The sequence below is a fragment of the Colwellia sp. genome, assembly GCF_013214175.1.
In the GTDB taxonomy this organism is placed as follows: domain Bacteria; phylum Pseudomonadota; class Gammaproteobacteria; order Enterobacterales; family Alteromonadaceae; genus Colwellia.
In genome coordinates this window covers 336,409-394,079 of sequence record NZ_JABSPA010000001.1, presented here as the reverse complement: position 1 = coordinate 394,079, position 57,671 = coordinate 336,409, and the positions used below count along the sequence as shown (strand labels likewise).

At 38.4% G+C, this 57,671-nt stretch carries 53 protein-coding genes and 1 tRNA gene; 28 read left to right on the top strand and 26 right to left on the bottom strand.

Annotated features, from left to right (window positions below; genetic code table 11):
• Positions 1-68: 68 nt before the first annotated feature.
• On the bottom strand, positions 69-1,124 hold the full coding sequence (gene hppD, locus HRT55_RS01690; RefSeq protein ID WP_291618357.1) for a 4-hydroxyphenylpyruvate dioxygenase: 1,056 nt from the start codon (positions 1,122-1,124) through the stop codon (positions 69-71).
• Between the two features lie 517 nt (positions 1,125-1,641).
• Between hppD and HRT55_RS01685 the strand changes: the two genes are divergently transcribed.
• From HRT55_RS01685 to HRT55_RS01675, 3 genes are read left to right on the top strand one after another with little or no spacing between them, the layout of a single operon-like run.
• Positions 1,642-3,576, top strand: a complete 1,935-nt coding sequence (locus tag HRT55_RS01685; RefSeq protein ID WP_291618356.1) for a PrkA family serine protein kinase — start codon at positions 1,642-1,644, stop codon at positions 3,574-3,576.
• Positions 3,577-3,630: 54 nt separating this feature from the next.
• The gene (locus HRT55_RS01680) at positions 3,631-4,908 is read left to right on the top strand and encodes a YeaH/YhbH family protein (RefSeq protein ID WP_291618355.1); all 1,278 of its coding nucleotides are present in this window, start codon (positions 3,631-3,633) and stop codon (positions 4,906-4,908) included.
• A gap of 19 nt (positions 4,909-4,927) precedes the next feature.
• Positions 4,928-6,466 (top strand): SpoVR family protein, encoded by a 1,539-nt coding sequence (locus tag HRT55_RS01675; protein ID WP_291618354.1) that lies wholly within the window; start codon positions 4,928-4,930, stop codon positions 6,464-6,466.
• A gap of 40 nt (positions 6,467-6,506) precedes the next feature.
• Here HRT55_RS01675 and fadR read toward each other — a convergent pair whose 3' ends face one another.
• A complete protein-coding gene (gene fadR / locus HRT55_RS01670) occupies positions 6,507-7,220 on the bottom strand; it encodes a fatty acid metabolism transcriptional regulator FadR (protein ID WP_291618353.1) in 714 nt (237 codons plus the stop codon).
• Between the two features lie 401 nt (positions 7,221-7,621).
• On the opposite strand from fadR, the gene nhaD reads away from it, so the two are divergent.
• The 3 genes from nhaD (at position 7,622) to HRT55_RS01655 (ending at position 10,896) form a co-directional block, all read left to right on the top strand.
• Positions 7,622-9,022, top strand: coding sequence for a sodium:proton antiporter NhaD (gene nhaD, locus HRT55_RS01665; RefSeq protein WP_291618352.1), 1,401 nt, complete (start codon positions 7,622-7,624; stop codon positions 9,020-9,022).
• A gap of 128 nt (positions 9,023-9,150) precedes the next feature.
• A complete protein-coding gene (dsbB, locus tag HRT55_RS01660) occupies positions 9,151-9,669 on the top strand; it encodes a disulfide bond formation protein DsbB (protein WP_291618351.1) in 519 nt (172 codons plus the stop codon).
• A 147-nt stretch (positions 9,670-9,816) separates the two neighbouring features.
• The gene (locus tag HRT55_RS01655; protein ID WP_291618350.1) at positions 9,817-10,896 is read left to right on the top strand and encodes an ABC transporter substrate-binding protein; all 1,080 of its coding nucleotides are present in this window, start codon (positions 9,817-9,819) and stop codon (positions 10,894-10,896) included.
• A 29-nt stretch (positions 10,897-10,925) separates the two neighbouring features.
• Here the strand turns inward: HRT55_RS01655 and HRT55_RS01650 are convergent, their stop codons facing one another.
• From HRT55_RS01650 to HRT55_RS01615, 8 genes are all read right to left on the bottom strand, one after another.
• The gene (locus HRT55_RS01650) at positions 10,926-11,819 is read right to left on the bottom strand and encodes a DMT family transporter (RefSeq protein WP_291618349.1); all 894 of its coding nucleotides are present in this window, start codon (positions 11,817-11,819) and stop codon (positions 10,926-10,928) included.
• A 28-nt stretch (positions 11,820-11,847) separates the two neighbouring features.
• A complete protein-coding gene (locus HRT55_RS01645; RefSeq protein ID WP_291618348.1) occupies positions 11,848-12,369 on the bottom strand; it encodes a YcgN family cysteine cluster protein in 522 nt (173 codons plus the stop codon).
• A gap of 66 nt (positions 12,370-12,435) precedes the next feature.
• Complete coding sequence (locus HRT55_RS01640) at positions 12,436-13,479, bottom strand: lytic transglycosylase domain-containing protein (RefSeq protein ID WP_291618347.1); 1,044 nt, start codon at positions 13,477-13,479, stop codon at positions 12,436-12,438.
• Positions 13,479-13,772, bottom strand: coding sequence for a YcgL domain-containing protein (locus HRT55_RS01635; protein ID WP_291618346.1), 294 nt, complete (start codon positions 13,770-13,772; stop codon positions 13,479-13,481). The genes HRT55_RS01640 and HRT55_RS01635 overlap by 1 nt, the downstream gene beginning before the upstream one ends.
• A 151-nt stretch (positions 13,773-13,923) precedes the next feature.
• Positions 13,924-15,063, bottom strand: a complete 1,140-nt coding sequence (gene rnd, locus HRT55_RS01630) for a ribonuclease D (protein ID WP_291618345.1) — start codon at positions 15,061-15,063, stop codon at positions 13,924-13,926.
• A gap of 20 nt (positions 15,064-15,083) precedes the next feature.
• Positions 15,084-16,148: a 23S rRNA pseudouridine(2605) synthase RluB gene (gene rluB / locus HRT55_RS01625; protein ID WP_291618343.1), complete on the bottom strand. Its 1,065-nt coding sequence runs from the start codon at positions 16,146-16,148 to the stop codon at positions 15,084-15,086.
• Between the two features lie 110 nt (positions 16,149-16,258).
• On the bottom strand, positions 16,259-16,879 hold the full coding sequence (locus HRT55_RS01620; protein WP_291613287.1) for an L-threonylcarbamoyladenylate synthase: 621 nt from the start codon (positions 16,877-16,879) through the stop codon (positions 16,259-16,261).
• A 164-nt stretch (positions 16,880-17,043) separates the two neighbouring features.
• A complete protein-coding gene (locus HRT55_RS01615; RefSeq protein ID WP_291618341.1) occupies positions 17,044-17,949 on the bottom strand; it encodes a PHP domain-containing protein in 906 nt (301 codons plus the stop codon).
• Positions 17,950-18,373: 424 nt separating this feature from the next.
• On the opposite strand from HRT55_RS01615, the gene HRT55_RS01610 reads away from it, so the two are divergent.
• The 6 genes from HRT55_RS01610 (at position 18,374) to trpA (ending at position 25,360) form a co-directional block, all read left to right on the top strand.
• Positions 18,374-20,047: an anthranilate synthase component 1 gene (locus tag HRT55_RS01610; protein ID WP_291618340.1), complete on the top strand. Its 1,674-nt coding sequence runs from the start codon at positions 18,374-18,376 to the stop codon at positions 20,045-20,047.
• Positions 20,040-20,669, top strand: a complete 630-nt coding sequence (locus HRT55_RS01605) for an aminodeoxychorismate/anthranilate synthase component II (protein WP_291613294.1) — start codon at positions 20,040-20,042, stop codon at positions 20,667-20,669. The genes HRT55_RS01610 and HRT55_RS01605 overlap by 8 nt, the downstream gene beginning before the upstream one ends.
• Before the next feature lie 64 nt (positions 20,670-20,733).
• Entirely contained in the window at positions 20,734-21,804 is a 1,071-nt protein-coding gene (gene trpD, locus HRT55_RS01600; protein ID WP_291618807.1) for an anthranilate phosphoribosyltransferase, read from the top strand.
• A 1-nt stretch (position 21,805) separates the two neighbouring features.
• On the top strand, positions 21,806-23,248 hold the full coding sequence (gene trpCF / locus HRT55_RS01595) for a bifunctional indole-3-glycerol-phosphate synthase TrpC/phosphoribosylanthranilate isomerase TrpF (protein ID WP_291618339.1): 1,443 nt from the start codon (positions 21,806-21,808) through the stop codon (positions 23,246-23,248).
• Between the two features lies 1 nt (position 23,249).
• Positions 23,250-24,509 carry a tryptophan synthase subunit beta gene (gene trpB, locus HRT55_RS01590; RefSeq protein ID WP_291618338.1) on the top strand — a complete coding sequence of 420 codons (1,260 nt, stop codon included), beginning with the start codon at positions 23,250-23,252 and terminating at the stop codon, positions 24,507-24,509.
• Positions 24,509-25,360 carry a tryptophan synthase subunit alpha gene (trpA, locus tag HRT55_RS01585; protein WP_291618337.1) on the top strand — a complete coding sequence of 284 codons (852 nt, stop codon included), beginning with the start codon at positions 24,509-24,511 and terminating at the stop codon, positions 25,358-25,360. The genes trpB and trpA overlap by 1 nt, the downstream gene beginning before the upstream one ends.
• Before the next feature lie 116 nt (positions 25,361-25,476).
• Here the strand turns inward: trpA and HRT55_RS01580 are convergent, their stop codons facing one another.
• The 3 genes from HRT55_RS01580 to HRT55_RS01570 form a co-directional block, all read right to left on the bottom strand.
• On the bottom strand, positions 25,477-25,830 hold the full coding sequence (locus HRT55_RS01580) for a hypothetical protein (RefSeq protein WP_291618336.1): 354 nt from the start codon (positions 25,828-25,830) through the stop codon (positions 25,477-25,479).
• A 2,156-nt stretch (positions 25,831-27,986) separates the two neighbouring features.
• Positions 27,987-28,658: a GNAT family N-acetyltransferase gene (locus HRT55_RS01575; protein ID WP_291612195.1), complete on the bottom strand. Its 672-nt coding sequence runs from the start codon at positions 28,656-28,658 to the stop codon at positions 27,987-27,989.
• Positions 28,659-28,829: 171 nt separating this feature from the next.
• A complete protein-coding gene (locus HRT55_RS01570) occupies positions 28,830-29,222 on the bottom strand; it encodes a DUF3192 domain-containing protein (RefSeq protein WP_291612193.1) in 393 nt (130 codons plus the stop codon).
• 192 nt (positions 29,223-29,414) lie between these two features.
• On the opposite strand from HRT55_RS01570, the gene HRT55_RS01565 reads away from it, so the two are divergent.
• The gene (locus HRT55_RS01565; RefSeq protein WP_291618334.1) at positions 29,415-29,783 is read left to right on the top strand and encodes a hypothetical protein; all 369 of its coding nucleotides are present in this window, start codon (positions 29,415-29,417) and stop codon (positions 29,781-29,783) included.
• Between the two features lie 4 nt (positions 29,784-29,787).
• Here the strand turns inward: HRT55_RS01565 and syd are convergent, their stop codons facing one another.
• The gene (syd, locus tag HRT55_RS01560) at positions 29,788-30,399 is read right to left on the bottom strand and encodes a SecY-interacting protein (RefSeq protein ID WP_291618333.1); all 612 of its coding nucleotides are present in this window, start codon (positions 30,397-30,399) and stop codon (positions 29,788-29,790) included.
• A gap of 55 nt (positions 30,400-30,454) precedes the next feature.
• Between syd and queF the strand changes: the two genes are divergently transcribed.
• Positions 30,455-31,315, top strand: coding sequence for an NADPH-dependent 7-cyano-7-deazaguanine reductase QueF (gene queF / locus HRT55_RS01555; protein ID WP_291618332.1), 861 nt, complete (start codon positions 30,455-30,457; stop codon positions 31,313-31,315).
• Positions 31,316-31,401: 86 nt separating this feature from the next.
• On the opposite strand, the gene HRT55_RS01550 is transcribed toward queF, so the two are convergent.
• The gene (locus HRT55_RS01550) at positions 31,402-33,216 is read right to left on the bottom strand and encodes a M61 family metallopeptidase (protein WP_291618331.1); all 1,815 of its coding nucleotides are present in this window, start codon (positions 33,214-33,216) and stop codon (positions 31,402-31,404) included.
• A gap of 273 nt (positions 33,217-33,489) precedes the next feature.
• On the opposite strand from HRT55_RS01550, the gene HRT55_RS01545 reads away from it, so the two are divergent.
• The 5 genes from HRT55_RS01545 to HRT55_RS01525 all read left to right on the top strand — a co-directional run bounded on the left by HRT55_RS01545 (position 33,490) and on the right by HRT55_RS01525 (position 39,175).
• On the top strand, positions 33,490-35,100 hold the full coding sequence (locus tag HRT55_RS01545; RefSeq protein WP_291618330.1) for a GGDEF domain-containing protein: 1,611 nt from the start codon (positions 33,490-33,492) through the stop codon (positions 35,098-35,100).
• Between the two features lie 94 nt (positions 35,101-35,194).
• Positions 35,195-36,541: a nucleotide 5'-monophosphate nucleosidase PpnN gene (ppnN, locus tag HRT55_RS01540; RefSeq protein ID WP_291618328.1), complete on the top strand. Its 1,347-nt coding sequence runs from the start codon at positions 35,195-35,197 to the stop codon at positions 36,539-36,541.
• A gap of 2 nt (positions 36,542-36,543) precedes the next feature.
• Entirely contained in the window at positions 36,544-37,416 is an 873-nt protein-coding gene (xni, locus tag HRT55_RS01535; RefSeq protein ID WP_291612179.1) for a flap endonuclease Xni, read from the top strand.
• A gap of 19 nt (positions 37,417-37,435) precedes the next feature.
• The gene (locus tag HRT55_RS01530) at positions 37,436-37,861 is read left to right on the top strand and encodes a DUF3192 domain-containing protein (RefSeq protein ID WP_291612177.1); all 426 of its coding nucleotides are present in this window, start codon (positions 37,436-37,438) and stop codon (positions 37,859-37,861) included.
• A 306-nt stretch (positions 37,862-38,167) separates the two neighbouring features.
• Positions 38,168-39,175 carry an isocitrate dehydrogenase gene (locus HRT55_RS01525; RefSeq protein ID WP_291618326.1) on the top strand — a complete coding sequence of 336 codons (1,008 nt, stop codon included), beginning with the start codon at positions 38,168-38,170 and terminating at the stop codon, positions 39,173-39,175.
• 117 nt (positions 39,176-39,292) lie between these two features.
• On the opposite strand, the gene rlmM is transcribed toward HRT55_RS01525, so the two are convergent.
• The 4 genes from rlmM to HRT55_RS01505 all read right to left on the bottom strand — a co-directional run bounded on the left by rlmM (position 39,293) and on the right by HRT55_RS01505 (position 42,616).
• On the bottom strand, positions 39,293-40,399 hold the full coding sequence (gene rlmM / locus HRT55_RS01520) for a 23S rRNA (cytidine(2498)-2'-O)-methyltransferase RlmM (protein WP_291618324.1): 1,107 nt from the start codon (positions 40,397-40,399) through the stop codon (positions 39,293-39,295).
• Between the two features lie 77 nt (positions 40,400-40,476).
• Complete coding sequence (locus HRT55_RS01515) at positions 40,477-40,917, bottom strand: DUF423 domain-containing protein (protein WP_291618322.1); 441 nt, start codon at positions 40,915-40,917, stop codon at positions 40,477-40,479.
• Positions 40,914-41,684: an alpha/beta family hydrolase gene (locus tag HRT55_RS01510; protein ID WP_291618320.1), complete on the bottom strand. Its 771-nt coding sequence runs from the start codon at positions 41,682-41,684 to the stop codon at positions 40,914-40,916. The genes HRT55_RS01515 and HRT55_RS01510 overlap by 4 nt, the downstream gene beginning before the upstream one ends.
• Positions 41,684-42,616 carry a transcriptional regulator GcvA gene (locus tag HRT55_RS01505; RefSeq protein ID WP_291618318.1) on the bottom strand — a complete coding sequence of 311 codons (933 nt, stop codon included), beginning with the start codon at positions 42,614-42,616 and terminating at the stop codon, positions 41,684-41,686. The genes HRT55_RS01510 and HRT55_RS01505 overlap by 1 nt, the downstream gene beginning before the upstream one ends.
• Before the next feature lie 320 nt (positions 42,617-42,936).
• Between HRT55_RS01505 and HRT55_RS01500 the strand changes: the two genes are divergently transcribed.
• Complete coding sequence (locus HRT55_RS01500; protein WP_291618316.1) at positions 42,937-43,224, top strand: hypothetical protein; 288 nt, start codon at positions 42,937-42,939, stop codon at positions 43,222-43,224.
• A gap of 511 nt (positions 43,225-43,735) precedes the next feature.
• Here HRT55_RS01500 and kdsA read toward each other — a convergent pair.
• From kdsA to hemA, 7 genes are all read right to left on the bottom strand, one after another.
• Entirely contained in the window at positions 43,736-44,578 is an 843-nt protein-coding gene (kdsA, locus tag HRT55_RS01495; RefSeq protein WP_291618314.1) for a 3-deoxy-8-phosphooctulonate synthase, read from the bottom strand.
• A 108-nt stretch (positions 44,579-44,686) separates the two neighbouring features.
• Entirely contained in the window at positions 44,687-45,949 is a 1,263-nt protein-coding gene (locus HRT55_RS01490; protein WP_291618805.1) for a DUF819 family protein, read from the bottom strand.
• A gap of 41 nt (positions 45,950-45,990) precedes the next feature.
• The gene (locus HRT55_RS01485; RefSeq protein WP_291618312.1) at positions 45,991-46,812 is read right to left on the bottom strand and encodes a tetratricopeptide repeat protein; all 822 of its coding nucleotides are present in this window, start codon (positions 46,810-46,812) and stop codon (positions 45,991-45,993) included.
• Positions 46,813-46,872: 60 nt separating this feature from the next.
• Entirely contained in the window at positions 46,873-47,238 is a 366-nt protein-coding gene (locus tag HRT55_RS01480; protein ID WP_291618310.1) for a SirB2 family protein, read from the bottom strand.
• Positions 47,239-47,357: 119 nt separating this feature from the next.
• Entirely contained in the window at positions 47,358-48,215 is an 858-nt protein-coding gene (gene prmC, locus HRT55_RS01475; RefSeq protein ID WP_291618803.1) for a peptide chain release factor N(5)-glutamine methyltransferase, read from the bottom strand.
• Between the two features lie 17 nt (positions 48,216-48,232).
• A complete protein-coding gene (gene prfA / locus HRT55_RS01470) occupies positions 48,233-49,321 on the bottom strand; it encodes a peptide chain release factor 1 (RefSeq protein ID WP_291618309.1) in 1,089 nt (362 codons plus the stop codon).
• A 552-nt stretch (positions 49,322-49,873) separates the two neighbouring features.
• Complete coding sequence (gene hemA, locus HRT55_RS01465; RefSeq protein WP_291618307.1) at positions 49,874-51,142, bottom strand: glutamyl-tRNA reductase; 1,269 nt, start codon at positions 51,140-51,142, stop codon at positions 49,874-49,876.
• Positions 51,143-51,336: 194 nt separating this feature from the next.
• Here hemA and lolB point away from each other — a divergent pair, with 194 nt between their 5' ends.
• From lolB to HRT55_RS01425, 8 genes are all read left to right on the top strand, one after another.
• Positions 51,337-51,981: a lipoprotein insertase outer membrane protein LolB gene (gene lolB, locus HRT55_RS01460; protein WP_291618304.1), complete on the top strand. Its 645-nt coding sequence runs from the start codon at positions 51,337-51,339 to the stop codon at positions 51,979-51,981.
• A 44-nt stretch (positions 51,982-52,025) separates the two neighbouring features.
• Positions 52,026-52,922 (top strand): 4-(cytidine 5'-diphospho)-2-C-methyl-D-erythritol kinase, encoded by an 897-nt coding sequence (ispE, locus tag HRT55_RS01455; RefSeq protein WP_291618302.1) that lies wholly within the window; start codon positions 52,026-52,028, stop codon positions 52,920-52,922.
• 160 nt (positions 52,923-53,082) lie between these two features.
• A complete protein-coding gene (locus HRT55_RS01450) occupies positions 53,083-54,027 on the top strand; it encodes a ribose-phosphate pyrophosphokinase (RefSeq protein ID WP_291612199.1) in 945 nt (314 codons plus the stop codon).
• 306 nt (positions 54,028-54,333) lie between these two features.
• Positions 54,334-54,963, top strand: coding sequence for a 50S ribosomal protein L25/general stress protein Ctc (locus HRT55_RS01445; RefSeq protein WP_291618300.1), 630 nt, complete (start codon positions 54,334-54,336; stop codon positions 54,961-54,963).
• Between the two features lie 30 nt (positions 54,964-54,993).
• Positions 54,994-55,578, top strand: coding sequence for an aminoacyl-tRNA hydrolase (pth, locus tag HRT55_RS01440; RefSeq protein ID WP_291612147.1), 585 nt, complete (start codon positions 54,994-54,996; stop codon positions 55,576-55,578).
• 62 nt (positions 55,579-55,640) lie between these two features.
• Complete coding sequence (gene ychF / locus HRT55_RS01435) at positions 55,641-56,732, top strand: redox-regulated ATPase YchF (protein ID WP_291618297.1); 1,092 nt, start codon at positions 55,641-55,643, stop codon at positions 56,730-56,732.
• A gap of 313 nt (positions 56,733-57,045) precedes the next feature.
• On the top strand, positions 57,046-57,387 hold the full coding sequence (locus HRT55_RS01430; RefSeq protein ID WP_291618295.1) for a DUF3718 domain-containing protein: 342 nt from the start codon (positions 57,046-57,048) through the stop codon (positions 57,385-57,387).
• 204 nt (positions 57,388-57,591) lie between these two features.
• A tRNA-Met gene (locus HRT55_RS01425) sits at positions 57,592-57,668 on the top strand.
• The last annotated feature ends 3 nt before the right edge of the window (positions 57,669-57,671 follow it).

Here is a 57,671-nt window from a genome sequence, read left to right as displayed (position 1 = left end):
CCAGCAAGCTTTTTAGCTGGCTGGTTTTTTTTATCAAAAATATACGAACGTTATAAATTGAATTCAGCTTATAAAACGCCACGTTCCATTTGATTTAATTCAATCGATTTAAACAAGGTTGAGAAGTTACCTTCGCCAAAGCCTTGATCATCCACACGTTGAATCATTTCAATAAAGATCGGGCCAAACAAGTTCTTAGTAAATATTTGCAATAAGTAAGTATTTTCACCTTGGCTATCAACCAAAATTTGATGCTCTTTAATCTTAGCTTTATCTTCTTTTACCCAAGGTACGCGGTCAAATATTTCATCATAATACTCAGGCACAATATTGAGCGTATCAATAATTGAACTATCAAGTTTGTCTAATGAGCCCACTAAGTCATCGGTAATAAAGGCTAAATGCTGTACGCCAGGGCCATTATATTCTTTTAAATACTCATCAATTTGATTGTTGGTACTGCCTTTACCTTCATTAATCGGGATGCAGAACTTACCACAAGGTGATTGCAGTGCATAAGAGATCAATGCGGTTTTAACACCTTTGATGTCAAAATAACGTACTTCAGTAAAGCCAAAAACGTCTTTATAAAAATCAGCCCATTTATGCATGGTGCCTTGACGAACATTGTTAGTCATATGATCAACGGCTAAAAATCCTTTATCTTCAAGAATAACGGGCTCAGCGATATCTTCAAAGTCAGTGTCATAGATTAAACCTTTATTCTTACCTGTGGTCGCGAAGTTCTCGATGAAATAAATCAGGCTATCACCAATACCAAAGATCGCAGGGTAAGGAAGTTTGTTTGCTTCATTTTCCGCAGATTTTGCACCACGTCTTACGGCTTCAGCAAAGGCGAAGTCGGCATCTTCAACGCGCCAGCCCATAGAACAAATCGCAGGTCCGTGATTTTTAGCGAATTCTTTTGAGAAGCCGGCTTTTTCTTTATTCAATAAAAAGTGGATATCGTTTTGGTTAAAGTATTCAATATCACGCCCTTTCATTTTTTTGGTTTTAGAAAAACCAAAGCCATAAAAAGCTTTTTCCATAAAATCAGAATCTGGTGTGGCGTATTCAGTAAATTCGATACCACAAAGTTTTAATGGGTTCTTACTCTTAGTCATTGTTATTTCTCTTCCAATTATTCTCTTGAATTAATTCTATTATCAAGGGCAAATGAGCTAAGCGAAAGAGCTGCTTGTACGAGGCAAAAAAGATGGATGTAACAAAAGTTGTACGAGTGTTTTACTCAAAATATTGTTTGCTGCTAACAAGGCTATGCTAGTGCTAGCGGTAGAGTGTAACTAATTATTTACAGCTGGTAGGTGTGCTAATAAAATAGGCGTAGCTAGGGTGTTGTTTACCTGATACCGACAATTAGCAGAACTAGCATATGCTGGCTCAAGCAACAAAAGTTTAAATTTATAACTAGGTACGAAAGAATAGCTAGTTGATCTCTCATGGCTTTTTCAGAAAAATTACAATTTAATTGTATAAATTTCTTAGCAAAATCAGCCAGAACAACTAACCTTAAATTATAGCAAGTGAAGTTTACTTTACCCTTACCTTTACAAGATGTTAAGTACTGACATTTGCTAATTTATCTTAAATGGATAGTTTTTCGCTCTTTTGGAGGTCGTTATGAGTATTTTTCAACATTATCAAACGCGTTATGAACAAGCCCAACAAGAAGAGTTTAGCTTGCAAGAGTTTTTAACTATCTGTAAAGAAGATAATCTTGCTTATGCTAGTGCATCCGAGCGCTTACTTACTGCCATTGGTGACCCTGAAATGGTAGATACGGCAACAGACCCCAGACTTAGCAGGATATTTTCCAATAGAGTTATTAAACGCTACCCTGCTTTTATTGACTTTTACGGCATGGAAGAAGCCATTGAGCAAATAGTGTCTTATCTAAAACATGCTTCGCAAGGGCTAGAAGAGCATAAACAAATTTTATATTTATTAGGTCCTGTTGGCGGCGGTAAATCATCTTTAGCTGAAAAACTAAAGTCACTGATGCAACAAGAGCCGATCTATATTTTAAGTGCCAATGGTGTACGTAGTCCGGTAAATGATCACCCATTTTGCTTATTTGATGCTAATTCAGACGGTAAAATATTAAAAGATGAATATAATATTCCTGAGCGTTACTTAAATAACATCATCTCGCCTTGGGCGGCAAAACGCTTACACGAATATAAAGGGGATATTGCCCAGTTTAAAGTGGTTAAAATTTACCCTTCAATTTTGGATCAAATTGCCATCGCTAAAACAGAGCCTGGTGATGATAATAATCAAGATATCTCAGCACTGGTTGGTAAAGTGGATATTAGACAGCTTGAGCATTTTGCACAAAACGATGCTGATGCTTATAGCTACTCTGGCGCATTGTGTCGTGCCAATCAAGGGTTGATGGAATTTGTTGAAATGTTTAAAGCACCTATTAAAGTGCTGCATCCCTTACTTACGGCAACTCAAGAAGGTAATTATAATCCAACAGAAGGCCTTTCAGCTTTACCTTTTAATGGTATTTTACTTGCTCATTCAAATGAATCTGAATGGCAAACCTTTAGAAATAATAAAAACAACGAAGCATTTTTAGACCGGGTATATATTGTTAAAGTGCCTTATTGCATGCGTGTTTCTGAAGAAGTTAATATCTATAAAAAACTACTAGAACACAGTGAATTAAAAACTGCGCAATGTGCCCCTGACACCTTAGATATCCTGGCACAATTCTCTGTTTTATCTCGTTTAAAAGATCCGGTCAACTCAAGTATTTATTCGAAAATGCGTGTTTATGATGGCGAAACACTTAAGGATACTGATCCAAAAGCAAAATCGTATCAAGAGTATCGAGACTATGCTGGTATTGATGAAGGCATGTCAGGACTTTCTACTCGATTTGCGTTTAAGATTTTATCTAGAGTATTTAACTTCGATAGTGTTGAAGTTGCAGCAAACCCTGTGCACTTATTCTATGTGTTAGAGCAACAAGTTGAACGAGAGCAGCTGCCTAAAGAAATTTCTGAACGTTATATGGAATTTATCAAAGGCTACCTTACCCCACAATATATAGAGTTTATTGGTAAAGAAATTCAAACGGCTTACTTGGAGTCTTACTCAGAGTATGGACAAAATATTTTTGACCGATATGTCACCTATGCAGATTTTTGGATTCAAGATCAAGAGTATAGAGATGCAGAAACGGGTCAGCTATTTGATCGTCAATCTCTCAATGATGAATTAGAAAAAATCGAAAAACCTGCTGGTATTAGCAACCCTAAAGATTTCCGTAATGAAATAGTTAATTTTGTCCTTCGAGCAAAAGCCAATAACAATGGTAAGAATCCCGCTTGGACTAGCTATGAGAAACTACGGACAGTTATCGAGAAAAAAATGTTTTCCAATACGGAAGATTTATTGCCGGTAATTTCTTTTAATGCAAAAACATCAACAGATGACCAACAAAAACATGATGACTTTGTCAAACGTATGATGACCAAAGGCTATACCCAAAAGCAAGTACGCTTATTATCTGAGTGGTACTTACGGGTAAGAAAGTCTTCTTAAGTGGTATCTCTTGCGCAATAGGGATAATCAAAGCAAAAGAGATAAGGAGAATGTATGGCCAATTTTATTGATAGACGCCTTAATAGTAAAAATAAAAGTACCGTCAATCGTCAGCGCTTTTTAAGGCGTTATAAAAATCAAATTAAAAAATCTGTCTCTGATGCAATAAACCAACGAGGAGTGACAGATATAGATTCGGGTGAAAACATAATTATCCCCAAGCAGGATTTATCTGAGCCGATATTTCATCAAGGGGCTGGCGGTATAAAAGATAGAGTACATCCAGGTAATGATCAGTTTTCTCCTGGTGATAAAATCCCTCGTCCGCCAAAACAGCAAGGACAAGGTTCGGGTCAAGGGGATGCGAGTGATAGCGGAGAAGGTGATGATGACTTTACCTTCTCAATTTCAAAGGAAGAATATCTAAACCTTCTTTTTGAAGACTTAGAGCTGCCCAACCTTGAAAAAAACCAACTTGATAAGATGATTGAATATAAAACAGTCCGCAGTGGCTTTTGCGCTGAAGGTGTCGCGTCAAATATAGATATAGTCAAATCACTACAAGGCTCCATTGCCCGCCGCATTGCAATGAGTGCGTCAAAGCGTAAAAAATTAAAGCAGCTTGAACAAGAGCTCTTGGTACTCAGTCATGATAAACATGATCATATTCAACAAGAACGAGCATTACGCCTTGAGATTGAAACACTAAAAAGCAAGATAGCCAAAGTGCCATTTATTGATACTTTCGACCTACGCTTTCGTAATTATGCTAAGCAAGCAGTACCGACGTCAAAAGCAGTGATGTTTTGCTTAATGGATGTTTCTGGCTCAATGGATCAAGCAACTAAAGAAATGGCAAAACGTTTTTATATTTTGCTTTATCTATTTCTTAGCCGTACTTACAAAAACATTGATGTTATCTATATCAGGCATCACACCCAGGCGAAAGAAGTCGATGAACATGAGTTTTTTTATTCTCAAGAAACAGGCGGAACCATTGCTTCAAGTGCCTTAGAGCTAATGAACGATATTATCTGCGAACGTTATAATGATAATCAATGGAATATATATGGTGCTCAAGCGTCTGATGGTGATAACTGGGCAGATGATTCTCCTCGCTGCCAAACAATTTTAGAGCAGCAAATATTACCTAAAAGTCGTTATTTTAGTTATATAGAAATAACCCAAAGAGCGCATCAAACCCTATGGAAGCACTATCAAAAAGTGGAAGAGTCTCATAGTAATTTTGCCATGCAACATATCAAATCAGTTGCTGATATTTACCCGGTATTTAGGGAACTTTTCAAAAAGAATACACAAAGTGTCGCATAACTTAATAAAGGGGTGATAGATGACAAAAACTAATGATGATACAGCTCAAAAAACGCAAGTAACTCCTTTAGACGACAGTCCTGATTGGACTTTTGATTTACTTGGTCAATATCAGCAAGAGATTGCTCGTGTAGCTGATTTTTACCGCCTTGATACTTATACCAATCAAATAGAAGTGATCACTGCTGAACAAATGATGGATGCATATGCTAGCGTAGGTATGCCTATTGGCTATAGTCATTGGACCTTTGGCAAAAAATTCATACAAACAGAGCAAAACTACCAACGAGGCCAGATGGGCTTAGCCTATGAAATTGTTATAAATTCAAGCCCTTGTATTTCTTACTTAATGGAAGAGAATACTATGACTATGCAAGCGCTGGTCATGGCGCATGCCTGTTATGGCCATAACTCATTCTTTAAAGGCAATTATTTATTTAAGTCGTGGACAGATGCCAGTTCAATTATTGACTACTTACTTTTTGCCAAAAACTATATTGCTCAATGCGAGCTAAAGTACGGTATTAGTGATGTAGAGGCTACTTTAGATGCTTGTCATGCCTTAATGAGTCATGGCGTTGACCGTTATAAAAGACCACAAAAAATATCATTAGATGAAGAGCTTAAAAGGCAATCTGAACGTGCTGAATATTTACAATCACAGGTAAACGCTTTATGGCGCACAGTCCCTAAAAAAGCAGAACAAAAGCATGAGAAAAAAAATATATTCCCTAAAGAGCCTCAAGAAAACCTGTTATATTTTATTGAAAAAAATGCCCCTTTACTCAAGCCTTGGCAAAGAGAAATAGTCAGAATCGTCAGAAAAATATCACAATATTTCTATCCACAGAAACAAACTCAAGTGATGAACGAGGGTTGGGCATGTTTTTGGCATTACACTATCCTAAACCACTTATATGATGAAGGCTTAGTCACTGATAAATTTATGCTGGAGTTTTTACACAGTCATACCAATGTCGTTGCTCAACCGGAATACAACAGTAAATATTACTCTGGTATCAACCCTTATGCGCTAGGCTTTAACATGTTTATTGATATCAAACGTATCTGTGAACATCCAACAGAAGAGGATAAAGAATATTTTCCTGAAATTGCGGGCAGTAACTGGCTAGATACGCTGCACTTTGCCATGGAGAACTTTAAAGACGAAAGTTTTATCAGCCAGTATTTATCGCCAAAACTGATGCGTGACTTTAAACTATTCCATATACATGATGATAGTGACAATAACTATGTTGAAATTGGTGCCATTCATAACGAGCAAGGTTATAAAAAAGTCCGTCAAAATTTAGCAAATCAATATAACCTAAGTAATATTGAAGTAAATATTCAAATCATTGATGCAAATATTGATGGTGATAGAGCACTTACACTGAGATACACGCCTCACAATGGCGTAGAGCTTGGCGAGTCAAAAGATGAGGTATTAAAACACCTACATTATTTATGGCACTTTGACGTTAAGATTGTGCAAGAAATGAAATCGGGAGAGGATAAAATAATTGCCAGCTGTCCACAAAAAAATAAAGACGACTAGCGTCGTCTTTATTTATGTTGATGAGCAAATCTATCAGATATTAATCATTAGATAATTCTTTTAATACGTCATCCTTAAGATCAGCCCACAATTTTCCTGATTCAATACCATACTTTCGTACAGCCAAAATCGCTTCATCGAATTGATTAGCTTTAGCAAGCTCTATTAACGATTGATAATAAGCCCTAGAAATCTCCCTGCCTTTAGGATGAGCAAAATACAAACTACCAATACGTGAATATAAACCTCTAAAACCATTAAGAATTAATAAATAAATAGAGTTATCTGACGCTACCACTAATGCTTTATTTAATTCATAATCAAATTGTGCAAAGGCTTCACCGGTATCTTCTACATCTAAATAAGCTTCCAAGCATTCAATGGCTTTCTCAGGGTTATTTTTTAATGCCCCTCGAATATAAATAGCACTGATATTGGTACGTGCTGATAATAAGTTGTCAACTAAATCAGGAATACCTTCTTGGTCTAATTGTGCCAACGTTTCCAGGATATTTAAGCTAGAGGTTTCCCAAAAATTATTTACTTTAGTCGGCTTACCATGTCGAATGGTTAACCAACCGTCACGCGCTAAGCGCTGTAATACTTCTCTAAGGGTAGTTCGCGTTACCCCGATAAGTTCAGAGAGTTCGCGTTCAGCGGGCAATATAGAACCTGGGGGAAAACCACCATTCCAAATAGATTCAACGATATATTGTTCCGCAAATCCTGCTGGGCTTTTAGCTTTTATGACCATTTGACTATAGTTACCTGATAATATGAATAAGAATAAATTTAACAACTGATTGTACCAGAAGTGTATTTATGCACAAGAGCTCTGCAATTTCCAACCTCTGCTCACTACTAACTTTATATGGCCTGACGTTAGTCATAACGTTGTTATTCTGTTTACCTCACTGGGCTATTTTAAACAGTCAGGGCTTAAATTAATTTGAATCTGAAAGACAAGTGGCAATAATCAGATAAAACGAATAACTTAGCATAACCTTGTTATAAGTCAAAAGGATAACTAATATCAATATAATCAATTAATTTCAAAGGCTTTATTGTGTCATTTTGTTATAAATTTGTTAGTATTGGGACCTAATAACAATCGCTAAAATAACATACAATTTTACATTCCATTTAGAGAATAACATGAAACAACTTTTATACGTTTTACTGGCGTTATCAGCGGTGCTCTTTCCAAGCATGGCTTTTGCTTCTGAGGCAGCACACCAAAGTATTGATTTAACGAGTCATTGGATTGGCTACACAGCTATAGCAATTTTTGTTCTAGCTTATACACTGGTTATTTTAGAAGAGCAATTGCACCTAAGAAAATCAAAACCGGTACTGCTTGCTGCTGGCCTTATTTGGATATTAATCGCGGCTTATTATAACTCTCAAGGTATGCCACACGCTGCTGAAGTAGCCATTCGTCATAACTTCTTAGAATATGCCGAGTTATTCTTCTTTTTATTAGTAGCTATGACTTACATTAATGCCATGTTAGAACGTGATGTTTTTAATGCCCTGCGCGACTGGCTAGTACAAAAAGGCTTTAGCTATAAAGCACTATTCTGGCTAACAGGTATTTTAGCTTTCTTTATTTCACCTATTGCAGATAACTTAACCACGGCACTGATTATGTGTGCGGTAGTATTAGCTGTTGGTAAAGATGAACCTAAATTTGTTGCCATGAGCTGTGTCAACATTGTCGTTGGCGCAAATGCTGGTGGCGCATTTAGCCCATTTGGTGACATTACTACTTTAATGGTCTGGCAAAAAGGGATTCTTGAGTTTACTGAATTCTTCGCGTTATTCTTACCGTCTGTAGTTAACTTTGTTATTCCTGCCTTTATTATGCAGTTCTTTATACCCACAGGTAAGCCAAATGCTATTTCAGGCGAAATGACGCAGATCAAAAAAGGTGGTTTAACTATAGTCGGCTTGTTTATTTTGACCATAATGACAGCAGTATCTTTCCATAACTTCTTACACTTACCACCGGTATTTGGCATGATGTTAGGTTTAGCTTATTTGAAGTTCTTTGGGTATTACATTCGTAAATCAGGACAAGGTGAAATCGACAAATCAGATGCACCTACCAGCCATCATATTGAAGATGACTTTGATATATTTGACAAAATCGCCAAAGCCGAGTGGGATACACTATTCTTCTTCTACGGCGTTATTTTAGCTGTTGGTGGTCTAGGGTTTATCGGTTATCTAGGTATGGTTTCAGAGTTTATGTATGGCGAGTTAGGGCCAACAACTGCCAATATTATAGTGGGCGTATTATCGGCCATTGTTGATAACATCCCGGTCATGTTTGCGGTATTAACCATGAACCCTGTTATGTCAGACACCCAATGGTTGTTAGTTACGCTAACCGCTGGTGTTGGTGGGAGTTTATTATCTGTTGGCTCTGCTGCAGGTGTTGCTCTAATGGGACAAGCACGTGGCTATTATACTTTCTTCAGTCATTTAAAGTGGACGCCAGTAATTGCTCTGGGCTACGCTGCTAGTATTTATGTGCACTTATTGATTAACTAATAACTGCTTACATAAATAAAGTAAATTTATCCTGAAGAAATAAGCAATCGACAATTTCTTCATGGTACCCTTAAAAAGCTTCTAAATTGTTAGAAGCTTTTTTTATTGAATTTTTTAAAGGATATTTTGTGGACTACCTTAGCAACCTTACCACCAACCAAAGGCCATGGTTACTTCTTGCCGTTTCTGCATTAGGCCTTGAATGTTCCGCCTTATTTTTTCAATATGGTATGGATTTGAAACCTTGCATAATGTGCGTTTATCAACGCCTAGCTATTCTAGCCATATTCGCTGCTGGCGTTATTGGTACAGTGGGTCATCAAAATATATTTGCCAGAGCCTTGGCTTATTTATCTTTGGGGGTAGGCGCAATTTGGGGGCTAATCATTGCGTTAGAGCATGTAGAGATGCAAGCGAGTAGCGGCTCACTGTTTTTTAGCTGTGAGTTCATCCCTAACTTCCCTATTTGGGCTCCTTTACATGAATGGATACCCTTTTTGTTTGAAGCGACAGGTGATTGCGGTGAGATAAGTTGGCAATTTTTAGGCTTCAGTATGCCTCAGTGGATGGTTGTTGTTTATGCACTTTATACCATAGCCTTCTCTGTAGTACTTGTTAACCGTTTAGTTTGTGCGAAAAAGCCATAAGACATAAGTCGAAGTTAAAGTAAAAAGAGAATATGCTATTGTTAGTAGTGTCTTCTCTTTTTATTTCACGGAGTTCGGTAGTTGCTAACCTTTCCCCCTCTTTTACTCTTTTTCTTATTCACAGCTTTTAGCGCTTTAGCGTTACCAGTGAAAGTTCACACAACATCCCAAGCTGAACTTGAAGTTGAAACAATAAAGCTTGGCATGTCTAACGCGCTCACTGGACCTACTTCGGAACTAGGAAAAGAGCTAAGAAAAGGTGCCATTGTATATTTCACTCGTCTAAATCAACACGGGGGAATCAATGGCAGACAAGTGGAATTACTTAGTTTAGATGACGGTTATGAGCCTGAACAAACAGTCATTAATACTAAAGTATTCATTGAGCAAGGAGTTTTGGCATTATTCGGCTATGTTGGCACACCAACTTCTTACGCGATATTACCGATTTTAAAGAAAAGCAAAATTCCCTACCTAATGCCCTTTACCGGCGCAGATTTTTTACGCTCTCCTACACACAGCAATATTTTTAATTTACGAGCTAGCTACTATCAGGAATTAAGAACACAAATAGAGTACTTAATTTCGGTACATAAATATAAGAAAATAGCCTTAGTTATCCAGGCAGATGAGTTTGGTTTGGCTGCACAAAGAGCTGTTAATAAAATACTCCAAGATAAGAAACTAAAAGTTGAAATCACTGCTCGCTATAAAAGAAACAGTAGTGATATGAAAGGCGTATTACTTAAGTTAACTACTCTACCAATAGAGGCAGTTATTTTTGTTGGTACATATCAACCCTTTATTCACTTAATTAATTTAGCGCACCAGCAAGAACTAGACCTATTGTTTACCAGTCTTTCATTTATCGGCAGCCATAACTTATTTAGTCAGATACCAGCAACGAGTAAAATTATGTTAAGTGAAGTTGTTCCTGATCCGCTTCAATGCAAATGGCAGCTATGCCAACAATTTAAAAGTGATATGCGAAACGCAGGTTATGCAAAGCTAAATAGAGTCCAACTAGAAGGCTATCTTAATGCTTTTGTTTTTAGCCAAGTAGCTATGCGCTGTGAGAAAGCCTTAGCTAGGCAATGTTTATTAAAACAATTTGAGCAATTTAATTATCAAGACAATAATTTTGATATTAGTTTTAGCAAATACAATCACCAAGGGTTGCAGAAGGTTTACTTTTCATTTAGCAATGCTGTTAAAAAGCGACACTAGCTATTGTAAACATGGTAATCATTTTCAGCCTAACGCCTGCCTCGACTTACTGACCATGTTTCAAAAACAGCTGCGCTGACTACCATTAAACCGCCGATAATAGTTAAAATATTCGGACGTTCATGTAAAAGCATAAAGGCGAGTACACTACCGTATAGCGGCTGTAAGCAAGAGATCAAGCCTGCAGTAGTTGCTGACAAATGTCGTAAACTTGAGGCAAATAGCGCGTGCGGTGTGGCAGTAAATACAACTCCTACCAATAACAATAGTAACCAATCTCTTTGAGTTACTTGCCCAGGTGGTACTTCAATAAAAAGACACAGCATCAAACAAGCGACTAAGGTTTGATACAGCATGGTATGCGGGCCAGAATAATGGGAAAAGTAATTTTTATGTAAGATGTTTCGTAATGCAAAAAATACCGCTGAAAATACTCCAGTGGCAATACCTAAGGTGATTTGATTACCAAAATTTATTTCAGGTATTAATAAAACAATACCAATAATAACGACTAAAGCCGTCAGCATATCTTTTGCTTTCGGCACACTTTTATTAAAGAGCGGTTCAATAAAAACGGTAATTACCGGGTAAGTAAAAAAAGCAATAATACCGACTGTAACCCCTGCCATTTGCATAGCTGCAAAATAAGTAACCCAGTGTATGCCAACTACAACACCGAGTAATATAGCAATGCCATAATCTTTCATACTGGCTAAGGTTATTTGTTTTTTTTGCAAGATTAGCAAAGTAAAAAGAGCTATGGCTGCTATGCCCGTCCGATAAACCGTTATATCAAGTGCTGGTAGGCCGACAAGCTTAGAAAACAGCGCGGTACCACCAAAAAGAAAAACGGCGATATGTAAATAGAGCAAGCTTTGTTGCTCTACATTTACCATTGAGGGATTTTGAGGAGTATTTTTCATACTAAGGAATACATGACGTTAGTATTGCTTAATCAAGATCATTTAATGGCCAGATGACAATATGATCTTCAAACTTATCAAGGCTGACTTCATTATCTTTGACTATTTTCCCACGTACCGACATACCCGCTTTATGCATTGCTGATTTTTTACCTTTATGCAGTAACGGGTGCCATGACGGCATACCGCGTCCTTCTTGCAAACGGCGATAGGTACAACTTGGCGGCATAAAAAATACCGCATCAATATTTTCTTGTGTTAAGCGCACACAATCAGGTACTAACGTGGTGCGCTGATCATATTTAGAGCACTGGCAAGATTTCTCATTGAGCAAGTGACAAGCTATATTAGAATAAAATATCTGCTCACCTTCTTTAATATGATCGGTCGGCAAAAGTTCCGAATCTTCATCGGTATGCTCGTCATCAATAAACTTATTCAAGCAACATTTAGCACAGCCATCGCATAATGACTCCCATTCTGGGCGAGTCATTTCTGCTAAGGTTTTGGTTTGCCAAAAAGGCTGTTCTGGTGTTTTTTTATCGATCATTTACTACTACTTTTTTTACTCATTAACATTACTTGTTGACTGTACTAATTGATTTTAGGACTTGCTTCACTTGATAGGTGGAAACTTTATCCGGTCAGATAAATGGCCGACCGAACTGACGAAATAATAGGACAAATTCCAGTGCATTAAACTCTTATAGTTGTCATATGCTAGATAGACACGACCATTTTCATCATCTGGAAACACTAACGCGGCTTTAATATCAACATTGGGTAAGTTAGTACCGTCTGCACGTCTCACGCCAAGCGCTTGCCATTGAGCGAGTGTTCTTTCTGTTTCAGACCAAGCTTTTAGCCAGTTTTTTCGGCTACCGGTATTTTTTGGAATAGCTAAGCTATTGTCAAAGCCTTTTGGTAACTTAACTTGGCGACCCCAAGTCAACTCATCACTCCAACCTTCTTTTTGTAAGTAATTTGCCATAGATGAAAAAACATCGGCTTGGTTGTTCCAAATGTCCTTTTTACCATCTCCATCACCATCAACAGCGTAGCCTAAAAAAGATGTTGGCATAAACTGATTTTGTCCCATAGCACCTGCCCATGAACCTTTCATATCTTCAATGCTAATATGACCTTCATCTAGGATGGTAAGCGCAGCCATCAATTGCTTTTTAAAGAATACTTCACGTCTGCCTTCATAGGCTAAGGTTGATAAAGCCGAGATGACATTATAACCACCGGTGAACTTACCAAAGTTAGTTTCAAGACCCCATAAAGCTACAATAAATCGTGGCTGTACCTGATACTTTTCACCTACTTGATTTAATAATACCTGATGCTCTTTGTATAACGCTCGAGCTTTCTCTACTTTCCACTTTGGCACACGTTTTGGTAGATAGGTATCGAGTGTTTCAACATTCTCAGGCTGGCTTCTATCCGCTTTAACCGCGCGTTTATGAAACTCTACTTTAGCAAAACTTTCATCAATGAATGTTTGGCTAAATCCTTTTGCTAATGCATCAGCTTTAAGGGTTAGCACATACTCAGCAAAACCTGCTTCTGTTAACTCAGCTTTAGCCGCCATTGATTGGTTGATCATAGCGAGTGTTATGACCGCTGATAAGCCAAGGGCTTTTAATAGAAACTTCATTACAGCTCTCCCTGCTCTTTTTTAGCTTCCATCTCCGCTTTATGTGTTTTTAATAAGTCTTCTTGAGGTGGTGGTAACTGTAGATAAAAACCTGTTTCATCTAGGTTTGCTTTCACTTTTTCTAAATCAGCCATTGCTAACTTATTTTTGGTCGCTAGGTTAACGAGAGTAACTAACTGTGGCGTACCAAAAGTCTTCATCAAGCCATCGGGAACGGATGAGAAGTCATCGCGGGTCTTAACAAAAATGTAAGTTTGGGCTTTTCGGGCACTTTTATAAATAGCACATAGCATAATGGAGACCTATAGATTACTGAGAAAGTTGTATTGATGATTAAATATATCATGAGCCAAGGGTGAACCCCATAGTCACTCGATGAAATAATGTTAACAAAAATGTAAATTTAGTCGGTTTTTTTAATAAAAAACCAAGGTTATTAACCGTTTACTTATAACCTTGCTTGGTAAATGTGATTAAAGCTTCACCAAATAATTCATCACGCCAACTTGATAATAACTCAACCTTCTTGGTACTACTGCGAGCGCCATTAAGGTCAAATTGCCATGTTAAAAATTGATTTATTTGCTTTTTTGAAGCAACATTTTCGATGGCTAAGCCATTACGTTCACTTACCTGTACTAAGAAAGCTTTTACTTTTTTAAAGATTTGTTTGTAAGCTGGATAATCATCAAGACGATTAATTTTCTCAGGGTAATCACCTACTTCAGCATTATCAGCTTTGGCTAATACCGCCAGCATAGCTTTACCTTTGTGGCGAATATCAAGTGCCTCTGCCCCTTCAAGATTTAACATAGCGCTAAGACTTGTAGGATTACTTTGCGCTAATGCCATTAAAGTATGATCTTTAGCTACAAAACCAATAGGCAAGTCACGTTTCTGTGCTTGTTGAAAACGCCAAGTTGCTAGGTGCTTTAACAAATTTAATTGCTTAGGGTTTAAACGCCAACTCATTTTAATATTTAGATACATTTTACTTTCATCCACTGGCGTGAACTTTTTATCAATCATATTTTGTGTTTCTAGCTTTGCATAGTCGAAGAAACCCGCCTGAGTTAACTCGGATAATAATTTTGGATAAAGATAAAACAAGTGATCAACATCGGCGCTGGCATAGGCCAATTGTTTTTCCGTTAAAGGCCTTTTAGTCCAGTCAGTACGTGACTCGGACTTGTCTAACTCAATATCGGTATAGTGTTTTACCATGGCAGCATAGCCCAAAGATAAGCCATGACCAAGAAATGACATCATGATTTGACTATCAATTAAATTAACCGGTTGGCAATTTCCTGCCGTCAGGAAGACTTCTAAATCTTCTGAACAGGCATGCAACACTTTGGTGATATTGGCATTAGTGAGTAATTGCCAAAAAGGAGATAAATCCTCAATAGCAAGGGGGTCAATAAGTGCAAGTTGCTCGCCATCACAAACCTGAAGTAAACCAAGTTTTGCATATAGCGTACGGGTACGAACAAACTCTGTATCTATGGCTAACACTTTCGCCTTAGCGAGTTGCTCACATAAATTGTTTAAGCTGACTTGGTCTTCAATTAATTGATAGTGCATAATTATTACTTCTACTACGGCTACTTGTGACGACGACGAGTGCTTTGCTGATGGCGTTGCTGATGCTTTTTAACCGAGCGACGAATTCGACGACTCTTAGCATTATCCATGGTTTTTTCATCGACTTTAACTTTACTTTCCAATTCAGGGGTCAAGCTAACTAATTTACGATAATAGTTAACTTCTTTTAAGGCTAACTCTCGCCATCCGCCAAGCGGTAATTGGCGCTGCATTTCCATATCACCGTAGCGTACTCGGATCAGACGGCTTACCTGCACTTCTTGGCTTTCCCATAAACGACGTACTTCTCGGTTACGCCCTTCTGATAACACAACATGGAACCAATGATTTCGGCCTTCACCACCGCGGTAAGTGATTTTTTGAAATCGTGCTGGACCATCTTCTAACTCAACGCCAGCACGTAATCTTTGTAACATCGCTTCATTGATTTCACCAAAAACACGCACAGCGTATTCACGCTCTATTTTTTGTGAGGGGTGCATTAATCGGTTGGCTAATTCACCATCAGTGGTAAATAACAACATGCCTGAGGTGTTAATATCTAAACGGCCAACAGCAACCCAACGGCCAGCGTCAAGTTTAGGAAGACGATCAAATACGGTAGGACGGCCCTCGGGGTCTTTACGAGTACACATCTCCCCTTCTGGCTTGTTATAAATAAGTACGCGACAGATATCTTCATCTGGGGCAGTGAGTTTAACGTGATGGCCATCCAGTCGAATTTGTTCCGTACCGATAATTCTATCACCTAAAAAGGCAACTTTACCGTCAATACTTACCCGACCTTCACTGATCATGGTTTCCATTTCACGGCGAGAGCCTTTACCTGCACGTGCTAGGACTTTTTGTACTTTTTCTGAATCTTTATGAGTCGCTGTTTGAAAGTGTACTTTCTCTACCTTTTCAGGCTCTTTCTTAGCTTTACCTTTTTTGGCAACGCCTTTTTTCACCGCACCTGATTTTGGTAGGCCTTTTTTAACTACACCTTTTTTTTCGGTGCCGCGAGTGCCATATTTTTTATCAATTGCTGCGTCTTTACGTGCTTTTTTCTTATCAACCGTCATTATTTTTACTCTGTTACGTCAGTAGCAGCTCCCTGGAAGCTTACTTCTGGCTCATTGTTCAGGTTCAATACCCATTAAACTGCAATATTCATTGGCACGTTAAATTTGGGCTATTGAAATGGAGAAGGGTCGCCCTCTCCTACGCGTATTATCTCAATACTGTCATTAGAAAAATCAATTACTGTGGTTGGGTGCTCCCCTAAATGACCACCGTTAACGATAAGGTCAACTTGATGTTCTAATAAATCTCGAATGTGTTCAGGATCATACTCAGCCATTTCTTGGCCAGGCATAATCAAACTGGTGGACATTATAGGCTCTGCAAGTTCAGTCAACAAGGCTTGTGCGATAGTATTATCCGGTACTCTGATGCCTATTGTTTTCTTTTTAGGGTTTAACAATCGCTTAGGGACTTCTTTACTGCCTTTAAAAATAAAAGTGTATGGACCTGGGGTGTTATTTTTTAGCAACCTAAAGGCGCTATTATCTACTCGGGTGTATTCTGATAGTTGTGATAAATCTTGGCACACTAAAGTAAAGTTGTGATTTTTATCTATATCTCGAATTTGACAGATACGCTCTAAGGCTTTTTTATCACCTAAATGACAACCTAAGGCATAACCTGAGTCGGTAGGGTAAACGATGACGCCGCCTTGTTTGATAATTTCTGCCGCTTGTTTCATTAAGCGACCCTGAGGGTTATCTGGGTGTACATAAAAAAACTGACTCATGAGACATTCCTATACTTTAATAATTTGTTTTTGATTTATTATCTAATGCTAAGTGTTTAGTGCTTGCTGCCTGTACTCATTGTAAGCTGAAACCTTGCGTGGTAACTGGCCTGAACATTTACTTTTCCCACGAGTACTAACGTTCTTTATTGCTACTTTTACTTTTATTGCCATTGCGCCCAAACAGGCTTGGCGCCAACTGGCATAGTAAGATTCCGGCCTAAATCACTCCACTTGTTGGGATAGTGAAAATCGGATCCCATAGAGGCATGTAAGTTATATTCTTGACAATAAGCCAGCATTTTTCGCCTTTGCTCTGGATTCATCTGCGGCAAGACCACTTCTAAGCCATCACCAGCAACTTCACTAAAGTGAACAATTAAACGCCGTAGCCATTTAGCAGTAAGGTCATATCGAATAGGATGAGCCATCACGGCACTGCCACCTGCATGATGTATTGCTTGCACCGCTTCTTCAATGCTACACCAATTAGGTTTTACATAAGCACGTTGCCCTTTTGAGCCTTTCTTGCCGATGTATTTATCAAACGCTTGTTGCATGGTATTAACATGCCCCTGCTGATGAAGTACTTTAGCAAAGTGCGCCCGTGTTATAGAGCCCTCACCTGCCATCTCTTTGGCATCTGCATAAACATCTGGAAAGCCACATTTAGCCAGTTTCTCACCCATTGATAAGGCACGCTGCTCTCTTGCTTGCTGCTGCTTCTCGATGAGTGTTTTTAGTGCGTCATTGTTTGTATCAATATTTAAACCAACAATATGGATTTCAAATCCCTGCCATGCTGTAGATATTTCAATGCCATTAATCAATTTAAGTGAAATATTTTGCTCTTCAATATACTTTTGAGCTATATCAAGACCAGCGACAGTGTCATGGTCGGTGATAGCTAAAACATCAATTTGAAAGTTAACCGCTCTATCTATCAAGGTTTGCGGTGTTAAGGTACCATCAGAGCAATTAGTATGGCTATGTAAGTCGATACGTTTATGAGCAAAACCTTCGGTTTCTACTATCTGATGAGGGAAATCAGTGGTTGACAGTAACGCCATAATAAGGTCTTCTATAAGGGTAATCTTAGTATTAAGATAAGTTTACTGATAAGCAGTAAACAATGATACTTTTTCCTTTCTTAATAAAAATTAAATAAGCTTAAAGTAGATAAGATACGGCAAGTAAAGGCACTTATAAGATGAACACAGCAAAATCTAACTCTTCATTAATTTGGTGGTGGCATAACTCGACATAATTGGGTTGTGATAATTGCGTGTATCTTAAAAAAGATTAAACAAATTTCAAAAAAACCCGCTTTTATTAGCGGGTTTTTACGTTAAAGCGTTCGAGATTTACCGGACAAAATGAAGTTAACAAAGGATTTAAAATGAATAGAACAAAAACATGGTTTATTTGGTGGCTGTTGCCCATTTACGCAGGTTGACAATTTTTCTTTAAATAAACCCTATAGAAGTATTCAATATGACTAAAATTTTACCCCATTATATAAAAGGTGAAGTGATCACCTTACAAGATAGTAGCCACTATCAAAATGATCCGTTAAGTGTTTACCAATTATTATGTCACCAACAACAGCATAATATCTTATTAGAATCTGCCGAGATTGATAAAAAGCACTTATTAAAAAGCTTACTCTTAACTGATGCCGCTGTAAAAATTGTCTGTAATGGCAACGTCGTCACTTTTTCAGCATTATCTTTAAATGGTGCAGCAGCTATTAACTTCGCTGCGGTTCAATTAAAAGAGCACGCCAAAATCAGCTTCACTGAAGATGGCAAATCATTTCAAGCAACATTTCGTGACGTTGCTAGCGACCTTGATGAAAAGTCTCGTTTAAGCGCAATAAACTCCTTGCACAGTTTACGGATATTTAATCAACTCACCGATGATAACAGTCACCCCTTTGCCGTATTCCTTGGTGGCGTTTTTGCCTTTGACCTGATGGCAATAGCAGAGGAGTTACCCGCTGTTGCTGATGGTGATAATACTTGCCCTGATTTTGTTTATTATTTAGCCGAAACCTTAGTTATCATTGACCATGAATTACAGAGCACTGAAATTATAGGTAATATTTTTACTTATAACGATTCTGAACAAGCTAAACAAAGTCATTTGGCAATATCTAACCGTGTAGCTCAGATCAAAGACGTACTGTCGACTCCTGTAGATGCCGAACAAGTTTCCCAATTAAGTCCTTCACTTAATGACGTTAATGATAAACAAAGATTTAATGAAGAGCTGCAAGTCGACATTAGTGACGAACGCTATTGTCAGATAGTTGAACAATTAAAAGAAAACATCAGAGCGGGTGATATTTTTCAAGTGGTACCTTCACGTACTTTTACCCTACCTTGTTTTGATGCCCTTGCCGCATATAAAGCACTAAAATTAAGTAACCCAAGTCCCTATATGTTTTATTTAAAAGATAGTGACTTTTGTATTTTTGGTGCTTCGCCAGAATCTGCATTAAAATATCAAGCCAGCAATCGTCATGTTGAAATTTATCCGATAGCAGGAACTCGCCCGCGCGGTTTTGATAAACACGGCAATATTTCCTTAGACTTAGACAGCCGTATTGAGCTAGAACTCAGGCAAGACAAAAAAGAGTCGGCAGAACATATTATGCTGGTTGATTTAGCGCGTAATGATATTGCCAGAGTTTCGCAACCGGGTAGCCGTTATGTTGCCGAGTTACTGAAAGTTGATCGCTACTCCCATGTAATGCACCTAGTTTCCCGAGTATGCGGTACTTTACAAACCGACTTAGATGCTTTGCACGCCTATCAGGCTTGTATGAATATGGGCACACTTTCAGGCGCACCCAAAGTAAAAGCTACTTCACTTATTAGAGAAGTAGAAGGTAAAAGGCGTGGCAGTTATGGCGGCGCGGTTGGTTACCTAACTGGCACAGGTGAAATGGATACTTGTATTGTTATACGCTCGGCCTTTGTAAAAGATAATATTGCCCAAGTACAAGCTGGCGCTGGTGTTGTTTATGACTCAGATCCGATAAGTGAAGCCAATGAAACCAAGCAAAAGGCTCAAGCGGTTCTTAATGCCATTGAAAAGAGCAATGCCATTTTCACGGCAAATACAGATACCAATATTTCGATGACGGAGCAAGCACATGACTAAATTATTTATGCTCGATAACTTAGACTCTTTTACCTATAACTTGGTTGATGAATTTCAATGTTTAGGTTTTGAGCCAAGTGTCTATCGAAATACCCTCAGTGCTGATTTTATTTTTGAAAAAATGCTTGAACACACCCAGAAAACTGCAGAGCCGGTATTATTGGTGTTATCTCCAGGTCCTGGCGAGCCCCAAAAGGCAGGCTGTTTGATGGCACTTATTAAAAAGTGTGCTGGCCGTATTCCAATGATGGGAATTTGTTTGGGTCATCAGGCGCTAATAGAACACTATGGCGGCCGTGTCGACAGAGCCGAAGAAATTGTCCACGGGAAAGCCTCCAATATTACCCATAGTGCTAGTGGCCCTTTTCAGGGTATTAAAAATCCTTTACCCGTTGCGCGTTATCACTCATTGATAGGTAAAGATATTCCACAATCGTTAGATGTTATCGCTGAATATAACGGTATGTGCATGGCCATAAGCCGTGAAGAAGATGCTGTTTTAGCTTTTCAATTTCATCCAGAATCAATATTAACGACATTTGGTGCCACCTTGTTAGCGCAAAGTATTCAATATTTACTTAACTTAGCGCCATCACTCAATAACAAAGTTACTGGAGCATAAAATGACTAATTCACAAAATACTGGTTCCAAAGGTACTAACACAACAGATATCAACTCGTCAAATATCAGCACACCTGACATCAACAAAGTTTTACCGATATTAGTCGATGGCAATGACTTAAACCAAACACAAAGTCATGATTTTTTTCAGCAAGTATTACAAGGTAATGTCGAGCCCGCGTTTATGGCAAGTGTCTTAACGGCGCTGAAAATAAAAGGTGAAACACCTGAAGAAATAGCTGGAGCTGCAATCGCTATTCGCGCTGCTGCCACTTCATTTCCTAAGCGAGACAGTGAAGAAATTATTGTCGCCGACTGCGTTGGCACTGGCGGCGATGGTGCTAATACTATTAACATTTCTACCACGGCGGCGATTTTAGCTGCGGCTTGCGGTTTAAAAATGGCTAAGCATGGTAACCGAAGTGTTTCCAGCATGTCTGGCTCTGCTGATTTACTCGAAGCGTTTGGCGTAAATTTGGCCATGTCGCCTGAAACAGCAAATCATTGTTTAGCACAAACAAACCTATGTTTTTTGTACGCACCTGCCTATCACTCTGGTTTCAAGCATGCAGGCCCCGTGAGAAAAGCTATGGGTATTCGCACTATATTTAATATCTTAGGACCGCTAGTCAATCCCGCTCATCCAAACATTATGTTACTTGGCGTTTATACCCACGAGTTATTAATGCCCATGGCACAAGCGCTACAACTTACCGGTGTGCAACGTGCTTTTGTTGTACATGGTAGTGGACTAGATGAAATTGCTTTGCATGGGGATACTCAAGTTATTGAAATTACCCAGGGTGAATTGATTGAACGTACTTTTACGCCGCAAGACTTTGGTTTAAACAATTACGCCCTTGCAGAGATTGAAGGTGGTACTCCACAAGAAAATGCCGATATCATTAAAGCTATTTTATCGGGTCAAGGACAGGATGCCCACAATGCCGCGGTAATCATAAACTGTGCAGCGTTATTGTATTTACATAACAAAGCTGACTCTCTCAAGGAAGCTGCGCAACTTGCCAGTGAAGTACTTGCCTCAGGCAAAGGCTTATCGACATTATCAAGCTTGGTTGAGCTTTCTAATCAAGAAATATTATCCAACGCCACTGACCAAAAGGCTGAAAAATAGCATGACTACTAGTATTAATATTTCAGCAGAGAAAAATATCTTAGAACAAATCGTTGATGATAAGCGTATAGAAATTGACGCCCTAAAGATAAGCAAACCATTAGCTAGTTTCATCAATGACCTGGTACCGACCACTAAAGATATGTACGCGGCATTAACAAGAACTGTGGATAAGCCCTATGCGGGCTTTATTCTTGAGTGCAAGAAAGCCTCACCGTCTAAAGGACTAATCCGTCCTGACTTTGATGTTAAAGCTATTTGCCAGATTTATGATAAATATGCTGCAGCAATATCGGTATTAACCGATGAAAAGTATTTTCAAGGTAACTTTGATTACCTAAAAACAGTAACGCAGTCGGTAAAGTGTCCGGTACTGAATAAAGACTTCTTTGTTGATAGCTACCAAGTTTACCTAGCAAGATACTATGGCGCTGACGCTATTTTATTAATGCTCAGTGTACTCTCTGATGATGAGTACCTTGAGTTAGCAGCCGTTGCTGAGCAATATAACTTAGCCGTTTTAACGGAGATTTCTACCTATGATGAACGTGATAGAGCAATAAAGCTTAATGCAAAGATGATAGGTATCAACAATCGAAACTTACGTGACTTAAGTACCGATATTGCACGTACTTTTGATTTTGCCCCTAGCTTACCCGACGATAGGATCATTATCTCTGAGTCCGGCATATACAGTAATGCTCAAGTAAGAGAGTTAGCGCCTGCTGTTGATGGTTTTTTAGTGGGCAGCTCGTTAATGGATCCTAAAAATAACGTTTATCAAGATATTGACTTAGCATGTCGTAAACTTATTTATGGCAATAACAAGGTATGTGGTTTAACAGACGCTAAATATGCTAGCGCGGCCGCGGATGCCGGTGCACGTTTTGGTGGTCTGATTTTTGCTGAAAAATCACCTCGCTATGTTACCAAAGCGCAAGCCCAAAACATTATTAAAGCAATACCTAAGTTAGAGTATGTTGGTGTTTTTGTTAATAACGAACGTGATGAAATTATTGACTTGGTCAAGACTTTACAGTTAAGTGCCGTACAACTTCATGGCAGTGAAGATGTTCATTATATTGATGCCTTAATAGTGGAACTTGCCGAGCATGGCTGTAGCTATTGTCAAGTATGGCAAGCAAGCCCGGTAGCAGATAGCGTACCTTTGCTCAATCATAGTGTCTGTCATCATGTCCTCGATGGCCAAAGCCCAGGTAGCGGTGCAGCATTTAATTGGCAAGTTTTAGCCTTAAGTGAGCAAAACTTATCCACCAGCTTTTTAGCTGGTGGACTAAACATTGACAATATTAATCAAGCCCTTGAACAGTTAACTCAGGTGGATTTATTTGGTCTAGACCTCAACTCAGGTGTTGAAGATAGCCCAGGTATTAAATCAAGCGAAAAGCTAACACAAGTATTTTCGCAAATTAGGAATTATTAACATGCTAAACGATATTAAAACAGGTGATAAGTCATCAAAAAAAGAAACCTTACCCGCCTATTTCGGTGAGTTTGGTGGTATGTATGTCGGCGAATTACTCGTCCCGGCATTAGAGCAATTAGAGCAAGCTTTTATTGAGTCTCAAACCGATGAAGCCTTTTTAAACGAGTTCAATAACTTATTAACCAAATATGCCGGACGACCTACACCATTAACTTGTTGTCGAAATATTGTAAAAAATCCGCTAGCTAAAATTTATTTAAAGCGTGAGGATCTATTGCACGGCGGCGCTCATAAAACTAACCAAGTGTTAGGACAGGCACTGCTCGCTAAACGCATGGGTAAAACTGAAATAATCGCTGAAACTGGCGCTGGCCAACATGGTGTTGCCACCGCGATTGCCTGTTCATTACTAGGCTTAAAATGTAAAATTTATATGGGTGCTGTGGATTGTGCGCGACAACAGCCCAATGTTTTTCGCATGGAATTAATGGGCGCAGAAGTGATTCCGGTAACGGCTGGCTCTGGCACGTTAAAAGATGCCGTTAATGAAGCGCTTAGAGATTGGTCGGCAAATTATGAAAATGCTCACTACTTATTAGGTACTGCCGCTGGCCCTCACCCATTCCCGACCATAGTTAGGGAATTTCAAAAAATGATTGGTGAAGAGGCAAAAGCACAGTTTTATGAAGAGGAAGGTCGTTTACCTGATTATGTTATTGCCGCAGTCGGTGGTGGCTCCAATGCCATTGGCATGTTCCACGACTTTATTCATGAAGAAGGTGTCAAACTTATCGGCGTTGAAGCCGGTGGTAAGGGTATTGAAACCGATCAGCATGGTGCAACGCTTGTAGCCGGTACAAAGGGCATGTTGCATGGAAACTACACTTATATAATGCAAGATAAGCATGGCCAAATTCAAGAGTCTTACTCTGTATCTGCTGGTCTTGACTACCCTGCGGTAGGCCCACAACATGCATTCTTAAAAGATACCGGTCGAGCACAATATGTCGCCATTAATGATGATGAGGCGTTAGCTGCATTTCAAGAATTAGCAAAAAAAGAGGGAATTATACCTGCACTTGAATCAGCTCATGCCCTTGCACAAGCTTTAAAAATGGCAGAATCAGTCACGACAGAAACTATTTATCTAGTAAACCTATCTGGTCGTGGTGATAAAGATTTAGCTCATGTACAGGCCATTATTTCACCTGATAAAGCTGCATCAGCAACAACAGTTAAACATAGAGGAGAGGCTTAATGTCACAATCAAATATTCAGCAAGCGGGTGCTCGTTATCAAACGGCGTTCGCTACGTTAAAAGAAAAGAATGAACGAGCTTTCATCCCTTTTGTTATGATTGGCGATCCTAATGCTGAACAGTCTTTTGCGGTTATTAAAAGTTTAATCGATGCCGGAGCCGATGCCTTAGAGTTAGGTATTCCTTTCTCTGATCCAAGCGCCGATGGTATAACAATTCAAAGAGCGGCCCTGCGCGCTTTAGGTGCCGGTATTAACACCGACATTTGCATTGATATATTAAAGCAAGTACGTGAATACGCCCCACAAATACCTATTGGCTTATTACTTTACGGTAATTTAGTTTTTGCCCGTGGTATTGATAGCTTTTATCGTGATATGAGCGATGCTGGAGTAGATTCAGTCCTAATAGCCGATGTACCTATTCGTGAGAGTGAACCGTTTAGAGAAGCTGCATTAAAACATGGTGTTGCACCTATTTTTATCGCGCCACCTAACGCCAGCGATGAAACTTTACGGGAAGTATCTTCTTATTCGCGTGGCTATACCTATGTTTTAAGTCGCACAGGTGTAACAGGTGTAGACAGTGCAGAGAGCCCTAAAAATACAATTACCACATCAGCTAGTCAGTTAATTGAAAATTTAACAAAATATCATGCCGCCCCACCCGTATTAGGCTTTGGTATTTCTACACCGCAACAAGTTAAAGACGCTCTTAACGCAGGTGCACTAGGTGCAATTAGTGGCTCGGCTGTGGTTAAAATAATTGAAGATAATTTAACCGATAAGAACAAGATGCTGACTGAGTTAACGCATTTTGTCGGTGAGATGAAAGCAGCGACCAGAGAGTAAATCCCCCCGTTAAGCTATCACTATAAAATGATAGCTTAATTAATAACAGTAAAAAGGAGCAATGATAAGCTCCTTTTTTATTGTCTATTTCATTACACCTTTTTGATTGCTCTCGTTTAAACTCTGAGCATTCTCAAAGATAAAAATACTATCACTATCGTTAGACCAATAAATAACAATGCCAAGATGTGATACAAACTTCGCTGCACTTTTAATTTTATGCGGATAAAGATTCCTGGCGAGTCGGTATTAATTTTGGGGATATTATCAAAGAGAGAAAGCAATATATTGAATAGTAGTAACCATATGCAAGCAATAAAACTTAATAATGCATAAGGGCTGGTCGGTTGTTGTGAAGTTGTTTGCTGCAATTGGCTAAAAATAATACCAACGAGGATTACAGCAAGTAGATAACTCAACTTGCGAAAGGGTTGCAGCTTGGTAGCAAGCTTTGCTAATAAATCCAACATGTTCTGCCCAATTTTCATCTGACTCTAACTGCCATTAGAATAAGCTGTTATTACAATATTAGCTAGCTGTTAACATCCATTGAGGGGAGTATTGAACGCAGAGAAATTAACTGTTATTGATAAGAAACATTTATCACTACACATAAAAAATGCAACTCATTAAGTCGCATTTCTATTACTAGCTTATATGGTGCATCCTGCACACATATTTTATGATCTCATTTCGTCCTTGAACAACTATCCCTAGCTTATCCTATATGAGTCCACTCATATCCATTTTAGAAGCCGTCCATAACTTCAGTTTCTTGAGCTTAGTCATCCTAACCAAGCCAGGTCCTTGTTCTTATCGTCCTTAATTAGCGTCTTCCTGACACCCTTTACTAAATTAACTTTCCTTAGTTAATCTCCCTGTTTAAGCATCCGTTTCAGTAGTCATCCATATCTACAGTATTCCTGACACCCTTTGCTACATTAACCTTCCTTAGCTAATATCCCTGTTTAAACATCCATTTCAGTAGTAATCCATAACTACAGTCTTCCTGACCTTGGTAATCCTAACCAAGCCACATCCCTGTTCATATCATCCATAGTGGCATCCTACCACTAGACTTCGTCCTTAAAGCCTCCTTGTTAAACCCTTTTATAAAATAACACCAAGTATTATTTATAATCAAAGCATCCTGCTTTAGGTTTTCCCTATACTCACTTTTACACAGCATCCTTACTCATATCTTCCTTGAATAGCATCCTCTGCGTCCTATTTACTCAACTCAATCCCTAAGTTATATTTACTGTCCTCAGTAAGTCCTTATGTCGCCGCCATTCCATTTCAACAACATTCATCTTCCCTAGTCGCGTTACAAGTAACGCTGAAGCTCCCTGCTCCTTGTCTTCCTGACATGCTTAATAGTAGGCCTAAATTTAATTTATCGAAGTGGGTTAACAACAAAATTTAAAGTGTAAAAAGAATGTAATAGATAACACTTAGAATAAATAACGATAAATCAATGAGGTATATCATTTAACTTCTGGATTTCAGCAGGAATTGCCAATATATCTCACATTGCTGTAGGAGATCTCTTACAGAAGAAAGGGCTTATTGTCAGTGTATTTTTTATTAGGGAAGTTAAGCGAGAACAAATAACAATCAAAGTAGTTAGCAGAAAATGAACTTTTTATAAGCTATAAAAACTTATAACCTATAAATAAAAAATGCGACTCATTGAGTCGCATCTCTATAACTAGCTTATACGGTGCGTCCTGCACACATATTTAATGATCTCATTTCGTCCTTGAATACTATCCTTAGTATATCCTTTATGAGTCCACTCATTTCCATTTTGGGTTACTGTAAAGTCCCCCATTCAATCATCCTTAACTAGTGTCTTCCTGACCCGACTTCCTTGATTTAGTTTCCTAAGTTAACACTCCTTGTTAGTAGCCGTTCCTAACTACTGTCTTCCTGACCTTGGTTATCCTCACCAAGTCACATCCTTGTTCATATCATCCTTAATTAGCGTCTTCCTGACACTGCTTCCTTAATCCACTTCCTTTTTTAACATTCCTTTCAGTCATTATCCATAACGACTGTTTCGCTAATCTTGATAATCCTTACCAAGCCACATCCTTGTTCATATCTTTCCATCGTGGTTTCCTACCACTAGAGTTCATCCTTAAACTCTTAACAAGTATCCTTACTCATATCTTCCTTGAATTGCATCCATTGCGTCCTTTTTATTCAACTCAATCCCTAAGTTATGTTTACTGTCCTCAGTAAGTCCTTATGTCGCTGCCATTCCATTTTAGCAACATTGCATCTTCCCTAACCACGTTACAAGTAACGCTGAAGCCCCCTGCTCCTTGTCTTCCTGACATGGTTAATAATACACGTAAATCTTAGTTATCGAGGCTGGTTAACGGCCACCATTAGTATGTAAAAACAATGTAACAAACAGAAGTTGAGATAACTTATTAAAAATCAACCACATAATAAATTAATGTTCTCGATTTTAGCAGGGATTGCCAATATGTCTCACAGTGACGTAAGACATGTCTCACAAAAAAAATAGCACTTTATCGGTGCTATTTTTTATTGGGGAAGTAAACAGGGGGAGATAAGGCTAAATATAGCCCTAGAGTAAGTCAATAAAGTGCAGTTATTCCGCTTTATCTCGATAATGAACCATGACAGAGCCACAAACATTTCCGACGGTGACTTCTTTTACCGTTTGATAATCAACATGTTTAAAGAACTCTTTAAATTTTCCTGAGGTAGCATAAACGGCAACTCCTTCACTATCTGGATGTTCATCTAGCACTGTATTAACGGCGGCCATTAAGTAATGGCCAAAACCATGTTGCTGATGTAATGGGTGAACAGCAATAAATGATAGAAAATGGAAAACCTTCATTGGTACTGCTGCCAATACGGTTTGCTCTTTTTGCATCATTTGCTTAGTACTAAAGTAACCCGAATTAAGCAGCATTTTAAGGCGCCAATGCCAAAAGCGATCACTTGCCAACGTTTCATCAGGGCTGTTAATACAAGCAACGCCAACCATGGCTTCTCCAAGATACAAGCCAACCATGGGTTGTTTTGCTTGCCAAAAAGCATTTAGCTCTTCTCGAATAGCACCACGAAGGCGCTGTTCATAATCTTCTTTATCACTATTAAATATTTCTAAAAAAACAGGGTCATCATGATAGGCTTGATACAAAAGTGACGCGGCTAACTTTAACTCATGAGCACTTAAATACGTTGCTCGAATATTAACGTCTTGATCTAGGTTACTATCAACATTTTTTTCTACCGATACTGTTTCACTCATTATCTTCTCCTACTCTGACGGCGGATTATTTTTTAATCTAACAGTTCACCATAACAGCATAATTTAAAGTAGGTCAAATATAATGAGTTTAAACACTCATGATGGCTATCTTTTTTACATAAAAAAATACCCCGCTAAGCGAGGTATTTAGGGCTAAATAGCAGTAACTAATTAGTTTGCTTTAACCTTTTGAGTTTTCGAATAATCTCCACCATTACCCGTCTCTATTAACTTACCATTAATAAATTGTAAGTACGTACACTCATCTTTTGTGGTTAAACCATCTTTATGCTTTCGTTGAGTACGATAATATAAAACGCGTACCGTGTTATCACCGTCCGTATAAGTCTCAGAAAAATCAGCAACGCCTAACTTTTCCTGCATATCCATAAAAGAGCTACCTAGTTGTACTTTGGCAATTTTCTTACGGTTTTTGTAAGTTCGGTCTTCACTATCGCTGACAAAACCATGGTCAATACCGTCATCGTTTATTTTTATAACACAACCAGATAATGTCATGGCTAGTGGCGCTGCAATGAGTAAAGCAAGTATTGATTTTTTCATGTTTATATTCCCTAGAGGTATAATGTAATAGTTATAATTCTTCTTTACTAATAACAGCAAAAAACAAGCCAACAACCTAAGTCGTTGAATTTAATTAATTTTAAAAAACAACCTCATGAAGTTAAAGACATTTTTAGTTATATTGGCTAAAATATAGTTAAATTAATTAATTATTTTTAATCAGTAAGTAAAATGACAATTATCGATGAAATTTTAACCTGTGCCAATCAGCTTGCCAATGCAGGGAAAAAGCCAACCGTGGCATTAGTAAAAGCAAAGCTGAGTCAAACTGTGCCATTAGCCACTTTAATAACCACCTTAAAAAACTGGCAGCACCAACCCGACTTTATTACGCCAATTAATGATAAGAAGCAGCAAGTTAATCAAGCGTTATCGACAAACGATACCTCTGCCCTAATCGACTCTCTTCTTAAAAATGGTGCAATAAAGAAGATGATTCAACAGTCGTTGGCGCAAGAGTTAACAGAGATGAAAAATGACTTAGCAGAAGTAAAAATTCTCATACTAAACTTAACTGAGCAACTTAATCAAAAGAGATAAGCTTTTAGTTATTTAATTGCTGCTCATTAACTAAACTCTTTGGTGTTAATTGAGCGATAAAGCTGGCTAATGAATCACTGAGTTTTTTATGTGGTTTACAGCCAACACGTTCCACCCAAACTTCGCCATTACTATTATCAACAGATATAATCATATCTTCTTCATCGGTAACAGCAAAGAAAACGGTTTCCGCTTGCTTTAATCTTTGCTTCATTAAAATATGACCAATGATATTTTCCTGTAATCGGTCAAAATCTTCCCTATTCCAAGCAAAAAGAAGTGACAACTCTCCTTCCTCACACACGGCTTCTATATCACCACTGAAAATAGTAGTGAAATAGGTCTTAATATCCTGATGCAGTGTCAGATCTAATGCCGACTCAACATTGTTAAAAGAGAGAGTTTCAGCACTTTGACCTGTTGCAGGCTCATCTTTCATGGCAATGGGTTGCCAATAATGGTGACTGTCGTCATGTGGACCGACCTCACAAGGAGATAGCCACTGTTCATCATGCTCCCTCGTAGGTAAGTGTCCAAGTTGCTCTATGTGCTGTTGACTAAAGTCTTCACTAAAGTTTAAAAGTGATTGCACTAAAATTTTATTTGTAGATGTCATATAAAGAAAAGATCCTTTAAAATAGCAAGATACTAGCTCACTACTGAAAAAATTTATGGCCAATTATCAAAATGCGACAGAACTAAGCAAGTTAACACTGGGTAAAAGTACAGAATATTGCAGCGAATATACCGCAGAATTGCTGCAAGGAGTACCTAGAAGTTTAAATAGAGATGACTTAGCGCTTGAATCAAACAATTTACCCTTTGTTGGCGAAGATGTTTGGTATGGCTATGAACTTTCATGGCTCAATGAGAAAGGTAAGCCGGTAGTAGCTGTTGCTGAGTTTCGCTTCGCTTGTACCAGTGACAATATTGTTGAATCAAAGTCTTTTAAACTGTATTTAAATAGCTTTAATCAAACGCGCTTTGCCAGCATTAAAGAAGTAGAACAAGTATTAACGAAAGATCTATCAAAAATTTCTGGCTCACCAGCGAAAGTAAGTTTATTTGGTGTCGATCACTGTCCCGCTTTAGCGATTGCTAAAAACTTAGATAATAGCTTTTGTATCGATGGTGAAGATATCAGTATCGATAGCTATCAATATGATGCTCAACTGCTGGCTCAAGCACAGAATAAAGAAGAGGGTGCTCAAATTGAGGAGCATTTAGTGAGTCATTTATTAAAATCAAATTGTTTAATTACCAATCAGCCTGATTGGGCAAGTATTTATATTCACTATCGTGGTAAAGCGATAGATCATGCAACGCTGTTAAAGTATTTGATCTCCTTTCGCCAACATAATGAATTTCATGAGCAATGTGTCGAAAGAATATACTGTGACTTACAACAATATTGTCAACTTGAAGAGCTAACCGTATTTGCACGCTACACTCGACGTGGAGGTTTAGACATCAACCCGTTTAGAAGTAGTCATATTGAACAAGCTCCTTTTGCCAGAACCTTGCGTCAGTAGCATTTATACCTGCCTTTCGACATCCCTGCTGAAAAAAGCGTTAAAGTGAAATGATTTTATCACTTTAACGCTTGCTCTGTTTATTGTTATTTTTTTTCTGGAAAGTCAATTCCTGTCCATGCTTTGAAAAAGGCCTTTTGCTTATTAGTGGCTTTCTTCATCGGAATTATTTTTAACTTGTTTTTAGCAATGCTACCTAGTTTTATCGTAGCCGTTGCTAATTTATCTCGGCGGAAATAAGTGATTTCAATGCTTTGCTCCGCTTTAAAATCTGTTAAACGATTTACCAGATCTTTTTCTACCATGCGCAAACCATCTACAGCGACAATAACATCCTCTGTAGTTAAGCCCGCATGCCATGCCGGACTATCCTTCTCTACCGCAGAAATGACTAAACCATGAGTACCTTGTTTAGTTTTAAGACCAGTCCATACTTTACTTTGTTTACTCGACTTATCGTCGCTACTTTTAGCATAACTCATTTCAAGACCGGCTTGAGCCAGTAGTGGGCTGAAGTCAATATTAGCTGTGCCGTGAATATTGTCTTGCCACCAAACTTGATAATCGCTAGCCGTAATTTGTTTTAATATAGTGAGTACATCAGTTTCTTCATAACTTTGTGGTAAGCGATGTTGTTGGTATAACTGGTTATGCACATTACGATAACTTTTGCTTAAATCAGTTTTAGTTAGAATATCAAAATCGAGTAACCAAGAAGCTAAAAATCCCTCAGCATAAATATTTACACTATGATTATTTCCGTAATCGCCTCCCTCGCTAATCCAAGCATCAAAACTTGCCTGCGCCACGCTTTGGCTAGTTTTTCCAGGTTTGTGCATATGTGCAGTAATGCGTTTAGCCAGTGCAGTAAAAAACTCATCTGTCGTCATCAAGTTACCGCGTAAAAGCAGTTGGTATTGTAAATAGCTGGTTGAGCCCTCTACCAGCCATAACAAGTTAGAATAGTTTTCTTGCTGATAATCATAAGGCACAATACCTTGAGGACGGTACTGCTTTACATTCCAAGTATGAACAAACTCATGGGCAGCAACGGCAATAAAGCTGAGGTAATCTTTACGGGTCGAAAATTTGAAACGTGAACGTTGAATAATAGTTGAATTAACATGCTCTGTTGCGCCGCGAGCACCGCTGGTTGCATGCACCATAAATACATAACGCTTAAAAGGGTAGTCTTGCCAAATATGCTTACTTTGTTTTACTAAAACTTGTAAGTCTTCTACCATTTTAGCACTGTCATAATTACCTTGCCCCCAGATAACCAATTCATATAGTCGATTATCAACACGAAATTTGTGGTGCTCGTTAATACCAGTTTCAATGGGTGAGTCAATTAATTGGTCATAGTTACTGGCAATAAACTGATGACTATTATCACCTGCTTCAAGGCCAGAGAAACTGCGCCACAATTTAGGTACCAAAAGCTGGACTGTATGTTCTAAATCTCGACTGGCTTCACTGTACATAACCACGGCAGAGCTGTCTAAAAAGGCATGACTATCATCAATGTGACGAGTTCTCTTTGCTAGTTCATTGGCATAAACTTGATAAGTTAAATGCACTTTTTTATTTTTGGTGCCACTAACTTGCCAAGTATGTTTATCAATTTTACGCCAGCTAAGTACATTACCTTGGCTATCTGTAGCATTAAAATCACGAATGCCATTCGCTAGGTTTAGCGTCTGATATCGTCCGGTTCGCCACGTAGGTAAATAAAAATCGACCTGTTCTATATTACTTTTGTCGAATTGAAGTGCTACTTTCGCTAGATGATGCTCAGGTTGATCTATGTTAATGCTAACTTTTACGCTCGCATAAGCAGATATTAGTTGTGCAAAAAATAAAGATATTGCTATTATTAATTTGATTTTATAGTTAAACACGCAAGTAAGTTCTCTCATTATTGGTAGACAAAGTGACTGTCTTAAGATTTAGTTATTTTAACAACGAAGAAATACTCAATGCTATTAAAAGTTAACATCAAGTAATAAAAGTTGCTTTTTTTCACATCCAGATTGATAAATAACGTTTTTATGGTATAAATTGTCTTATACTAAGAGCAAAGTACACGCCTTAAACTATTTAAATGGCGAAACAATAAACAAAGTAAATTACTTACTACTAGACCTCACTCGACTTTAGGATGAATCGGTTTTATGAATGACAGTTCTGTTGCAAAAAAGCAACTAGTTGCATTAAAAAGAAAGCTTGATTCCGCAATCGAGTCTCGAAGTTTACTAGAAGAAGATTTTAATCTGCAATCAAGTCTGCTCATTCAATTCATTGCTAAACTATCCCTCGTTTCCAAAGGTGTTGATCTTGAATTAGACAACCGCTTAGCTCAGTTAAGAACGTTATTCACCAAATCGGCTCCCATTAGCGATATAGAAGCTAAGATTGCTGTTATAAGTAAATTATTACAGCAACACAGCGTAACCAATGAGAAAAATATTTCTCATATGCATGAACAATTTAACCTAGCAGGTGAGAATTTACAGAAGATCAATGGACTACCCGGTGATTTACGCAGAGATCTGCGGGCGTTGTTAACCAAAACAAAACAAAGTAAAGACGCCTTAATCCAATATATTCCTTTACTAAGTCAATTATTAGCTTTTTATGATCACGCGCTAAAAGCCAAAAACGGTTTACCTATGCAAGGCCTTTTACCGGCGTCTCAGCTAACATCACCAGTTGCTCAGTTAGCTAATGAAAATGAAGTCGCTATTTTTGACGCCAGTATTCTTGAAAAAATATCGGCATCACTTAGCTCTTTGCCACTATCAAAAGTACATACCAATGAGTTATTAGTGATTAAGAAAAAGCTAATGACTGATAAGTCCACTGATGAAGTACTCAATCACCTTATCGATATATTTGATGTCATAGTTGCCGACTTTAAAGATGAACACAATAGTGCTAAGAATTTTTTAACAAATTTAAGTGCGACACTAACAACGGTGCAAAGCGCAGTAAAAGAAACGATAGTTACGCAAAAAAAATCTCAAAAAACCAATGAAAAAATCAATCAGAAATTACAAAGCCAATTGATTGATATGACGGGCACAGTAGAAAAAGCATTATCATTAAATCAAGTTAAAGAAGATATAAATGAAAAGCTACAGTTTATCGCCAGTACATTGGAGCAAAAATCAAAGTTTGAGCAACAAAGTCACCAAGAATTAGCAGATAAACTTAATGATATGTCTGCAAAAGTTGATCAACTAGAAGCGCAAAGCAGAATATTCGAAGAAAAACTGATAGCGCAGCAAAGAAAAAGCATGCTCGATGCGCTGACAAAATTGGCAAACCGAGCGGCCTTTGATGATTACTTTGCTAAAGCAATGGTACGTTTTCATCATAAGCCGTTCCAGTTAGCGCTAGTCGTACTTGATATTGATGACTTTAAAAAGATTAATGACACCTATGGTCATACGGCTGGCGATAAAACGCTGCAAGTCATTGCGAATACCATTGTGAAAAATGTCAGTAAAGGGGTTTTTGTTGGCCGCTATGGTGGTGAAGAGTTCGTCTTAATTTATTCTAAAACCCAAGAGAAAGCCTTAACCCTAGAGCTAAATGCGCTGAATAAATACATAGCTCGGCTACCTTTTAAGTTTAAAAATAATAAGGTAAGTATTACCCTTTCAATTGGTGCGACCCATATAAAACCGGATGATAACATCCATATTGCTTTTGAACGTGCCGACCAAGCAATGTATAAAGCAAAAAAACAAGGCAAAAACCAAGTTATTTACGTTAAGTAACTAAGAAAAATAGTGACTTAAGTACCGCTTTTAACACCTCAAAAAACAGCGCTATTTTCATAATAATTGATAATCAGCATAAAAGGAGTGAGTTATGCATACTCAAATTAACCCTGTTGGTAATATGAACTTGCTATCACAAGCCGAAGTAGATCAACTGCAGCAATCTGTTAGTAGCCCTTTATATACACTTTACCGAAATTGCTCTCTCGCCGTACTTAACGCTGGCTCAAATACTGATGATGCCGAAGAGATATATCAAAAATACCTTACCTTTGAAATACAGGTATTAAGGCGAGAACGCGGTGTAAAAATTGATTTAAAGAATCCACCCATGCATGCCTTTGTCGATGATAAAATTATTAGAGGTATTAGAGAACATCTTTCAGCGGTATTACGCGACATCCTCTTCCTTCATAGCCGTTACAGAGCAATGCCAAAATCGTCAGAAGCTATTACTGATGCAACTTTCGATATCCTAAGAAATGCCAATGCTATCCTACCCGAGACTGAGCCTAATTTAGTGACCTGCTGGGGCGGTCACTCAATCAAACACAATGAGTATAAATATACTAAAGCTGTCGGTTACCAACTAGGTTTACGCGGCTTTAATATATGCACTGGTTGTGGCCCTGGAGCCATGAAGGGCCCAATGAAAGGCGCTACTATTGGTCATGCTAAGCAACGTAATAAAGAAGGCCGCTATATTGGCTTAACCGAGCCAAGTATTATTGCTGCTGAGCCGCCAAACGCCATAGTGAATGAATTGGTCATTATGCCGGATATTGAAAAACGTTTAGAAGCCTTTGTGCGTATGTCACATGGCATAATTATTTTTCCTGGCGGCGCAGGGACTGCCGAAGAGTTACTCTATATTTTAGGAATTATGCTTAACGAAGAAAATGCTGAGCAACAATTACCGATTATCCTGACCGGTCCGGCAAGTGCCATTGAGTACTTTAACGAAATAGACACTTTTATTGGTGCTACCTTAGGTGAAAAAGCACAATCCTTGTATCAAATAGTGGTTGATGATGCAGTTAAAGTTGCGCAAGTGATGAAAGGCGGCCTAGATAAGGTCCTTGCCCACAGAAAAAAAACCGGTGATGCTTATCACTTCAACTGGTCACTTTTGATAGCCGAGGACTTTCAACACCCCTTTGAGCCAACCCATGAAAACATGGCAAACCTAACCATTAGCCATGAACTTTCTACGGCTGAGCTAGCGGCTAATCTACGCCGTGCTTTTTCTGGTATAGTGGCAGGTAACGTAAAGTCAGGTGGCATCAAAGCCATCCGAGAATTTGGCCCTTTTGAAATATCAGGGGATAAAAAAATAATGGCATTAATGGATAAGCTACTTGCCTCTTTTGTAAGGCAACAGCGGATGAAATTGCCTGGCAGTGAATATATTCCCTGTTATAAAGTGATTGAGGCTTAACATTGGCCGCTCACTTAATACTTATTGATGCGCTAAATTTAATTCGTCGTGTGTACGCCGTTCAAGAGCGTCCCTTTATGCAAATAAAACAGCAACACGGCGATGAATTATCAACTAGCACACAAGAGCAGGTACTCTTTAACACGCAAAAAAACTGTGTAAATGCCTTGGTTAAGATTATCAACCAGCATGAGCCAAGTCATGCGCTAGCTGTTTTTGATAGTCAACAGCCATGCTGGCGTTACCAGCTTTTCGACGGTTATAAAAAAGGCCGAAAAAAAATGCCGGAGCACCTTGCGCAGAAACTGACAAGTATTCAAGACGCTTTTATGGAGCAAGGTGTCGATTCACTAACCTCTGATGAAGATGAAGCGGATGATCTTATTGCTACCTTAGCGGTAAAGATGGCATTTCATGGACAAAAGGTAACTATAATTTCCACAGACAAAGGCTTCCTGTCTCTACTTAGCCCTAACATTTACCTTTATGATTACTTTAATCGCCGTTACTTAGATGAGGAACACGTGCAAAGTAAATTTAATGTTAAGTCTTCGCAGCTGATAGATTTTTGGACGTTAACGGGAGATAACACCAATAAAATTGAAGGCGTAAGCGGTATTGGCCAAGTTAATGCGGCTAAATTACTTAACCAATATGGTTCATTAAAGGCCACACTTAACGCCACAGACCTTAAGCCATCACTTAAAGAGAAGTTAATAAATAGCACTGAGCAAATGGATTTAGCCAGAAAACTACTAACGTTAAAACAAGATATCCCTTTAGGTTTTAATTTAAAAGATATCCGCTTAACTACGTCTTCACCTATCCCCGGAATTAATGATAATATAATTGCCATTAATGGCGATAGAAACTAAATGCAGAAAGATAAAAACTATGAATAAAAAAGTAATCGGCCGAATTTTACTTGCGCTAGCAGTCTATGGCATATTTGTCGCTCTTGTTGTCACTTTTTACGATGACAGTCCGGATAAAATGAAGTGGGATGACCGAGAGGCGTATAACCGTCAATTCATTGCTAAGGTTAAATTGGAGCAATTCACTTTTGAACAAGCATTAACTCAGTTAGGTAGCCCTGATATTACCGAGGCAAGAACTGTTGATGAAGTTAGCTATCAAGTAATGTTTTACCGTACTCAGCATGTAAAATCTGATGGCATTACCACACAAGATGAATGCACCTTCTTGCTCTTTGTTAACGGTATTCTCAAAGAAATTGGTTTAGGTGATAATTACCCTGAGCAATGGGGTATCATTAAAAACCACCTTAGTATAGGTAACAACCTACCCATTATAGACTAAAGTCAAATTGATACTGACTTAGTAACCCTCTACTATCATTAGTTAACTTGTTAGTCCTGCAAAAGACCCTACTCTTTTGCAGGTAACAATAAAAACATTCAAGCTCGCATACATAGCATTTCCATGATATAAAACGCCCAATTACGCACTGAGCGGACCACTTAGTTCCTCGATTTTAACTGAGTGAATTTCCCTCAGCTATGTATTATGCATTTAATTAAATATATGTCGTTGTTAAGTAAAAATAAGTAGGCGACGTATTATTTCAAATAACTTCTTTCAAAATATGATGACAAGGTGAACTTAATGACTAAAAAAACCATCACGGTAATTCCTGGCGACGGTATCGGTCCGAGCATTATCGATGCCACTATTAAAATATTAGATAAAGCAGGTTGTAATTTTGAATATGAATTCGCAGATGCTGGCTTAACTGCCTTAGAAAAGCATGGTGAATTAATACCAGAAGAGACAATTAAGCTAATAGAAAAAAATAAGGTTACCTTAAAAGGGCCGTTAACGACCCCCGTTGGCGAAGGTTTTACTTCAATCAATGTAACCTTGCGTAAACAATTTAAATTATACGCAAACCTTCGTCCGGTATTGTCATTTAAAGGCACTAAAGCACGTTATGAAAATATTGATATTCTAACCGTGCGTGAAAATACCCAAGGTATGTACTCAGGTGTTGGCCAAATCACCTCCGACGACGGTAATGAAGCGCAAGCGATGAGTATCATTACCCGTGATGGTGCTGAAAAAATATTAACCTTTGCTTATGAAACTGCTCGTAAAGAAGGTCGTAAGAAGGTCACTGCGGTTCATAAAGCAAACATTTTAAAATCAACTTCAGGCTTATTTTTAAAGGTTGCCCGAGAAGTTGCTCAGCGTTACCCTGATATTGAATCAACGGAAATGATTGTCGATAATTGCTGTATGCAATTGGTGATGAATCCTGAGCAGTTTGATGTCATAGTAACAACGAACCTATTTGGCGATATTTTATCGGATTTATGTGCAGGTTTAGTGGGCGGTCTTGGTATGGCACCTGGCGCTAATATCGGTGAAGACTGTGCAATTTTTGAAGCGGTACATGGTAGTGCTCCTGATATTGCCGGTAAAAACTTAGCCAACCCAACGTCGGTGATCTTAGCAGCAATTCAAATGCTTGAATACTTAGAGATGGGTGATAAAGCTGAGAAAATTAGAGCCGCTATCACTGATGTTATTGCCTCGGGTGATAGAACAACAGGTGATTTAGGCGGTACTCATGGTACTACCGACTTTACTCAAGCGGTACTTGAGCGACTATAACACCTAGCATATTAATCACTGCTAAGCGTTACGCTAAAAAAAAAGCTATCTAGTTAATTAATAAACTAGATAGCTTTTTATTTGTCATTAGCTCTGTTGCTTAAAAAACGCTAATGATTAATCTTTTTCCCTAAGCGGCGCTGGAGAAAGTAAGCGTGCATGGACAGTAATTTCTTCACGATCATAATACAGGTGCTTGGCATAAAGTTCATATTTGACATTATGTTTAACAAACGCATCTTTTATCGCCTGTAGATCATTAGTAACTTGTTGATAACGGCCTTTCATTGGCAATTTCAAGTTAAACATCGCCTCTTTGCAATACCCCTTAAGTAACCATTCACTCATCAGCTTAGCGACTCTCTGCGGCTTCTCGATCATATCGCAAACCATCCAATGAACATTGTGCTTCATTGGTCTGTATTTAAAGCCATCCATCATTTTATGCTTTACTTGACCGGTTTCCATTAAAGACTCTGCCATAGGGCCATTATCTATTGCGGTAACCATCATACCACGGCGCACTAGCTGATAAGTCCAACCTCCAGGGGCGGAGCCTAAATCAACAGCGTTCATACCTGAAGTTAACCGTTCATCCCACTCATCACGAGGAATAAAATATAAAAAGGCTTCATCAAGTTTCAACGTAGAACGACTCGGTGATGCACTAGGAAACTTTAATCTCGGAATTCCCATGACATGGGGTGAACTATTACGGGCTAATGAAAAGCCTAAAATGACTTCCTGTCCGGTAAGAAATAGCGCATGTAAAATAGCACCATCGGGGTCATCTGCTGAATTATTACTTTTCTGAGTAAGCACTTTATTTTTACGCAAAGCTTGACGTAAAGGCACAGAAAGTTTTCGACAAAACTTACTTAAGGCCTTACCATCATTATCATCAGCCATTTCCATACGTAAATCGCTATATTGCCAATCAGAGCCTAGTGCTTCAATAATAGCTTCAACACGATTGTAGTCAGGTAATGCTATTGTTTCCGTTACCGTAACAAACCACTGACGAGCGAAAATAAGTCGCTTAAGCGGCAACTTATTCATTAATTCTTCGCCATGTTTACTTTCTTGTAGGTGAAAAAAAACGATGCCTTTATTTTTCTTTAGCTCTAAATAGCCATACATTTCATTCCAAGCAGCTTTTTCTTGGATTTCTGCACCACACTCTTTTTCAAAGCCTGGACGACAAAATAATACGATGGAAGTCATATGTTGTTTTTACCTTGTATATCTTATGGTCGAAATTAACAATGGACCAAAGAGTATTAACACTACAAATACTGTAGTTAAAAATTATTTTTACTTTCAAATGCGAGTAATAGCCAACCTAGCGCAAACGCAATACCACCGAAAGGGGTTAACTTACCGATAAGTGCAAGTTCAGAAAATGATTTAATATATATTACGCCGCAAAAAAGCAAAATTCCGGTGAAAAAAGCAATACAAGCACTAACTAATACCTTAGAGGGTTTAGTTACTTTCAGCCAAACTAATGTTACTAATAACGCAAGTGTATGAAAAAATTGATATTGTAGTGCGGTTGCTAAGCTAGACTGTACCTTTACTGGTAATGTTTGACCGCCATGAGCCAGCCAAGCGCCGAATAGTACAGAAAAACAGCCACTGATACCAACAAAAATCATCATACTTTTAACTAAAGTACTGGTAGCCGCTAGTTTTAGCGGCTGCTTATCTATATTAGTGCTGTTCATATTAGTGTTGCTCATAACTTTTCCTCATGCTCGACTTTGCTATCGACAAGTACCTGATTAATAAAGTGGAGAATTTCCTCAACAGCACGTTTCATATGAGCCTGCAAAGTAAAACCTGATTTAACTCTAGGTTTGAAGCTGTGATCGCCATCAGGTAAAAACACACACTGACAGTGCTCAGCCAACTGATAGCTAAGGATCTCTTCTTTATTGCCCAAGGTATCGCGGTCACCCTGAACAATGAGGACGGGCTTACAGGCACCAAACAAAGGTTCAAGGCGAAGCTTTTCTGGTTTTTTCGTCGGGTGAAACGGATAACCTAAACAAATAACAGCGGATATTTTATTGAGAAGATTGGCTTTTAATACCTCAGGATCCGCCACTAAACTTGCAGCTACTCGAGATCCCATTGATTTTCCGCCAATAAACAAAGGCAGAACCTTACTATTGCTGTGTTTAACTACATGCTCTACAACGGCTTGATAGCAAGGCAACAACTTAGGCATTCTATCTGGGGGATATTTTTTACCCGTAAGTGCCCTTTTATCCATAAAGGGAAAATTAAAACGTATTACATTGATACTTACCTTATTAAGTAATAAGGCAATTTCAGCCATAAACTCGTGAGTCATATTAGCGCCAGCACCATGAGCAAAAATCACCTGTGCTGTAGCGTTGTCGACAGTATCCCAAATTATATTGATATCACTGCCATCTACTCCACTTATAACTTGTGGTTTTACTTGAATATTTACTTGTCTCTTTTCTTGCATTGAAGCCATTAATTTATCTGTCCATCGGTGATTTGCTCTTGCTCTGCTTCAACCATGTCTAACATCCACTTTCTAAAGGCAGCAATTTTACCATTATCTTTCTGGTTTTCACGACATACAATGAAATAAGCATTTTTACTCACTAACACATCATTAAAAGGACAAACTAATCGTCCAGAATCAATATCAGGCTTAGCTAATACACTGTAAGCCAAAGCAACCCCTTGCCCGTGTAAAGCTGCTTGTAAAACCATAGCTGAATGACTAAAAATAGGCCCGTGATTAACATTAGCTCCTTTAACGCCAACTTGTTTGAACCAGCGTTTCCAATCTCTACGAGAGGTGTCATGGAGTAAATTGTGTTTTGATAAATCATCTAATGACAACAGTGGTGGTTTACCATTAGCAGCATTTTCTTGCATTAATAATGGCGAACAAACGGGAATAAGATATTCAGTATTCAACTTATCAGCATGAATGTTTGGCCAACGTCCCCGACCATAATATATGGCAACATCAACATCTTCGGTAAGTGAGTTCTCCGCTTGATCGACAGCTTTAATCCTAACATCAATATCTTCATGTAGAGCATTGAAGGTCGTCAACCTGGGCACTAACCATTGAATAGCAAAACTCGCTTGTGAACTGACTGTTATCGCCCCTTTAGCACCACGCGCTAATAATCGCTCCGTAGCATCATGTATAGAGCTGAAAATATCTTTTATATCCAAATAATATGACTGCCCTTCCTCGGAGAGGAGCAGGGCACGATTTTTTCGCATAAACAATTTAATGCCTAAATGCTCTTCTAAAGATTTAATTTGATGACTTATTGCCGCTTGGGTGACAAAAAGCTCTTCTGCTGCTCGGGTAAAGCTCAGCTGCCTTGCCGATGCTTCAAATGCGCGCAAAGCGTTTAGTGGTGGGAGTCTATTAGCCAAAATTCACCTAGAACCTTTCCATATAATTAAAAATTCGCACTTTAAACGTGCATAAAAACCTACAAACTAAGCATAACAATTATTCATTAGTTTTTCTAATGAATAACATTAATTTAAGTCATTTTTATTTTTTCATCAACTTGCGTATTATTCACACCGTAGATGAAGGACATCATCTCAACGTTTTATGAAACTCAGGTACAGCGTGTGCTCCCAACCCACGCGCTTTATTTTGAAGAGTAAAACCAGCGCGAGAAAAGGTCCTAATAAATCTACAGGGAATAAAAAATTTATTATTAGGTTATATACAGGACATAAACATGAAACAAATCATTAAAAAAACTAACTTACTTGTCGCATTATTCGCCACTACTTTATTGAGTACTGCAGCCACAGCTGCGATACCAAAATCGGCACTTGTTAAAGCTGAGCCAATTAATCAAACTCAACTGACTAGTGCCGCACATAACAGCCTAAAGCTTTCTTTAGCGCCAATTAAAATCAGTTTTACTCAACAGACAACAGACTCAGGCCTTGCTAAACAAAAGCAAATGGCGAACCAAAATAAGTCTTTTACCTTAACTAAAGCAAGTTTAATTGCTGAATAATTAGATTGAGCTACACTGTCATGATAGCAACATTAGCATCAGAGTATTGGTTCGACTAATGTAGTTATTATCGGCTACCAGAGCCCTTTGAAAGGTACTCTTGAGCCTTAATTAAAAGTAAATATACTAACATATTTCAAAATGCTCGCACATTACTGAAGTAATACCAGTTTAATTAAGTTTGTGACCTTATTGTGCACAGGAAAAATAAATCTAAGCAAGGCGTTCGATTGACCAATAGCTGGCTATTGGGATTGAGAGCAACGCCGCTTTGGCGTATTTTACCCGCACAAGTGGGCAATAATTTAATGGAATTGGTATAAGATCTTAATCTTTAAGATCGACCAATAAAAAAGGTGTCCTAGGACACCTTTTTTATTGGCTTATATTCTTGTTATCTCAAAGTTTCGCTTAGCTAAAAGTTATCGCTGAACAAACCAATAAAGATTAAAGCAGCAACTCACCTAGCGATTCCCCCCCTTAAGCTAATCCAAAGCTTTAATAAGTAACGCTAATCTGTAATTAATGGCTTAAAACTCTTCACTAAATCATCTATGGCTTTCATTTGAGCTAAGTAAGGTTCAAGTTTATCAAGGGGTAATGCACAAGGACCATCGCATTTAGCTGCACTAGGATCAGGGTGCGCTTCAATAAACAAACCTGCGATACCTATTGCCATGCCACTACGGGCTAACTGAGCAGCTTGAGCACGACGACCACCTGCACTGTCACTGCGACCACCAGGTTTTTGTAAAGCGTGGGTAGCATCAAATATCACTGGCGCGTAACTTTTCATCTCATCCATTGCTAACATATCAACGACAAGGTTGTTATAACCATAACAACTGCCACGCTCACATAAAATAATGTTCTCATTACCAGCTTCAGAAAATTTGGTGATGATATGTTTCATCTCATGAGCGGCAAGAAATTGTGGTTTCTTAACATTAATGACAGCACCTGTTTTAGCCATTGCGACCACCAGATCGGTTTGTCTGGCTAAAAATGCTGGTAATTGAATGACATCAACAACTTCACTTACCGGCTGAGCTTGGTAAGACTCATGTACATCAGTGATAATCGGTACATTAAAGGTTGCTTTGATTTCTTCAAAAATTTTCAAACCTTCATCTAAGCCTGGACCACGATAAGAGTTTACCGAAGATCGATTAGCTTTATCAAATGAAGCCTTAAATACATAGGGAATGCCAAGCTTCTGGGTAACTTCAACATAATGCTCAGCGATTTTCATGGCAAGGTCACGTGATTCAAGTACGTTCATACCACCAAAAAGTACGAAAGGTTGCTCATTAGCAACCTCAATACCTTTAACCGAAACTGATGTAATTGTCATAATTTAATCCTAGATATAAAAAAGCGTAAAATATCACTATATTTTACGCTTTTAGTAAAAGTCATTCAGTAGTTGTTAGCTTACTGTAACACGTTAATTAGTTAAACATTAACTACCAATAATTCGTAATAGTTGTCCACATATCCAAGCCATGTAAGTACCTAAGGCATAGCCTAGTACGGCAAGTAACACACCAACAGGCGCTAATGATGGATGGAATGCCGAAGCAATAACCGGAGCCGATGCTGCTCCACCAATATTTGCTTTACTGCCTACGGCTAAATAGAAGATTGGAGCTTTAATCATTCTACCGACGATAAACAATAAAATAATGTGTATTGCCATCCAAATTAAACCAATAACCACGTATTTAGGTGCTTCGGCAATTTGCGTGATATCCATGTGCAAACCTATGGTGGCAACTAAAATATATAAGAAGCTACTACCCACTTTTGAAGCACCGGCATGTTCAAGCTGTCTTACTTTAGTAAATGACAATGTTAAGCCGATAGTGGTTACTACGACAATAATCCAGAATAACTTGCTGTGTAAGCTGAATTTTTTCAACTCTGGGTAATTAAGTTGGAAAAATGGTACCAATAAGTCAGCCAATAAATGTGCAAAACCAGCAGCACCAAAAGCGACGGCAATAATAAGCATAAAGTCTTTTAGCTCTGGAGTTCTTTTATGCTCTCGTTCATTGGCTTCCACTGTGGCAATAAGTTTGTCAATACCCGAGGTATCAGCACCACTTTTAGCATCAATAGCCTTATGGTTAGCCGCAATATAAAGTAAACAAGCCATCCAAAGATTTGCCACGACAATATCTACCGTTACCATGATGGTAAATATTTTACCGTCGGCTTCAAAAATTTCTTTCATTGCCAACATGTTTGCGCCGCCACCAATCCAGCTACCGGCAAGTGCCGCCATACCACGCCAAACAGCTTCAGGACCGGTAACACCTATTAACTCTGGCCAAATTGCCGAGACAATTAATAAAGAAATTGGCCCACCAATAACAACGCCAACGGTACCGGTTATGAACATAATTAGCGCTTTACTACCTAGCCCTACAATAGCTTTAATATCAATACTTAATGTTAACAGCACTAAACAAGCGGGTAGCAGGAAGTATTTTGCCACGTCATCAACTTTACTAACTTCGGCACTCACGATGCCAAAGGTATTTAATAGCGAAGGCAATAAGTAACACATTAATAATGCAGGTACATACTTATAAAATTTTTGGCAAACAGAGTTTTTACTATTAGAGGTATAGAATACAAAGCCCAGAATAAGGGTCAAAATACCGAGTACTACTGCGTCATTGGTAATGAGTGGCGCATTCGCCACAATATTGTCTTGCATCATTTAACCTTTTATTTTTATTTTTGATGATGTAAAAAAAATTAGTGAAGGATGTTATTACCGACATCAATTTTTTCAAGTTGAATTTTTAATATTTTCGCTGCGGGATCTTTAGGACATTGCTCAACAAAGTAGCGATAATCATCCACCGCCACTTTAAAACAATCAAGCTGGTGGAGCAAAAAGCCACGATCTCTGCGTTGCAACGGGTCGTCCGGGGTTAATGACAAGATAACGTCAACACAAGTTAGCGCCTTATCAAATACCTGCTCACGAATGAGAGTATTTTTCAGAGCAGAAAGGTGCTCAACCAAGGCGACATTATCATCGATAGCTTTTAAGTCTTGCTCCCCTGGGTCGCCGTCTAAGTCATCTAAACGTATATCCAGCTCAGTCCAGTCTAGTGACTCGCCAGTTACCGCATCAAAAATAATAGCGTACTGCTCATCACAGCATAGGCGCATCATAATTTTATTTGGAATAAACACTAAGTCTATTTCAAAGCCACAAGCGATAATAATCTCTTTGACCAAAGCTGCCTTAACAATGGGTGACATAGCGCGTTGATTCAAACCTTTAGCGACACTGTAAGCAGAAATAGGCCAACGAGTTTGATACCTATCAATAAATAAATGCTGAAAGTACAATTCATTAAGTAAAGCTTCAGCTTTCTCTACTGGCGATTCAATTTCATTAACGACAGCAACACACTGACTGATAATTGTTTCTAAACTATCGAGTGATGCCGCCGTTTGATCCGGAACTTGCCCGCTATCGGCAAAAATATGCTCTTCAAGTAAAACAAGTTTTTGCAGTAAATCTTTATCTACTGACTTTAATTCTGATAAAAACAATTCATTCATAACAGCTTATTACATGACCCCGTACTTTACTTGTTTGGTAGACTCAACTGGTACTAATTATTAGATGAAAAAAACCGCTTCTCTGGTCATAGCTAGACGTACTATCAGCATTACCCAACCGATTGCGCCGAGAAAGCCAAGGATTCTCATTGGCTTATTACGCGCTAATTTCAAGGTGTAATATCCGGTAAAGATATAAGCAAACAAAGCTAAAATCTTTTCAGCTAACCACATGTGCTCCATTGGGTTGAAATGTAGCTTTACTGCCAACGAAATACCGGCAATAAGTAAAAATGTATCAATAACATGAGGGCTAATCTTCAGCCACTTACGATCAAGCTTTTCAGATTCAATTAAAGTTAAAATAAAGCGATAAGTAAATAAAGCGACGCTTAGTACTGCTAGGGTTATATGTAAGTGTTTCAATGGCTTTCCTTTATTGCTCGCCTATAAATTTGCAAGCTTAAGTTATCAAATTATTTAAGGTTAAAACGTTAAATGATTTATAAATGATGAATAAATGATTTAAAATCGATAAATCCATACTAAGAATCAGGCGAAGTAGCCCAAGTAATGCGTTCATGGCCGTTCAGGTCTCTTACCGTTTGGGCATTAGCATATCCTAAATCGGTTAATATATTGCGTACTGCTTGACCTTGTTCAAAACCATGTTCAAAAAAGAGTGCACCTTGAGCTTTAAAAAACCTTAGTGCTTGTTGCGCAATATGCTTAATATCACCAAGGCCATGTTCACTAGCAACTAATGCTGATTTAGGCTCAAAACGCACATCGCCTTGACTTAGGTTTTCGTCCAAGTCATCGATATAAGGAGGATTGGAAACAATCACTTCATACCTGCGCTCATTAACTGAACTAAACCAATTACTCTGAAAAATATTGACTTGCGTTAATTGTAAATTTTCAGCATTTTTCTTGGCAAGTTGCACCGCATCAAGGCTAAAATCGATAGCATCAATTTCCCAGTTAGGTTGCTCTGATGCAAGTGCTAGTGCTATTGCGCCAGTCCCCGTACCGAGATCTAAGCATTGTAATGATTTTACCTCGCCAAAATTCTCGAGCACTGATTCAACCAAGATCTCAGTATCTGGACGGGGAATAAGTGTTGCGGGTGAAACCCAAAAAGGCAGTGACCAAAACTCCTTTACTCCAACGATATAGGCAATTGGCTCACCTAAAAAACGTCTTTGCAATAAGGCTAGGAACTGCTGTTCAACTTGCTTAGCAAGCTTTTTTTCAGGCCAAGTAAGCAAGTAACTGTGTTCTTTATTTAGCACAAAAGCCAAGAGGATTTGTGCATCGAGTTTAGCACTATCTGAACTATCAGCTAATTGCTTCTGCCCATGCGCTATGCAATTGGCTATGGTGATATTTTTCTCTGGCATGACTGACAAAAGTAAAACTAATTTTGGCTAGCTAATTCAGCTAATAAGTCAGCTTGGTTTTCCTGCATTATCGGTTCCATAATCAAATGCAAGCTGCCTTCCATAATTTCGTTTAAACGATATAAGGTTAGGTTGATACGATGATCACTCATACGACCTTGCGGGAAGTTATATGTACGAATACGTTCAGAACGGTCACCACTGGCAACTAAATTACGACGTGATGACTCTTCCTCACTACGGCGTTTTTCATCTTCAGCTTGTTGAAGGCGTGCTTGCAGCACAGACATCGCTTGAGCTCTGTTTTTATGCTGTGAACGTTGTTCTTGACACTCAACCACAACGCCCGAAGGAATATGGGTAATTCGAATAGCAGAATCGGTTTTGTTAACATGCTGACCACCCGCGCCTGAAGCACGGAAAGTATCAATTTTCAAATCAGCTTTATTGATTTCAATGGCATCTGCTTCTGGCATTTCAGGCATAACAACCACGGTACAAGCTGAGGTGTGTACTCGACCTTGTGATTCAGTTTCTGGTACACGTTGTACACGATGACCGCCTGATTCAAATTTCATATGGCCGTAAACGCCTTCGCCATTGATTTTCATGATCATTTCTTTATAACCGCCCTGCTCACTTTCGTTGCAGTTCATTACCTCAATTTTCCAGCCTTTCTTTTCTGAATAACGACTATACATTCTAAATAAATCACCAGCAAAAATAGCTGCTTCGTCGCCACCAGCACCGGCACGAATTTCCACAAAACAGTTGTTATCGTCCTTTGGATCGCGTGGTAGTAATAAAACTTGTAATTCATCGGCAATATCCGCAACCGCTTTTTTCGCGTCTTTGTATTCTTCCTGGGCCATTTCTCGCATATCAGGATCTTCATCTTTAAGCATCATCTCAGCAGTCTCAAAATCACCTTCAGCACTTTTATAATTATTAAAAACTGAAGTCACGGCATCAAGCTGTTTAAACTCTTGGGATAAAGTACGAAACTTGTCTTGATTGCTAATAGTTTCAGGATCGGATAATAAGGCTTGCACTTCTTCGAAACGCTCTACTAGCACTTCAAGCTTTTGATAAACTGATGATTTCATTAAAATGTTCTTATACTTAAAATAAGGAAAAACTAAATTATTGTTATTCTAACACAGTAGTAATGCAATCCACCATGTTCGAGTAAAAATGTAGCTAGATAGACTGTTGCCTGAGTCAGTAATACTTACACTAATTCCATTAAGTTTGTGGCCTTGTTGTGCACAGGAAAGTAAATCAAAGCAAGGCGATCGATTGCTCACTCAATAGATCAATAGCTGACGTGTGTGATAGAAAGCAACGCAGCCTTGGTGTACTTTACCCCGCACAAGTGGGTAATAATTTATCATGCCTCTGTAGTTTACTCAGTAACTCTTTGTAAACGTCATCTTCGAAGTCTCTGATCGAAGAACCATTGCTATTAAGACTTTGGACCTCCGATTAAAACACCACGGAGGTGACGATCCTGATCCAAGTGCATAGGGATGTAATTTATTGGAATGGGTATTAGCTTGTATAGCCGTTACCAGTCAAAATTCAGGAGATAAGTGGCAATTAAAATGACTTTTGCCAAGAAGTGTATTTAAGTAATAGTAAGGATAGTGGCTAAGGTACTAGTCTTGAGGATCAATATTAAAAATATCGCGCAGATAAAGTAGTTTATCAAGCTCGCCACCTTGAGCAGCGGACTGGAGAGCACTAGTAGGAGCGTGCATAAATTTATTAGTGAGTTTAGTGGCAAGTTCACCTAGAACGGCTTCAGAATTTTTACCATTTCTTAATTGAATCAGTGCTTTTTCAAGTAAGACATCACGATTGTCAATACATTGTTTACGATAACTAATAACCGTATCTTGAGTATTTAAACCACGTAGCCAAGCCATAAAATTATCAGACTGGCTATTAACAATACTTTCTGCTTCTACAGCTGCTTTACGGCGGTTTTCTATATTCTTGGCAATAATGCCTTGTAAGTCATCAACGGTATATAAAAATACATCTTCAAGCTCTGAAACTTGTTCTTCTATATCACGAGGTACGGCAAGATCAACCATAAAAATAGGTTGATGTTTACGCGATGCTAAAGCTTGTTCAACCATACCTTTACCAATGATAGGTAAAGTAGAGCCGGTAGAGCTGATAACAATATCAGCATGACACATATGTTCTGGTATTTGCGCTAAGGTGATGACATCTGCACCAATTTTTTTAGCCATATTTTCAGCACGAGCCAGTGTTCTATTGGCCACGGTGATTTTACCGACATTGTTTTCATATAAATGTTTGGCAACTAACTCAATAGTATCACCCGCACCAACAAGTAATACTTTAGTTTTTTCAAGACCGCCAAAAATATGTTTGGCTAAGTTTACTGAGGCAAAAGCAACGGAGACCGCACTAGCACCTATTTCGGTTTCAGTGCGAACTTGCTTTGCTACACCAAAAGTACGTTGGAATAACCGTTCCATAATCAATGACATAGAGCCAGCAGCTTTAGCTTGACTATAAGCTTGTTTCATTTGACCGAGGATTTGTGGCTCACCTAAAACAAGCGAGTCTAAACCACAGGCAACGCGCATCATATGATTAACGGCTTGCTGATCTTTATGCCAATACAGGCTAGGTAAAATGGTTGAGGCTGGTACGTTATGATATTTTTCTAGCCATTGAATAAGGCGTTGCTGGGTAACATCAAAGTCACCATCTTGTACTAGGTATAATTCTGTTCTATTACAGGTAGAAAGTATCGCAACTTCACGGCACTGCACGGCTTCAAGCATTTCTTTTAGCGCGGTAGAAAGTTTATCTGGATTAAAAGATATTTTTTCTCTTACCGCAACAGGCGCAGTTTTATGATTAATTCCAACAGCAACTATGGACAAAGTAATAAACCTATTTTGTAAACATTTCCGACAAGTTTTAGAAAACTTGTTTTAACTCGTGCCGCAAGTATAACCCAAGATCAGCTATTAAAATATGATCTGTGATAAAAGACCCTAAAAATACTACTGCTATTTACAAAGGCCAAAAAGCTATGTTCCAATAACCATTATCATCGTTTTAATGACTTACTTTAATGATTAAACTTTTTAATACTGCCCTATATCCACCTTACTTATTTACCCTGGCCTTGTTTACCCTGGTACTTTCAGGCTGTAGCACTTTGACCAGTAAAGAAAATCAGGTGTTAATAAAGCAAACACCTCAACAAAGAATTGCCAAGCTACAACAATTGCAGCAATGGAAAATAACAGGGAAAATAGCATTTATTGACACCAACTCACGTCGTAGCGCAACATTATCGTGGCGAGTTAACGAAAAAAAAGACCAACAACAGCTCAGTTTAACCACTTTTTTAGGCATCAATGTTTTACAACTCGACTCGAATGCTAACAATCATACAATCCAAGTAGACGGCAAAACCTATCATGGCAAAGATCTAGCAGCACTTATTCACTCGATTGCCGGTTTAACCCTACCGACACAAGCATTAACATATTGGCTTAAAGGTATTCCCTATCAAGAAAGTGATGATATTAGTTATCACAAATCTACTCAGCTACCACAAACCTTATCAAGCCATTATAATAATGATTTATGGCAAGTCAGCTATGGTAACTACCAGCAAATTAATGGCTACACCTTAGCCACTAAATTTTCTATTAAAAAAGATGACCTATTAATTAAAATTTCCGTTAACAATTGGTCCGTAGCCGATTAATAACCAAGCCTAGTAACTTACACTTTAAAAAGTAGAACTTCTAAATGACTAGCTCTTCAAACTCATTTCTCAATAAAGCCATTGAATTCCCATCTCCGGCAAAAATTAATTTATTTTTACATATTGTTGGACAACGTGATGATGGTTACCACAATTTAGAAACACTGTTTCAATTTATAGATCATAGCGACACGCTCACATTAACTGCCACCGAGAAACCAACCATAGATTTATTGACCCCTATTGAAGGCGTTAACAATGAAGATAACTTAATTGTAAAAGCGGCGCGATTATTAAAGAAAAAAGCTAATAGTCCTTTGGGTGTGCAAATAAGTATTAATAAAATACTGCCTATGGGAGGCGGTTTGGGCGGTGGTTCATCCAATGCAGCTACCGTTTTAGTTGCGCTTAATACATTATGGCAGTGTCAATTATCAACCAGTGACTTAGCGACATTGGGCTTGAGCCTTGGTGCTGATGTGCCTATATTTATTCATGGTTTTGCCGCTTTTGCCCAGGGAGTCGGTGAAAAGCTCACAGCGATGGATCCCGAAGAGCCTTGGTACTTAATTACTAAACCTGAATGCAGCATTTCTACTCAACAAGTTTTTACCGCCGCAGACCTTCCCCGAAAAACCAAGAGATTATCCCCTTCAGCCCTTGATACTCGTGACTTTATCAGTGATAAATTCCATAATGATTGTCAAACATTAGTAATAAAACACTATCCTGAGGTTGCCAAGTTGCTGGCTTGGTTGGTAGAATACGCACCCTCAAGAATGACAGGAACCGGTGCGTGTGTTTTCAGCCGTTTTTCTAGTCAGCAAGAGGCGCGTTCATTACAAGCGAAACTTCCAAAAGGAGTAAGCTCTTTTGTCGCGCAGGGGCTTAATAAGTCACCTTTATGTTCTGTAATAGCAAAGCTATCATTGAGCATATAAATAATGACCAAAATTTGCGAACTTGACTATAACAGCTATTTTTAAACACACTATTGTGTGTAATAAGACAGCCATAGTTAAGTAAGCGTTATACTGCTCGATGATTACTTATCAATCAAAGAGTCTACTATTAATGTCAAATATTTCTGAGGAATCGAAAGTGCCTGACATGAAGATTTTTGCGGGTAATGCCACCCCTGAACTGGCCAAGAAAATTTGTGATCGCCTTTATATGCCTCTAGGCGATGCTACAGTCGGTAGTTTTAGTGATGGTGAAATTTGTGTTGAGATAAATGAAAACGTCCGTGGTGCGGATGTTTTTATTATTCAATCAACCTGTGCTCCAACCAATAATAACTTAATGGAATTAATTGTAATGATAGACGCTTTGCGTCGTGCCTCCGCTGGCCGTATCACTGCTGTAATCCCTTATTTTGGTTATGCTCGCCAAGACAGACGTGTACGTAGTGCTCGTGTACCAATTACTGCAAAAGTAGTTGCTGACTTCTTATCAAGCGTTGGTGTTGACCGTGTACTAACGGTTGATCTACATGCCGAGCAAATTCAAGGGTTCTTTGATGTGCCTGTTGATAATGCTTTTGGTACACCAATATTATTAGAAGACATGAAAAGCCGTAAGTTAGACAATCCTGTGATTGTTTCTCCTGATATCGGTGGTGTTGTGCGTGCTCGTGCAGTAGCTAAACTTCTTGATGACGCTGACTTAGCCATTATCGATAAACGTCGCCCGAAAGCGAACGTTGCGCAAGTTATGCATATCATTGGTGATGTTGCTGGTCGTGACTGTATTATTGTTGATGATATGATTGATACTGGCGGCACGTTAGCCAAAGCAGCTGAAGCATTAAAAGAACATGGCGCAAAACGTGTTATTGCTTATGCTACTCACCCAGTATTATCAGGTAATGCAGCACAAAACCTTAGAGACTCTGTTCTTGATGAAGTAGTAGTAACTGATTCAATTCCACTTTCTGATGAAATCAAAGAACTTAAAATGGTTCGTCAATTGACTTTAAGCGGCATGCTTAGTGAAGCGATTCGCCGTGTAAGTAATGAAGAATCTATATCAGCAATGTTTGATTAATTCCTAGCGAATAATTACTTATATTGCGAAAAAGCAGCCCTATAAAGGCTGCTTTTTTATTTTCTCCTTTTCGCTATTTATTACCTCCCCCTCATATAAGCACTCATCACTAACGCACATAATTAATCTCTTTATTTAATAGCTTTTTCCTGGCCTAAATGTTATTGTACCGCGCCTTTTTTATCTAATGCTTTAGTTATTTATAACTTAGTTTACTTAGGTAAAATGGTGTCTCCTTGTTTTTGGTCGCAAAAAACAAGACTTAATTTTTAAGTTTTATAACTTATATAACAGAAGAGTATTAAAATGACTGATTTATTAACATTAGAAGCTGAAGTACGTACTGATTTAGGGAAAGGTGCGAGCCGCCGCCTACGTCACGCGGACAAAGTTCCTGCTATCCTTTACGGTGAAAACAAAGAATCTGTATCTTTAACTTTAGCGCACAAAGATGTATTCCGTGCTCAACAAGAAGAGACATTCTACACGCAAGTATTAACATTAAACATTGCTGGTGAGCCAGTTGAGTGTTTAATTAAAGACATGCAACGTCACCCGTTCAAGCAATTGGTAATGCATTTAGATTTCATCCGCATTGATGCAAACCATGTTGTTCATGCAAAGACTGCTATTCACTTCATTAATGAAGATGAAGCAGCTAAATCTGGTGCGAACATTGCTCACCACATGAATGAAATCGCTATCACTTGTTTACCAAAAGACTTACCTGAGTTCATTACAATTGACTTAGCCGGTTTAAAACTTGGTCAAACTTTACATTTATCTGATGTTACCTTCCCTGCAGGCGTAACTTCTGACGAATTAGCAAAAGGCGAAGAGCATGATTTAGCTGTTGTTTCTTCTAAAGCACCTAAAGCTGCTAAAGTAGTTGATGACGAAGAAGCTCCAGCAGCAGAAGCTCCAGCTGCTGAATAATAGCTACATTCATTTATAATATTATAAATAATGACTATTAAACTAATTGCGGGGCTGGGTAATCCTGGTCCCGAATATAGCAAAACACGCCACAATGCAGGTGTTTGGTTCGTCGAAGAACTAGCACGTAGCCATAACATATCCCTCCGTCCCGAAAAAAAGTACTCTGGCCTTTATGGTAAAGGGTTAATTGCGGGAAACCTTGTCCACTTATTAATTCCAACCACGTTTATGAATCGTAGCGGTCAAGCAGTTGCACCATTAGCTAATTTTTATAAAATGTCGGTAGATGAAATCCTTGTTGCCCATGATGAATTAGATATGCAACCCGGAGTTTGTAAAATTAAAAAAGGTGGTGGCCACGGTGGTCATAATGGCTTGCGCGATATTATCGATCGCATGGCTAATAATAGAGATTTTTACCGGTTACGTATTGGCATTGACCATCCAGGTCACCGCGATAAAGTAACGGGTCATGTACTGGGTAAAGCGCCGAGTGCAGAACAAGCAAAAATTGAACAAGCAATCGACGAAGCCAGTCGATGTTTGGATATTTGGTTAAAAGACGACTTAAAGAAAGCGCAAAACCGCTTACACTCTTTTAAAGCCGAATAAATATACACAAGTAAATACACGCTAGTAACTATGTGTTAGCAACTAATCAGTAGGTAAAAATTATGGGTTTTAAATGTGGTATCGTTGGCTTGCCTAACGTCGGTAAATCAACACTATTCAATGCACTTACCAAAGCAGGTATTGAAGCGGCAAACTTCCCGTTTTGTACTATTGAGCCAAATACTGGCGTAGTACCGGTACCCGATCCTCGCTTAGATAAATTAACTGCAATAGTTAAACCTGAGCGTGTCTTAGCCACCACAATGGAATTTGTTGATATTGCCGGTCTTGTTGCTGGTGCATCAAAAGGTGAAGGTTTAGGTAACAAGTTTTTAGCTAATATTCGTGAAACTGATGCCATTGGCCATGTTGTACGCTGTTTTGATAATGACAACATCATTCACGTTGCCAATAAAATTGATCCCGCAGATGATATTGATGTGATCAATACTGAATTAGCTTTATCTGATATGGACACAGCAGAGCGCGCAATTTTTCGTTTAGCTAAGAAAGCTAAAGGCGGAGATAAAGACGCTAAATTTGAAATGCCTGTATTACAAAAAATATTAAAACATGTTGAAGACGGTAACATGATTCGTTCATTGGAGTTATCCAAAGAAGAAAAAGCGGCGGTCGAGTACTTAAACTTTTTAACAATCAAACCGACTATGTATATCGCTAATGTCAATGATGATGGTTTTGAAAATAACCCATACCTTGATGTAGTACAAAAGATAGCGGATGCAGAAGGTGCTATCGTTGTTGCTGTTTGTGCTGAAATTGAGAGCGAATTGTCTGAAATGGATGACGAAGACAGAGCTGAATTTATGGCTGATTTAGGCTTAGAAGAACCCGGTCTTAATCGTGTTATCAATGCCGGTTATTCTTTACTACACTTGCAAACTTATTTCACTGCGGGTGTAAAAGAAGTACGTGCATGGACAGTCAAACAAAATGCTACCGCACCACAAGCAGCTGGTGTTATTCATACGGACTTTGAAAAAGGCTTTATCCGCGCTGAAATCGTTGGCTATGATGACTTTATCGAGTTCAATGGCGAGTCAGGTGCTAAAGAAGCTGGTAAGTGGCGCTTAGAAGGTAAAAGTTACCTCGTAAAAGATGGCGATGTGATCCACTTCCGTTTTAATGTGTAACTTAGCTATTAACCAGTAAACAATTTTATTGTTTAAAAGGGCTCATCTTTGATGGGCCTTTTTTGTGCCTGTAAGGTTCTAGCAAGTATCGCTTCTAAACAGGAAACTTTAAGTTAAGCACTAGTTAACTCCGATAGCATATCAATAAAGGCTTGTTTTAATTGTATATACAATTAAAATACCCTCTGTTATATCAAAGAAATTAGAACGATAGTCAAGGTTAATTCTACTCAGGAATACAATAACTAAGCTTATGAACTACAATTTCTTTGTTGCAATTAATTTATAAATTAAAAAATAATAAGGTACAACAATGAAAAAATTTATTTTATTACCCATCCTATTAGCTACAAGTGTTATTACCGCAGCACCTGCTCAAGCAGAAGGCTTATCGTTGCGTATTTGCGAATATGTTCAAGCAAATGATAAAAGTCGACTAAGGTCATTCTTAAAGCAAAATAAACTAAAGATTCGTAATATTTATAAAGGGCTTGAATGTAACGGCAATACTTTATTAATATTTGCCGCTAAATCTAACGCTTTAGAAGTGGGCGAATTCATTATTGGTAAGTTACCTTCTAAAAAAGTTAAAGCAGAAATAGATAACTTAGCAAAATACTCCGCACATTTAGCTGAAGAAGCAAGAGATAGATAAGCAGCTCCTATTCCTTATATATAGAAACGCAATATCCGTTCCAATGGATAATGTGTTTCTCACCTTTTTTTGCATAGTTTACCGTCATATCGCACAAGCAATAAGCAAACAAATAAAAAATACAATATTTTATAAAAAAACGGTTGACGGATGGAAGGTAGGTCAGCATAATACGCCGCACTTGCTACCGAGCAGGTTGGTAAAGGCTACATAGCTCAGTTGGTTAGAGCACATCACTCATAATGATGGGGTCCCAGGTTCGAGTCCCGGTGTAGCCACCATTT

Coding starts and splice junctions, on each gene's coding strand:
- hppD (WP_291618357.1), bottom strand. CDS start 1,124: ATGACTAAGAGTAAGAACCCATTAAAACTTTGTGGTATCGAATTTACT.
- HRT55_RS01685 (WP_291618356.1), top strand. CDS start 1,642: ATGAGTATTTTTCAACATTATCAAACGCGTTATGAACAAGCCCAACAA.
- HRT55_RS01680 (WP_291618355.1), top strand. CDS start 3,631: ATGGCCAATTTTATTGATAGACGCCTTAATAGTAAAAATAAAAGTACC.
- HRT55_RS01675 (WP_291618354.1), top strand. CDS start 4,928: ATGACAAAAACTAATGATGATACAGCTCAAAAAACGCAAGTAACTCCT.
- fadR (WP_291618353.1), bottom strand. CDS start 7,220: ATGGTCATAAAAGCTAAAAGCCCAGCAGGATTTGCGGAACAATATATC.
- nhaD (WP_291618352.1), top strand. CDS start 7,622: ATGAAACAACTTTTATACGTTTTACTGGCGTTATCAGCGGTGCTCTTT.
- HRT55_RS01650 (WP_291618349.1), bottom strand. CDS start 11,819: ATGAAAAATACTCCTCAAAATCCCTCAATGGTAAATGTAGAGCAACAA.
- HRT55_RS01645 (WP_291618348.1), bottom strand. CDS start 12,369: ATGATCGATAAAAAAACACCAGAACAGCCTTTTTGGCAAACCAAAACC.
- HRT55_RS01640 (WP_291618347.1), bottom strand. CDS start 13,479: ATGAAGTTTCTATTAAAAGCCCTTGGCTTATCAGCGGTCATAACACTC.
- HRT55_RS01635 (WP_291618346.1), bottom strand. CDS start 13,772: ATGCTATGTGCTATTTATAAAAGTGCCCGAAAAGCCCAAACTTACATT.
- rnd (WP_291618345.1), bottom strand. CDS start 15,063: ATGCACTATCAATTAATTGAAGACCAAGTCAGCTTAAACAATTTATGT.
- rluB (WP_291618343.1), bottom strand. CDS start 16,148: ATGACGGTTGATAAGAAAAAAGCACGTAAAGACGCAGCAATTGATAAA.
- HRT55_RS01620 (WP_291613287.1), bottom strand. CDS start 16,879: ATGAGTCAGTTTTTTTATGTACACCCAGATAACCCTCAGGGTCGCTTA.
- HRT55_RS01615 (WP_291618341.1), bottom strand. CDS start 17,949: ATGGCGTTACTGTCAACCACTGATTTCCCTCATCAGATAGTAGAAACC.
- HRT55_RS01610 (WP_291618340.1), top strand. CDS start 18,374: ATGACTAAAATTTTACCCCATTATATAAAAGGTGAAGTGATCACCTTA.
- HRT55_RS01605 (WP_291613294.1), top strand. CDS start 20,040: ATGACTAAATTATTTATGCTCGATAACTTAGACTCTTTTACCTATAAC.
- trpCF (WP_291618339.1), top strand. CDS start 21,806: ATGACTACTAGTATTAATATTTCAGCAGAGAAAAATATCTTAGAACAA.
- trpB (WP_291618338.1), top strand. CDS start 23,250: ATGCTAAACGATATTAAAACAGGTGATAAGTCATCAAAAAAAGAAACC.
- trpA (WP_291618337.1), top strand. CDS start 24,509: ATGTCACAATCAAATATTCAGCAAGCGGGTGCTCGTTATCAAACGGCG.
- HRT55_RS01580 (WP_291618336.1), bottom strand. CDS start 25,830: ATGTTGGATTTATTAGCAAAGCTTGCTACCAAGCTGCAACCCTTTCGC.
- HRT55_RS01575 (WP_291612195.1), bottom strand. CDS start 28,658: ATGAGTGAAACAGTATCGGTAGAAAAAAATGTTGATAGTAACCTAGAT.
- HRT55_RS01570 (WP_291612193.1), bottom strand. CDS start 29,222: ATGAAAAAATCAATACTTGCTTTACTCATTGCAGCGCCACTAGCCATG.
- HRT55_RS01565 (WP_291618334.1), top strand. CDS start 29,415: ATGACAATTATCGATGAAATTTTAACCTGTGCCAATCAGCTTGCCAAT.
- syd (WP_291618333.1), bottom strand. CDS start 30,399: ATGACATCTACAAATAAAATTTTAGTGCAATCACTTTTAAACTTTAGT.
- queF (WP_291618332.1), top strand. CDS start 30,455: ATGGCCAATTATCAAAATGCGACAGAACTAAGCAAGTTAACACTGGGT.
- HRT55_RS01545 (WP_291618330.1), top strand. CDS start 33,490: ATGAATGACAGTTCTGTTGCAAAAAAGCAACTAGTTGCATTAAAAAGA.
- ppnN (WP_291618328.1), top strand. CDS start 35,195: ATGCATACTCAAATTAACCCTGTTGGTAATATGAACTTGCTATCACAA.
- HRT55_RS01530 (WP_291612177.1), top strand. CDS start 37,436: ATGAATAAAAAAGTAATCGGCCGAATTTTACTTGCGCTAGCAGTCTAT.
- HRT55_RS01525 (WP_291618326.1), top strand. CDS start 38,168: ATGACTAAAAAAACCATCACGGTAATTCCTGGCGACGGTATCGGTCCG.
- rlmM (WP_291618324.1), bottom strand. CDS start 40,399: ATGACTTCCATCGTATTATTTTGTCGTCCAGGCTTTGAAAAAGAGTGT.
- HRT55_RS01515 (WP_291618322.1), bottom strand. CDS start 40,917: ATGAGCAACACTAATATGAACAGCACTAATATAGATAAGCAGCCGCTA.
- HRT55_RS01510 (WP_291618320.1), bottom strand. CDS start 41,684: ATGGCTTCAATGCAAGAAAAGAGACAAGTAAATATTCAAGTAAAACCA.
- HRT55_RS01500 (WP_291618316.1), top strand. CDS start 42,937: ATGAAACAAATCATTAAAAAAACTAACTTACTTGTCGCATTATTCGCC.
- kdsA (WP_291618314.1), bottom strand. CDS start 44,578: ATGACAATTACATCAGTTTCGGTTAAAGGTATTGAGGTTGCTAATGAG.
- HRT55_RS01490 (WP_291618805.1), bottom strand. CDS start 45,949: ATGCAAGACAATATTGTGGCGAATGCGCCACTCATTACCAATGACGCA.
- HRT55_RS01485 (WP_291618312.1), bottom strand. CDS start 46,812: ATGAATGAATTGTTTTTATCAGAATTAAAGTCAGTAGATAAAGATTTA.
- prmC (WP_291618803.1), bottom strand. CDS start 48,215: ATGCCAGAGAAAAATATCACCATAGCCAATTGCATAGCGCATGGGCAG.
- prfA (WP_291618309.1), bottom strand. CDS start 49,321: ATGAAATCATCAGTTTATCAAAAGCTTGAAGTGCTAGTAGAGCGTTTC.
- lolB (WP_291618304.1), top strand. CDS start 51,337: ATGATTAAACTTTTTAATACTGCCCTATATCCACCTTACTTATTTACC.
- ispE (WP_291618302.1), top strand. CDS start 52,026: ATGACTAGCTCTTCAAACTCATTTCTCAATAAAGCCATTGAATTCCCA.
- HRT55_RS01445 (WP_291618300.1), top strand. CDS start 54,334: ATGACTGATTTATTAACATTAGAAGCTGAAGTACGTACTGATTTAGGG.
- pth (WP_291612147.1), top strand. CDS start 54,994: ATGACTATTAAACTAATTGCGGGGCTGGGTAATCCTGGTCCCGAATAT.
- ychF (WP_291618297.1), top strand. CDS start 55,641: ATGGGTTTTAAATGTGGTATCGTTGGCTTGCCTAACGTCGGTAAATCA.
- HRT55_RS01430 (WP_291618295.1), top strand. CDS start 57,046: ATGAAAAAATTTATTTTATTACCCATCCTATTAGCTACAAGTGTTATT.